We start from the raw sequence: 57671 nt of genomic DNA, 5'->3' as shown, positions 1-57671 counted from the left end.
GGGTATGTAGCGCTATGGTTAGCCATTTTTAAAATCGGCCCGACAGAACAGCAGCTATGACATTTTCACTTTTCGGCGACAAATTTACCCGTCACGCTGGCATCACCCGCCTGATGGAAGACCTTAACGATGGCCTGCGCACACCGGGCGCCATCATGCTCGGCGGCGGTAACCCGGCGCAGATTCCGGCGATGACCGACTACTTCCATAATCTGCTGGCAGAAATGGTCGAAAACGGCAAAGCCACTGATGCGCTGTGTAATTACGATGGCCCACAAGGGAAGACCGAACTGCTGACGGCGCTGGCAAGCATGCTGCGCGATGAACTGGGCTGGGACATTGAACCACAAAATATTGCACTGACAAACGGCAGCCAAAGCGCGTTTTTCTACTTATTCAATCTGTTTGCTGGTCGCCGTGCCGACGGAACCACCAGTAAGGTGCTGTTTCCATTAGCGCCTGAGTACATCGGCTACGCCGATTCCGGGCTGGAAGAAGATCTGTTTGTCTCCGCACGCCCGAATATCGAACTGCTGCCGGACGGCCAGTTCAAATACCATGTCGATTTCGAACACCTGCACATCGGTGAAGAGACCGGGATGATCTGCGTATCGCGCCCGACCAACCCAACCGGTAACGTCATTACCGATGAAGAGCTGATCAAACTGGATGCGCTGGCCAATCAACACGGCATTCCGCTGGTTATTGATAACGCCTATGGCGTCCCCTTCCCGGGCATTATTTTTAGCGAAGCGCGGCCTTTATGGAATCCGAATATTATCCTCTGCATGAGCCTGTCGAAGCTGGGTCTGCCGGGAAGCCGTTGCGGTATTATCATCGCCAACGACAAGGTGATATCCGCCATCCGTAATATGAACGGCATTATCAGTCTCGCACCGGGCGGTATTGGCCCGGCCATGATGTGCGAAATGATTAAGCGCAACGATCTGCTGCGCCTGTCGGAAACCGTGATTAAGCCGTTTTACTACCAGCGTGTGCAGGAAACGATCGCGATTATTCGCCGCTACCTGCCGGAAGAGCGCTGCCTGATCCACAAGCCAGAAGGGGCCATCTTCCTCTGGTTGTGGTTTAAAGACCTGCCGATCACGACCGAGCTGCTGTACCAGCGTCTGAAAAAGCGCGGCGTATTAATGGTCCCCGGCGACTATTTCTTTCCTGGGCTGGATAAGCCATGGCCGCACACGCACCAGTGTATGCGCATGAACTATGTGCCAGACCCGGAAAAAATCGAAGCCGGCGTGAAAATCCTCGCCGAGGAAATTGAAATCGCCTGGCGTGAGCACGCGTAATCAGCAATCCGGCCCTCTTGATGAGGGCCTCCTCTTCGCATCTCTTAACCAGAAACGTCAATACGTTACGCTAAATGACTGTTGAGGCGGCTTTGTCGCAGCCTGATGGGATCGATGCATGCTAATGCGCTGGTCGGGCAGGCTTCCACACAGGCAGGTCCGGTTTCACGGTGCAGACACAGATCGCATTTTTGCGCCTGTACCTGGTCATTTTCCATCGTCACCTGCATGGCGCCGAACGGGCAGGCCAGCATGCAACTCTTACAACCGATGCACAGCGTCTGCTCCACATACACCGCGCCATTGACCCGGCTGATGGCCCCTACCGGGCAAACATTGGCGCATGGGGCGTCTTCACAGTGACGACAGGTGACCGCCGTGGAAAAAGAGCCGGTTTTTACCACGCGAATCCGTGCGCTGAAGGTTTGCGGGGAGATAGCCGCGCAGTCCTGATCCTGCTGGTGTGAGACCACACAGGCGACTTCACAGGTACGACAGCCGATACATTTGGTCGAATCCGCAAGTATAAAACGGTTCATTCTCCACACCCCTGATACAGAAAAATTCCGTTCAGAGTGCCAGAGAATGAACCGTCTTCGCTTTGATCCCGATGGGGAAAGCGGGTAAATCGTTCATTTGCCTGATCACATCTGGCCTTCTGCCTACACGCGCAGCGTAAATCCCAGCTCGTTAGAGATAGCCTGCGCCGTATCACGCAGCGGTTTGAGCAGGTTTTTCTCGCCAATCTGTTTCAGGCGTGATGTAGAAAGCGAAATAGAGATGGCGTACGGCACGCGGTGGTGAATATCAAACACCGGGACAGCAATGCAAGAGACGCCCAGCTCATTCTCTTCACGATCCATCGCCATACTGGTTTCGCGGATCTGCGCCAGCTCATCGTACATCGCGGGCAGGCCGGTAATGGTATTACGCGTCAACGGTTGAATCTGTTCCTGATGCGTCTCCCAGTACTCTTTCACATAATCGGGCTGACCGAAGGCCATATAGATTTTACCCATCGCCGAGCAGTACAGCGGCATATGCTGACCAATATAGGCGCGCGTACGCAGCATACCCGTCGTCGGTTCCAGTTTGTAAATCAGAATGGCGTGATCGTCTTCGCGGCTGGAGAAATTGATGGTTTCCCCGGTCGCCAGGTTCAGCGCTTCCAGATGCGGCGCGGCAACATGGATAATATTCAGCGACGTGAGCGCCTTTTGTCCGACAGCGATAAATTTTGTGGTTAAGCGATAACTCCCGGCAGCGGGCGCGGGGGTCACGTAGCCACAGGATTGCAGCCCTTGCAGCAATCGGTGCACGGTACTTTTATTCAGCCCCGCCAGTTCGGACAAATGCGCCAGCGGACAACCGTTCGGGTAATTGCTCAGTATCTCTATCAACATCAAACCGCGAAACAAGCTCTGGCTTCCTGCCGGCCTCTCTTTCTCCTGCGTGTTTTCACTCTCTTTGGTGTTCATCGCTTTCGCCTCCTTTTTGTGGCGACCTGATGGTAGCGCAAAGTGTGTTTCACTTCACGATCTGAACAGAAAATTTGTAATTTATTGATTTTATTACATTTCAAAAATATATCCAGCAATTGCTTTGTCAAATTATGATCGCTATATTTGAAATCAGATTTCGCATAGTGAAATCTACAGGTCGCACAACGTTCTCATTCCCTCGGTGGGAGGTCATCTTAAATGGCAGAAGCAGCAGTGTTATCTCCTTTGTTATCCATGCGCCATATCGTTAAGCGCTTTGGGGGAAATGTGGCGGTCAACAACGTCAGCCTGGATATCTATCCGGGCAAGGTTGTGGCACTGCTGGGGGAGAACGGTGCGGGCAAATCCACGCTGATCAAAGTGCTGGCCGGTGTCTATTCCCGCGACGGTGGCGAAATCCTGTTTCGCGGTGAGCCGGTGGATTCTGCCGCCGCGCTGCGCCGGGGCAACGAGCAGCCAATTGCCTTTATCCATCAGGACTTAGGTCTGGTGGAGTGGATGACTGTCGCGGAAAACATGGCGCTGGTGATGGGTTTTCCCCGTCGCTTTGGGCTGATTGACTGGGCGGCAACACGCCGTCAGGCGCAAAAAGCGCTGGAAGATATCGGCATTCAGCTTGATCCGGATGACCGCGTGTTCGACCTCTCCCGCACTGAAAAATCGCTGCTGGCAATAGCCCGTGCGGTAGCGGTTGATGCCTCGGTGCTGGTGCTTGATGAGCCGACGGCCTCCCTTCCCGCGGACGATGTTCGCCACCTGTTTCGGGTAATGAACATCCTGCGGGAAAAACAGGTCGGCATGATTTATATCACCCATCGTCTGGATGAGGTGATGGAGATGGCCGATTCCGTCTGCGCCATGCGCGATGGTTGCTATGCAGGTGGTGGTGACATCGACCACTACACCCTGCGTGGTCTGGTCGAACTGATTGTTGGCGAAAGTCTGCGTGACGACCAGCGCCAGGCGTTACCCGACGGTGATGCGCCGGTGCTGTTAAAGATGGACAACGTCAAAGTGGGTGATACCGGCCCCGTCTCTTTCGAGCTTCGTGCCGGTGAGATGGTGGCGCTCGCCGGTCTGCGCGGCGCCGGACAGGAAGAGATTGGACGTTTGCTGTTTGCCTGCCGTACGCAGGAAAGCGGGCAAATCACATTAAATGGCGTGCCGTTTACGGCGACAACACCAGGGGAGGCGATGTCTGCGGGCGTCTCTTTTGTCGCAGGCGATCGCCTTCATGAAAGTCTGATTCCGGGCATGATGGTGCGTGAAAACTTGTTTATGAATCCGTGTAAACACGGTCACGCCCCGCTGTCCCGCTATAACGAAAAAAGCGAAGCGCCGATGAGCTGGGAGAAAATCCGCCAGTTCGATGTCCGGCCAGCGCAGATCAACATTGAAATCAGCGCGTTGTCCGGCGGCAACCAACAAAAAGTCGTGATGGCGCGCTGGCTTTCACTCAATGCTCCACTGCTCATTCTGGAAGACCCGTCCGCGGGCGTTGATGTCGGCGCGCGTGCGGAAATCTATGACCTGCTCAATCAGGCGCTGCAAAACGGCGTCGCCATTCTGGTCATCTCCAATGACCTGGAAGAGGTGGCGCATATCTGCAACCGGGCGCTGGTATTTAACCGTGGGCAGATTGTCGGCGAGCTTCTCAACCAGGATGTCACCTTCGCCAGGTTGCTCGAACTGGCGTCAGGCAGCGGCACACTACATTAAGTCGGAGTGCGTTAGTTATGGCTAAAACATCAATGAAATCGACGGCCCTGGAATCACGCGTATCGCTTCATGAACACGGTGCCGCCGCCTGGCTTGGACAATTAACCACCCGTTACGGCCTGCCCGTGATCTGCGTGGTACTGGTTATCGTTTTTTCGCTGACGACGCCCTCATTCGCTTCACTGCTGACCTTACAGGCCATTCTCGACAGTAAATCGAAAATCGCCCTGCTGGCGCTGGCGGCGACCATCCCGATGATTGTCGGGAAAATTGATCTTAACGTCGGCTTTGGCATCGTGCTCTGGCACATCCTCGCCATCACGTTGCAGGTGGAATATGGCTTTTCCTGGCCGGTGGCCGTGGCCATCGTGCTGGCGCTCTCCGCGCTGTATGGCCTGCTGAACGGCATTCTGGTGGCGCTGGCCGACATCGATAGCTTCGTGGCTACGCTCGGCTCCGGCACCGTGCTCTACGCCATCGCGCTCTGGCACTCCGGCGGACGGCAGATTGTCGGCGACTTACCGGACGCCTTTATTGCCCTGCATCATTCAGACCTGTTTGGCATTCCGGTGGTGGCTTTTTATGTCCTGTTTGCCGCCGTGGTGCTGTGGATCATCACCGAACACACCCCGATTGGTCGCTGCATGTATGCGGTGGGCGGTAACCCGGTCGCGGCTGCGCTCAACGGCATCGCCGTTAACCGTTACACCATCGGCGCCTTTATCGCCTCCAGCACCTTAACCGGGTTTACCGGGGTGATCATTGCCGCCGAGCAGGGCGTGGGCCAGGCCAGCGTCGGCATGGACTATCTGCTGCCTGCCCTTGTGGGGGCGTTCCTTGGCAGTACCACTATTCGTCCGGGGCGCGTGAACGTCTGGGGCACGGTGGTCGGAATTGCGGTACTGGCGATCGGTATCGCCGGGATTCAGCAGTTTGGCGGCGCATTCTGGGTCGAACCGCTGTTTAACGGTGCGACGCTACTGTTGTCGATTACCCTGGCCGGTTATGCACAGCGCCGCCGGGCATTAAATAAAAAACTGGTGCAGCGTGCTCAAACGACCGCACCGGGCTCCTCTGTTACCCAATGACTCTCGCGTAAGGAACTGAAAATGTATAACAAAATAGTTCAATGCTGTCTGGCTGCCGGGTTGATGATGGCAAGCGGTTTCGCCCTGGCCGATGACAGCTATGTTCAGCAGGCGCAGGCGGCGATTGCCAAAGCGACCGCGCCTGTCACCGTGTGGGATGGCCCAACACAGGGCCCGGCGTTACAGCCGAACAAAAAGATTATCTTCATCGCGTCTGACATGAAAAACGGCGGCGTGCTGGGCGTTAAAGAGGGGCTTGAAGAAGCGGCAAAAATCGCGGGCTGGCAACTCGACGTGCTGGACGGTGCGGGTTCGGTAAAAGACCAACTGGCGGCGCTGAACCAGGCGATTGCCCGCAAACCGGACGGTATCGTGATTGGTGGCTGGAACCCGAACGTCGCCAAAATCCCGCTCAAAAAAGCGGTGAAAGAGGGCATTGTACTGACCGCATGGCACGCTGTTCCGGCACCGGGTCCGGTTCCGGCCTACAACATTTTCTACAACGTGACCTCCGACTCTAACGAAGTGTCACGCATGGCGGCACTCTACGCCGTCGCGAAATCCAACGGCACGGCAAAGGTGCTGATTTTCACCGACTCGCTCTACCAAATCGCTCTGGATAAAGCCAACGCGATGAAGAAAGTGATTGAGCAATGCAGCGGCTGCCAGGTGGTTGAATTTATCGATACCCCGCTTGCCGACACCTCTAACCGCATGCCGGGCATGACCTACAGCCTGATGCAAAAATATGGTGATAAGTTCGAATACTCTTTGGCCATCAACGACCTGTACTTCGACTTTATGGCCCCGGCCCTGCAAACCGCGGGTAAAGGCACGGATGGCAAGCCGCCGTACAACATTTCGGCTGGCGACGGTTCCGTTACCGCCTACCAGCGCGTACGCGATGGCAAAGCGCAAGTCGCGACCGTGCCAGAGCCGCTGAAACTGCACGGCTGGCAGTTACTGGATGAGTTCAACCGCGCCTTCGCCGGTAAACAACCTTCTGGCTATGTTACCCCGGCGCACCTGGTCACCAAAGAAAACATCAGCGCCGACGGCGGCCAGAACAATGAATTCGACCCGGGTAACCAGTATCGCGATCACTACAAAGCCATCTGGGGAGTGAAGTGAGATGTTAGCCGTCGCGGGCAGTTTTGAACGCCTGTGTTCTCCGGCCATCTGGGCGGAAGGCCCGGTGTGGCTGGCAGAACAGCAGAGCGTGATTTTCAGCGATGTAAAGGGCAACAAGATGTACCGCTGGAGTGCGCAAAACGGCGTCAGCGTGTTTCGCGCTGAGTCCCACTTTGCCAACGGCAACGCGCTGGATAACGAAGGGCGTTTGTTAACCTGCGAACATGGCCGTCGCGGTATCAGCCGGACAGATAAGCAGGGAAATCACACCCTGCTGGTGGACAAAATCGACGGGCTGCGTTTCAACTCGCCCAACGATATCGCAGTGCGCCAGGACGGGTCGATTTGGTTTACCGACCCACCCTACGGCATCGTCGGCGACGAAGAGGGTTATCGCGCGGCAAGCCAGGTCATCGGCTGCTACGTCTATCGTTTTGATGAAGCGAACAACCGGGCGACGATCGCCATCAGCGATACTCAGCGCCCTAACGGGCTGGCCTTCTCGCCGGATGATAAATGGCTCTACGTGGCGGATATGTCGATTATTGATTTTCCGACGCAGGGCCGCCGGGAAATTCGCGCCTACCGTCTCGACGGCGATAGTGCGGTATTTTCTCATGTGGTCACCCAGGTTGCGCCGGGTATTCCGGATGGCTTTTGCGTTGACCCGGCGGGGAATATTTTCTGTAGTTGCGAGACCGGCGTTTTGATTTTCTCGCCGCAGGGGACGCTGCTGGAAACGATTCCCGTCCCTGAGCGCGTCTCTAATTGCACGTTTGGTGGGCCTGACGGAAATACGCTGTTTATTACCGCGACCACATCGCTTTACCGGGTGACCATCGCCCCCTCCCGTATTCAGGGATAAACAGGATTAATACCGAAGCGCACCGGCCCTGCCGGCGCGTTTTCACAACCCAACATAGTTTAGTGGAATGCAATTCCACTATGTAAAACGAAGATGTGATGGAGAAAGCGTATGTTATTGAGTTTTTCTGATCTTAAAAATGAGTTTAACCGTGTCCTGCTGGCACGCGGTGTGGCGGCAGAAACCGCCGATGCCTGTGCGGAGATGTTTGCCCGCACCACCGAGTCAGGGGTCTATTCACACGGCGTAAACCGTTTCCCGCGCTTTATCCAGCAACTGGAAAATGGCGACATCATTCCGGATGCGCTGCCAAAACGCATCACGTCGCTGGGGGCGATTGAACAGTGGGATGCCCAGCGTTCTATCGGCAACCTGACCGCGAAAAAGATGATGGACCGCGCGATTGAACTGGCCTCCGACCACGGTATCGGCCTGGTGGCGGTACGTAACGCTAACCACTGGATGCGCGGCGGCAGCTACGGCTGGCAGGCAGCGGAGAAAGGCTACATCGGTATTTGCTGGACCAACTCCATCGCCGTTATGCCGCCGTGGGGCGCGAAAGAGTGCCGTATCGGGACTAACCCGCTGATCGTTGCCATTCCGTCCACGCCGATCACCATGGTGGATATGTCCATGTCGATGTTCTCCTACGGCATGCTGGAAGTGAACCGCCTGGCGGGCCGCCAGTTGCCGGTTGAGGGTGGCTTCGACGACGAAGGTAAGCTGACCAAAGACCCGGCGCCGATTGAGAAAAACCGCCGCATTCTGCCGATGGGCTACTGGAAAGGTTCTGGCCTCTCTATCGTGCTGGATATGATTGCCACCCTGCTGTCCGATGGTTCTTCCGTGGCCGCCGTCACCGAAGACAACAGCGACGAGTTCAACATTTCGCAGGTCTTTATCGCCATCGAAGTGGACAAACTGATCGACGGTGCCACCCGTGATGCCAAGCTGCAACGCATTATGGATTACATCACGACCGCTGAACGTGCCGATGAAAATGTCCCTGTGCGTCTGCCGGGCCATGAATTTACGCGTCTGCTGGAAGAAAACCGCCGCAACGGTATCACCGTTGACGACAGCGTGTGGGCGAAAATCAAGTCGCTGTAAGGATTATCATCATGATTTATGGACATATTTCTCAACCCAACGCCTGCCGGTATCCGGCAGCGATTGAAAAGGCACTGGAATTCCTGCGCACCACGGATTTCAGCAAGCTGGAGCCGGGCGTGGTGGAAATTGAGGGGCGCACGATTTACGCGCAGATCCTCGACCTGACCACTCGCCCTCACGATGAGCTGCGCCCGGAAGTGCATCGCCGTTATCTGGATATTCAGTATTTATATTCCGGCGAAGAACAAATCGGTGTCGCCATTGATACCGGCAATAACGTGGTGAGCGAAGAATTACTTGAGCAGCGCGATATTATTTTCTATCACGACAGTGAAAACGAATCGTTGATTGAAATGGTGCCAGGGAATTACGCCATATTTTTTCCGCAGGATGTCCATCGTCCTGCCTGTAATAAACACAGAGAAACAGCGATCAGAAAAATAGTCGTTAAAGTTGCGGTTTCCGCATTGAATTAATCCGTTATTTATTTATCGATACCTGATAAATAAAAGGAGCGAAACATGAAAACGAATGACGCCGGTTATATTATCGGCGCATACCCCTGTGCGCCTTCGTTTCACCAAAAAAGCGAACAGGAAGAGAAGGAATTCTGGCGTTTACTCGCGGATACGCCGCACATTCGCGGTCTGGAGCAGCCGTGCCACGAAAACCTGCACGCTTATGGCGATGAGTGGCTGTTCCGGCACACGCCGGGCGAATGGCAGATTGTGGTCACCGCGATCCCGGAGACCATGCGTCGTCGCAGCGGCGGCAATCTGGCCTTCGGTCTGGCCTCCAGCGATGAAGAACAACGTCGGGCATGCGTCGAGTTCCATCGTCATTTGCTGAACAAAATCAATGCAGTAAACCAGCGCTTCGCCAATAAAGTGATATCGCTGGAACTGCAGGCTGCCCCGCAGGGCGGTAACGCTGATGTGGCACAGGCAACCGATGCGTTTATCCGCTCCATCAAAGAAATCGCCAGTTGGGACTGGTCATGCTCGCTCGTACTGGAACACTGCGACGCCATGAACAAGCCCGCACCGCGCAAAGGTTTCCTGCCGTTGGAAAACGTGCTGGATACCCTCGCCGGCTACAACATTGATGTATGCATTAACTGGGCGCGTTCCGCGATTGAAGGGCGTAATACCACCCTGCCGCTGGAACATACTCAGGCGGTGAAAGCCGCAGGAAAACTGGGGGCGCTGATGTTCTCCGGCACCGCCACCGAAGGGCCGTATGGTGAATGGACTGACCTGCATACGCCTTTCGCCCCTTTCTGCCCGGAAAGCCTGCTCACGGTAGAAAGTGCTAAAGAATTATTTAATGTGGCTGACACAGCAAAATTACAGTTTGCCGGTATTAAGTTGCTGGAAATTGATGCTAATGCTGATGCGAATCATCGCATAGCCATATTACGCGATGGCATTACCGCGTTAAACAAAGCCAGACAATAAATATAAAGCGTCAATTTAATCGCAAGGCCTGTTACTTTTAACGAGAGATTAATATGAACACTTCCTCTTACGCTACATCTGCGGATATTCCGCGCCAACGCTGGTTAAGAATTATTCCCCCTATTCTTATCGCGTGTATTATTTCTTATATGGACCGCGTGAATATCGCATTCGCAATGCCTGGCGGGATGGACAAGGATTTAGGCATTACCGCCACCATGGCAGGTTTGGCTGGCGGTATTTTCTTCCTCGGTTACCTCTTCTTGCAGGTACCGGGCGGGAAAATCGCCGTGCACGGCAGCGGTAAAAAATTCATCGGCTGGTCACTGGTCGCCTGGGCGGTCATCTCTGTGCTTACCGGTATTGTCACCAACCAATATCAACTGTTAGCACTGCGTTTCCTGCTCGGTGTGGCGGAAGGCGGCATGCTGCCTGTGGTGCTCACCATGATCAGCAACTGGTTCCCGGATGCCGAACGTGGTCGCGCAAATGCCATCGTCATTATGTTTGTCCCGATTGCCGGGATCATCACCGCCCCGCTCTCCGGCTGGATCATTACCGCACTCGACTGGCGCTGGCTGTTCATCATCGAAGGTCTGCTGTCACTGGTTGTTCTGGTGCTGTGGGCGCTGACCGTGTATGACCGTCCGCAGGAAGCCCGTTGGATTAGCGAAGCCGAGAAGAAATATCTGGTGGAAACCCTGGCCGCTGAGCAGCGTGCCATTGCGGGTAAAACCGTGGTCAATGCCTCGCTGGGCGCGGTGTTGTCTGACCGTACCATGTGGCAGTTAATTGCCCTGAACTTCTTCTATCAAACCGGGATTTACGGCTACACCCTGTGGTTGCCCACCATCCTCAAAGAGTTGACCCACACCAGCATGGGCCAGGTCGGAATGCTTGCCATTCTGCCTTACGTTGGCGCTATCGCCGGGATGTTCCTGTTCTCTTCTCTGTCCGACCGTACCGGTAAACGCAAGCTGTTCGTCTCCCTGCCGCTGATTGGCTTCGCCACCTGCATGTTCCTCTCCGTCACCCTGAAAGAGAGCATCTGGCTGTCGTATGCCGCACTGGTTGGCTGTGGCTTCTTCCTGCAGTCCGCTGCCGGGGTGTTCTGGACCATTCCTGCTCGTCTGTTCAGCGCGGAAATGGCCGGTGGCGCACGCGGCGTGATTAACGCCCTGGGTAACCTGGGTGGCTTCTGCGGTCCGTATGCCGTGGGTGTGCTGATCACCATGTACAGCAAGGATGCGGGCGTCTACTGCCTGGCGGTGTCTCTGGCGATTGCCGCGCTGATGGCGCTGCTGCTGCCGGCGAAGTGTGATGCCAACAGCTCAAGCGTGGGCGCGACGAATACGGCCAAACGTGCGGTCTGATGCCCTCACCCCAGCCCTCTCCCACGGGGAGAGGGTGAAAAAACAGGACAAAAAGATGAGTGAAAAAGAGACCTTCTGGCTGGGTATCGATTGTGGCGGTACTTATCTGAAAGCAGGACTGTACAACAGCCAGGGTAAAGAATTTGCTATTGAACGCCAGTCCGTCCGCACTCTTAGCCCGTATCCGGGCTGGGCGGAGCGCGACATGGCGGAACTGTGGCAACACTGCGCGGCGACCATCTCCCGCCTGTTGCGACGTACCGGCATTGGCGGCGAAAACGTTAAGGGCGTGGGCATCTCCGCTCAGGGTAAAGGACTGTTTTTACTTGATAAAAATGACCAGCCGCTGGGCGCCGCGATCCTCTCTTCCGACCGCCGTGCCATGGAAATCGTCAAGCGCTGGCAGCAGGACGGCATTCCGCAAAAACTCTACCCGTTAACGCGCCAGACCCTGTGGACCGGGCACCCGGCCCCGCTGCTGCGCTGGGTAAAAGAAAACGAGCCGCAACGTTACGCACAGATTGGCTGCGTGATGATGGGCCACGACTACCTGCGCTGGTGTCTGACCGGCGTAAAGGGGTGTGAAGAGAGCAATATCTCTGAATCCAACCTCTACCATATGACCACCGGGCAGTATGACCCCTGCCTGACACAATGGCTGGGCATTAGCGAGATAGACCCCGCGTTGCCGCCGATTGTGGGTTCTGCAGAAATCAGCGGGGAAATCACCGCTCAGGCAGCCGCCATTACCGGTCTCGCAGCGGGAACACCCGTTGTGGGCGGTCTGTTTGATGTGGTTTCCACCGCGATCTGCGCCGGTCTGAAAGACGAATACACGCTCAATGCCGTGATGGGCACCTGGGCTGTCACCAGCGGTATTGCCGAAGGCCTGCGCGACAACGAAGCGCATCCCTATGTGTATGGCCGCTACGTCAATGACGGGCAATACATCGTGCACGAAGCCAGCCCCACCTCGTCCGGCAACCTGGAATGGCTGACCGCGCAGTGGGGCGATATCAGCTTTTCTGAGATCAATCAGCTCGTCGACAGCCTGCCGAAAGCCGCCAGCGATGTCTTCTTCTTACCTTTCCTGTATGGCAGTAACGCCGGGCTGGATATGACCAGCGGCTTTTATGGCATGCAGGCGCTACATACCCGCGCGCACTTGTTGCAGGCGGTCTACGAAGGGGTGGTGTTCAGCCATATGACGCACCTCAACCGCATGCGCGAGCGCTTTACCGACGTGCGCGCCCTGCGCGTCACCGGCGGCCCGGCCCATTCCAGAGTCTGGATGCAGATGCTCGCGGATGTCAGCGGCCTGCCCGTTGAGTTGCCGCAGGTGGAAGAGACCGGCTGCTTTGGCGCGGCCATCGCCGCACTGGTCGGCACCGGCGTCTATCAGAAATTTAGCGATGCCCAGCAGACGCTCAACTACGAGATGCACACCCTGACGCCGGACATGAACGTCCATGCGGCCTACCAGCGCAAATATCACCGTTACCAGATTTTAATTGAAGCACTTCAGGGCTTTCATGCCCGTATTAAGGAGCACTCTTTATGAGCCGACCACTACTGCAACTGGCGCTCGACCACACCAGCCTTGTCGCCGCCCAGCGCGACGTTGCGTTGCTAAAAGATCACGTCGATATCGTGGAAGCGGGCACCATCCTCTGCCTCAGTGAAGGGTTAAATGCCGTGCGCGCCTTACGCGCCCAGTGCCCGGAGAAAATCATCGTTGCCGACTGGAAGGTGGCCGATGCCGGTGAAACTCTGGCCCAGCAGGCGCTGGACGCAGGTACAAACTGGATGACTATTATCTGTGCCGCACCGCTGGCTACCATCGAAAAAGGCCATGCCGTTGCCGCAGCACGCGGGGGAGAAATTCAGATTGAGTTGTTTGGTAACTGGACCTTCGACGATGCCCGCGACTGGTACAACACCGGGGTGCGTCAGGCCATTTACCACCGTGGTCGTGACGCGCAGGCGAGCGGCCAGCAGTGGGGTGAAGCGGACCTGGCACGCATGAAAGCGCTGTCCGATATTGGCCTCGAACTCTCCATTACCGGCGGCATCACCCCTGCCGATTTGCCGTTATTTAAAGAGATCAATGTGAAGGCGTTCATTGCCGGACGCGCGCTGTCTGGTGCGGCGAATCCGCAGCAGGTCGCCGAAGAATTCCACGCCCGCATCCACGACATCTGGGGAGCGTAAACATGCGCAACCATCCGTTAGGTATTTATGAAAAAGCGTTACCGAAAGACTTATCCTGGCCGGAGCGTCTGGTTCTGGCTAAAAGCTGCGGATTCGACTTCGTGGAAATGTCCGTCGACGAAACCGACGAGCGCCTCTCGCGACTCGAATGGACCACCGCCCAGCGCGCCTCGTTAGTGGAAGCGATGCTGGAAACCAATGTGTCGATTCCGTCGATGTGCCTTTCCGCCCATCGTCGCTTCCCGTTCGGCAGCCGCGATGAAACCGTGCGCGAACGTGCCCGCGACATCATGACCAAAGCCATCAAACTGGCGCGTGACTTAGGTATCCGCACCATTCAGCTTGCGGGCTACGACGTCTATTACGAAGAGCATGACGCGGGCACTCAGCAGCGTTTCGCCGAAGGGCTGGCATGGGCCGTTGAGCAGGCCGCAGGCGCACAGGTCATGCTGGCCGTGGAGATCATGGATACCGCGTTTATGAACTCTATTACCAAATGGAAAAAATGGGACGAGATGCTCGCTTCACCGTGGTTCACCGTCTACCCGGACGTGGGCAACCTCAGCGCCTGGGGTAACGACGTACCGGCAGAGCTGGCGCTCGGTATCGACCGTATCGCAGCTATTCACCTGAAAGACACGCAGCCCGTCACCGAAACCAGCCCAGGTCAGTTCCGTGATGTGCCGTTTGGCGAAGGCTGTGTGGATTTCGTCAATGTGTTCAGCACGTTGCAGAACCTGAATTATCGCGGCGCATTTCTGATTGAGATGTGGACCGAAAAAGCCAAAGAGCCGGTGCTGGAGATCATCCAGGCCCGTCGCTGGATTGAAGCCCGTATGCAGGAAGGAGGATTCGTATGTTAGAGCAACTGAAAGCCGAGGTGCTGGCGGCAAACCTGGCGCTACCCGCACACGGGCTTGTCACCTTTACCTGGGGAAACGTCAGCGCCGTCGATGAAACCCGCAAACTGATGGTGATTAAACCGTCCGGCGTGGAGTACGACGTGATGAAAGCCGAGGATATGGTGGTGGTGGATATCGCCACTGGCAACGTGGTCGACGGCAGTAAAAAGCCCTCTTCTGATACGCCAACGCACCTGGCGCTGTATCGTCGCTTCCCAGAGATTGGCGGCATTGTGCATACCCACTCCCGCCACGCGACGATCTGGTCGCAGGCGGGTCTGGATCTGCCCGCCTGGGGTACCACGCACGCGGACTACTTCTACGGCACCATTCCCTGCACGCGCCTGATGACGACCGAGGAAATCAACGGCGAGTACGAATACGAAACCGGCGAAGTGATCATCAAGACCTTTGAAGCGCGCGACCTGAACCCGATGCAGGTTCCGGCCGTGCTGGTGCACTCCCACGGCCCGTTCGCCTGGGGCAAAAACGCGGCGGATGCGGTGCACAACGCGGTGGTGCTGGAAGAGTGCGCCTATATGGGCCTGTTCTCCCGTCAACTGGCGCCGCAGTTGCCGGATATGCAGTCTGAATTGTTGGATAAGCACTATCTGCGTAAGCACGGCGCGAACGCCTACTACGGGCAGTAAGTTTTCTGCGGTCTGGGCCCCTCACCCTAACCCTCTCCCCAGAGGAGAGGGAATCGATCGAGCCCGGCTGCACCTTAGCACCGGTTTACTGGGCCAGGGTGAGGGTTACGGTTTCTCCCTCTCCCTGTGGGAGAGGGAACCGATCGAGCCCGGTTGCACCTTAGCACCGGTTTACTGGGCCGGGGTGAGGGCTCCGGTTTCTCCCTCTCCCTGTGGGAGAGGGAACCGATCGAGCCCGGTTGCACCTTAGCACCGGTTTGCTGGGCCGGGGTGAGCGCTCCGGTTTCTCCCTCTCCCTGTGGGAGAGGGCCGGGGTGAGGGCATCAGACCGCACCACATCAAAACATTCACCCCGAATTAATATGCTCCTTACAATACCGCCGCTTCCATGCGGCGGGCGTCAGCCCGGTGTGTTTGCGAAAAATCTGCCGGAAATAGCCCACATCATGAAACCCACACTGCCCCGCCACCTCTTTTAACGATAACGAGTCGCTGATCAGTAATTTTTCCGCCGCCCGTACTCGCTGGCGATGAATGGCTTCGGTCAGCGGCAGACGAAAGGCGCGCCGGTACACCCGCCCCAGGTAGTCGGCGTTGCAGTGCAGCTCTTTTGCCAGCGTCGAGGCCGAAATCGGCAGATGAAATTGCGTACCAATCATTTGCCGGGCTTTCCAGGCGAGCGCCATTCCTGGATTATCCACGGCACGCTCGCTGAGCGCAGAGGCTGATATTTGTTGCAGAATCAGCAGTAAAATACATTCCATTGCCACGCTGCGATGGACATTTTCCTGCTCATGTAAAAACTGGCGAAATAACGCCGTCATATATTGCGGATCATTTAAAGCTGTATGTTGCGGCAACATAAGCACACTGTTTTGTCCTGTTTTTTCCACCGCAGCCGTTAATTCAAAATGCAGCCAGTAGAATTTAAGATCTGCCGGAAATTCCCCTACGCCAACATGTCGTCGTTGCGGCCAGAGTAAAAGTGTTTCGCCGGCATTAACCGTAAAGAGTTTCTCTTCTTCGCGGATCGTTAATGTCCCCTTTTCGACGAAAATCACCTCCCAGGAATGCAGAGTCCGTGACGGATGGCTTCCCACACCGCGCGAGATAAATAAGCCGCCATTTTGCACACGAAGCGGAAATATTATGGATAATTCAAGCATAAATATGTCAATTCTCGCTACAGGAGAGCCATTACACTGCATCTTGTTTTTGATTATTAACGAAATATAAGCCCCGCGCCGGATCAAAATCACACTTTGCGCATCAGGTCGGAATCGTCATCTTTTTGTACTTTTCCCTTCCCTTGTTGTGTGGTCAATTCAATGCAAAATAAATAACGTACTTTGCAAACTACACAACAAAATCTGCAAATAAGCGGGTTACTTTTGGAATATCCGTGAGGCGTTTTCCATGACTTCAACATTAATTTCCAATACCGATTCAGCGCAAAAAGCGCTGGACGATAAATTATCCGTACGTGAAAAAATAGGCTATGGGTTGGGTGACGCAGGCGGAACGGTAATTACCTGCTTAATCATGAATTTCCTGACCTTTTTTTATACCGATATTTTTGGCTTAACCCCGGCGCTGGTCGGCACACTGTTTATGGCATTACGTGTATTCGATGCCATATCCGACCCGGTAATGGGGATCATCGCTGACCGCACCCAAAGTCGCTGGGGCCGTTTTCGCCCCTGGCAGCTATGGATTGCCCTGCCTATTGGCATTATCGGCGTGCTGACCTTCACCGTCCCCGATGCCAGCATGAACGTGAAAATTGCCTGGGCGTTTGGCACTTATCTTCTGCTTTCTGTGGGTTATACCGCCATCAACGTGCCCTACTGCGCGCTGATCAATACGATGACCACGCGTCATAGCGAAGTGATCTCCTGTCAGTCCTGGCGTTTTGTGCTCTGTGGCGTGGCGGGTTTTCTGGTCTCAGTTGGCCTGCCGTGGCTGGTCTCCTCCTTGGGTAAAGGGAATGCCGCGCAGGGTTATCAGCTCGGTGTCGGCGTGCTGTGCGCCATCGCCGTGGTGATGTTCCTGTGCTGTTTCTTCTGGGTGCGCGAACGGGTGCCGCTGTCGACGATGGGTAAATTCACCCTGCGTGAACATCTGGCGGGGCTGCGTAGAAACGACCAGTTGTTACTGATGCTGCTGATGTCTTTCCTGCTGATCAATGTGTTCAACATTCGCGGCGGCGGCTACATGTACTTCATCACCTATGTACTGCAAGGCAGCACCGGTTATACCTCGCTATTTTTCACCATGGTGACCTTTGCCTCGATTCTTGGCTCGGTGCTGGTTAACCCGCTGTCAAAACGCTTCGACACGGTGAAATTCTACTACTACACCAACCTCGTGCTGGCCGCGCTGTCGGTGATGATGTGGCTCCTGCCTACCGGACCGGCCTGGCAGACCCTGTGGCTGGCGGTCATTCTGGGCAATGGCGTGATCCTCGGCTTTACCCTGCCGCTGCATTTCTCACTGATGGCCTTCGCCGATGATTACGGCGAGTGGAAGACCGGCGTGCGTTCGTCCGGTATGAACTTCGCCTTCAACCTCTTCTGCATCAAGCTCGCGTGGGCGTCCAGCGCCGTCATCATCAGCCTGGTGTTCGTTTTCGTCGCCTATCAGCCCGGCGCAGGAAATCAGACACCCGCTTCGTTACAAGGCATCACCGCAATGGAGACGCTGCTGCCTGCCCTGTTCCACCTGCTGCTGGCGTTCGCTATCCGCGCCTGCAAGCTCAACAATCCCATGATGGCGCGTATTGCCACCGATCTGCGCCAGCGTCATGTTCAGTCTTAAGGAGTCTGTAATGGAAGTCGATCTGCACAAACTGAAAGTCAGCGATGCTTTTCTCGGCCAGTATCAACAACTGGTGCGCGAGGTTGTTATTCCCTACCAGTGGGATGCGCTGAATGACCGTATCGCCGAAGCCGACCCCAGCCATGCGATTGAAAACTTTCGTATCGCCGCCGGGCTGCAGGAGGGGGAGTTTTACGGCATGGTCTTTCAGGACAGCGACGTCGCCAAGTGGCTGGAAGCGGTGGCCTGGTCACTGTGCCAGAAGCCGGATGCGGAACTGGAGAAGACCGCCGATGAGGTGATCGAGCTGGTCGCCGCAGCCCAGTGTGACGATGGTTACCTCAACACCTATTTCACGGTCAAAGCGCCGCAGGACCGTTGGACCAACCTGGCCGAATGCCATGAGCTCTATTGCGCCGGGCATATGATTGAGGCGGGGGTGGCTTATTTTCAGGGCACCGGGAAACGCCGTCTGCTGGAGGTGGTCTGCCGCCTGGCGGATCATATCGATTCGGTCTTCGGCCCCGGTGAACAGCAGTTGCACGGCTACCCAGGGCATCCGGAGATCGAACTGGCGCTGATGCGTTTGTACGAAGTTACTCAGGAGCCGCGCTATCTGGCGCTGGTGAATTACTTTGTTGAGCAGCGTGGCACGCAGCCGCATTTCTACGATGTCGAATATGAAAAGCGCGGGCGGACCTCTTACTGGCATACCTACGGCCCGGCGTGGATGGTCAAAGACAAAGCCTACAGTCAGGCACACCAGCCGTTAGCCGAACAGCAAACGGCTATCGGCCACGCGGTACGCTTCGTCTACCTGATGACCGGCGTGGCCCACCTGGCGCGCTTAAGCCAGGACGAAGGGAAGCGTCAGGATTGCCTGCGGCTATGGAACAATATGGCGCAGCGCCAGCTTTACATCACCGGCGGCATCGGCTCGCAGAGCAGCGGCGAGGCGTTCAGCAGCGATTACGATCTACCCAACGATACGGTGTATGCCGAAAGCTGTGCCTCCATTGGGCTGATGATGTTCGCCCGCAGAATGCTGGAGATGGAGGCCGACAGCCAGTACGCCGATGTGATGGAGCGTGCGCTCTACAATACGGTGCTCGGCGGCATGGCACTGGACGGGAAGCACTTCTTCTACGTTAACCCGCTGGAAGTGCACCCGAAGTCACTGAAATTCAACCATATCTATGACCATGTGAAACCGGTTCGTCAGCGCTGGTTTGGCTGTGCCTGCTGCCCCCCGAATATCGCCCGCGTGCTCACCTCGCTCGGCCATTATCTCTACACTCCGCGCGAAGATGCGCTTTATATCAACCTCTACGTTGGCAATAGCGTGGAGATCCCGGTGGGCGGCCAGGCGCTGCGGCTGCGGATCAGCGGCAACTATCCGTGGCAGGAGCAGGTCACCATTACCATCGAGTCGCCGCAGGCGGTTGACCACACGCTGGCGCTGCGTCTGCCGGACTGGTGCGCCGATCCGCACATCACGCTGAACGGCGCGGAGGTGGCCAGCGATATCCGTAAAGGCTATTTGCATATTCAGCGCCGCTGGCAGGAGGGCGATACCCTGACGCTCACCCTGCCAATGCCGGTACGCCGGGTTTATGGCAATCCGCTGCTGCGTCATGTGGCGGGTAAAGTGGCGATTCAGCGCGGGCCGCTGGTTTACTGTCTGGAGCAGGCGGACAACGGGGAAGAGCTGCATAATCTGTGGCTCTCACCGCAGGCGACATTCAGCGTTTTTGAGGGTAAGGGGATTTTCGCCCATAAAATGCTGATTCAGGCGCAGGGCTATAAACAAACAGCGGCTGACGCGGGGCAGCAGGCTCTGTGGCGTTATGACAAAACGCCAGGCGAACGTCAGGCGCAGACGCTGACCTTTATTCCGTGGTTCTCCTGGGCAAATCGCGGCGAAGGGGAGATGCGGATTTGGGTTAACGAGGAAAGGTAACCGGATGCCGTAATCGCCGGAATGTCCCGGATGTCGGCGTAACGCCTTATCCGGGTTACCGTTCACCGTCTTACTTGAGCAGACGCACCCGGCAGGCTTTGCCTTTGATTTTGCCCTGCTGGAGTTGCTTCCAGGCCTGTTTTGCCACGGACTGACGCACGGCAACATAGGCATGCATCGGGTGCATATCAATCTTGCCGATATCCGCGCCATCCAGGCCAATATCACCGGTCAGTGCGCCCAGAATATCACCGGGGCGCATTTTGGCTTTCTTACCGCCATCGATGCACAGGGTCGCCATCTCCGCTTCCAGCGGCTTGATGTTGTTGCTGATAACCGGGGATTGCCAGTCGAGCGAAATAGCCAGCATTTCACCGAGAATAGCCGCACGCTGCGCTTCTTCCGGTGCGCACAGGCTAAGCGCCATACCGCTCTGCCCGGCACGCGCGGTACGGCCAATGCGGTGTACGTGCACTTCCGGGTCCCAGGACAGCTCGTAGTTGATGACCATTTCCAGCGCTTTGATATCCAGCCCGCGCGCGGCGACGTCGGTAGCCACCAGAACACGGCTACTGCCGTTGGCAAAGCGCACCAGCGTCTGGTCGCGGTCACGCTGTTCCATATCGCCATGCAGCGCCAGCGCGCTCTGATTACGCTCATTCAGCGCATCGCACACTTCCTGGCAATCTTTTTTGGTGTTGCAGAACACCACACAGGAAGCTGGCTGATGCTTGCTTAACAGACTCAGCAGCAGCGGGATTTTTTCCCGGCGCGAGACTTCATAGAAGTGCTGTTCCACCGCCGGTAAGGCTTCGACCGAGTCGATTTCAATGGTTTGCGGATCGCGCTGGAAACGGGTACTGATGGCCGCAATAGCCGCAGGCCAGGTGGCGGAAAAGAGCAGCGTCTGACGACGTTCCGGCGCATGACGCAGGATGGCGTCAATGGCGTCGCTAAAGCCCATATCGAGCATGCGATCGGCTTCATCCAGGACCAGCGTTTTCAGGGCGTCCAGGGTGACGGTGGCTTTTTCCAGATGATCCAGCAGACGACCCGGCGTGGCGACGATGATATGCGGCGCATGCTGGAGCGAATCGCGCTGTGCACCAAAGGGCACACCGCCGCACAAGGTCAGAATTTTAATGTTGGGCAGATAACGCGCCAGACGACGAAGCTCTTTGGCGACCTGGTCGGCCAGCTCACGCGTTGGGCATAGCACCAGAGATTGGGTCACAAACTGGCTGGCATCGATGTGCTGCAGCAATCCTAAGCCAAAAGCGGCGGTTTTGCCGCTGCCGGTCTGCGCCTGTACGCGCACGTCTTTCCCTTCAAGGATCGCCGGCAATGCCGCCGCCTGGACCGGGGTCATGGAGTGATAACCCAGCTCATCAAGGTTGGCGAGGAGTTCAGCGGGCAAAGCATTTAAGGTTGAAAAGGCGGTCACGGTGTTATCTCTGAGTAGTTGCAGGCCGCTATGCTAGCAGACTCTGTGTGTCCGGTCATTGCGGCTACATATGTTTGCCTTTAGCTCGCTTTAAAAGGGTCTTTCTGGTCGTCCTTGCTGTCATCGCGCTTACGAGGGATTTCTCCCTGTTTGTTTGGCGCGTCTTTAACATCTTTGGTGTGTTGGTCATCGGACTGGTGATGTGTGGCCATATTTTCCTCCCGTGTTGTTTTATCGAGTATAGACAATCGGGATCGTGGACCGGAGGAATGGCGAATATTCCCTGTCATTCAGTCTGTTCCCCACCCGGTCGTAACCCCGGATGGCGGCGCAAACGCCTTATCTTGGCTACACCCGGTTTTCTCCCTCTCCCCCGGGGAGAGGGTTGGGGTGAGGGGAATATGCGGCTCGGAAGGTGGGTTCCGTTCACCTTATGTTCATGGCGAAATGTCACCTCCGGACACGTGAACGGGTAAAGGGGAACACCGCGTTCCCCTTTACAATCCCCGTAGCCCCGGTAAGCGCAAGCGCCACCGGGGGGCAGGCTATTTCGTAAACAGCGCTTTATCGCGCAGCACGTGGTCATTGCCGCGACGGCGGGTAAAACCGATGCGGTCGAAGTATTCCAGGATCTGAATCGCCAGCTTACGCCCGACGTTAAGGGTGTCGCGGAAATCCGCTGCGCTGGTCGAACCGTGAATCGGATCGCGGTCGCGGATCATACTCGCGAAAGCGACAATCCGATCGTTGCGGTAATAACGATCTTTGACGATCGCCGTTATCAGCCCTTGTTGTGCCGCCTGGCGCAACACGCTGCGCATCGCCTGCTCATCCGCGCCCGTCTCACGCGCTAAATCACGCACCCACCAGGGTTCGTCGCCGAACAACGGCTCGGCACGCTGCCAGATGGCGGCCTGCTCGTCGGTAAAGCCCGCTTTATGATCCGGCAGATGCAGCCAGCCGTGGTGGCTGTGGATCTCGCCGCTGTCGCGCATCTGCTCAATCAGCGTCAGCACCAGCGCTTCATCTTCCATCGGCAGCGCCATACGCCGTAAACGCTCGCGTCCAGGGCCGGGTTCATCCGCATGCTGATCGTGATATTGGGCAAGCGTCGCCAGCAATTTACGCTGCCAGCCTGCGGCCACGGGCGCACTGAGCAGGTTGTCTCCCGCACGAATAAACCCAGGTTCGTTCACCAACGCCTCAAGCCCGGCATCGTTCAACTGCCGCGCCCAGGCAAAGGCCGGAAGGTTCACCGCCCCGCGTTGCAGATGCACGGCCAGCGCCTGCGCATCGCTTTCTGTTGCCGCCAGTGCGCCAAGCCACTGCTGATACTCCGGTTTGCGCTTGCCGCGACGCGGTGGGTGCAACGCCACCACGCGCGCGCCTGCCAGCGTTTCACGCGCGGAAATGTCCCGCAGCACCAGTCTGTCGTTGTCTGCCAGCCATAACGGCGTATCGAGCACCAGCTCCGCCAGGTTGTTATCCAGCAATGATACGCGCCCGGTGATATGACTCGCAGCGTGGTGAATATGCAGCGGTTGCCACTGGGTCAACGGCGTATGGGTTTGCAGCGCCACAATGACACGCTCCGAAGGTTCGGGCGGCGTGACGGAAAGCAGCCAGTCCCCACGGGTCAGGGCCTCTTTTTCCGCATCACCGGCGATATTCAGGGCGATGCGTTGCCCGGCATACGCCCGCTCGGTCGGCTGATTTTGGGCATGCAATCCGCGCACGCGCATCGGCTTATTCACCCCGGTCAGCCACAGCGTATCGCCCACACGCACTTCACCCGACAGCGCGGTTCCGGTCACCACCAGCCCCGCCCCTTTCACCGTAAACGCCCGGTCGAGCGCCAGGCGAAAACGTTGATGCTGCGGATGCGCACGTGCAGGCAGTTGCAGCAGGTGCGCGCGCAGTTCGTCAATGCCACGCGCTTCGGTTGCCGCCGTCACAAACAGCGCCGCCTCTTTCCAGCCAAAGTCATTTAACGTCGCCAGTACCTCGTGGCGGACGGCATCAATACGCGCCTCATCCACGCGATCGGCTTTGGTCAGCGCAACAGTCAGCGCCGGGTTACCGGTGAGTTGCAAAATAGCCAGATGCTCGCGGGTTTGCGCCATCACGCCATCGTCGCAGGCCACCACCAGCAGCGCATGGTCGATACCGCCCACACCTGCGAGCATATTGGACAGAAACTTCTCGTGGCCCGGCACATCAATAAAGCCTGGCACGCTGCCATCCGGCTGCGGCCAGTAGGCATAGCCAAGATCGATGGTCATACCGCGCGCTTTCTCTTCCGGCAAACGGTCAGCATTCACGCCGGTAATGGCCTGTAGTAATGTCGTTTTGCCGTGGTCGACGTGCCCGGCGGTGGCAATAATCATTTCAACAACATCTCCAGAAATCGGGGTTCATTCTCAAGACAGCGTAAATCCAGCCATAAGCGGCCATCAGAGATCCGCCCCAGCACCGGCTCTGGCAGGTTACGCCAGGATGCCGCAAGCGCTTCCAGGCGACGCCCGCTGCCGTCACGCGGGGTAAAAGTCAGCGCGGCGCTGGGCAGCCTGTCCACTGGCAGGGAACCGCTGCCGATTTGCGATAAACACGCTTCCACACGCAGGTCAAACGCATCGTAATGGTCGGCAAGCACCCCGGCAAGGCGCAACGCTTGCTGGCGAATCTCGTCTGGTTTTCGCGTCAGCAAACGCAGGGTGGGTAAATTGTCCCGCAGCTTTTCCGGGTGCAGATACAGACGCAGCGTCGCTTCCAGTGCCGCCAGCGTCATTTTATCTGCCCGCAGCGCACGCTTGAGCGGGTGGCGCTGCAACTGCGCGATCAGCGCTTTTTTTCCCACAATGATGCCCGCCTGCGGGCCGCCAAGCAGTTTATCGCCGGAAAAACTCACCAGACTCACGCCTGCGGCAATCAGTTCCTGCGGCATCGGCTCTTTTGGCAAACCATAGAGACTTAAATCCACCAGCGAGCCGCTGCCTAAATCCGCAATCACCGGCACATTTAACTCATCACCGAGCGTCACCAGCTCCGCTTCGTCTACCGTTTTGGTAAAGCCTTCAATGTGATAGTTGCTGGTATGAACCTTCATCAGCAGCGCGGTATTGTCGTTGACCGCCTCACGATAATCTTTCGCATGGGTGCGATTGGTGGTGCCGACTTCATGCAGAAAGCAGCCCGCCTGGCGCATGACATCCGGAATGCGAAACGCGCCGCCGATCTCCACCAGCTCGCCACGGGAGACCACCACTTCTTTACCACTGGCCGTTGCCGCCAGCATCAGAAGAACCGCCGCTGCATTGTTATTGACGATGCAGGCATCCTCCGCGCCCGTCAGGCGGCAGAGCATATCGGCGAGCGCCTGGTCGCGGTGCCCGCGCCCGGCGTCATCCAGCGAATACTCCAGCGTCACGGGTGAACGCATCACCTGCGCGACGGCGTCGATCGCCGCTTGCGCCTGCAACGCGCGCCCAAGATTGGTGTGTAACACGGTGCCCGTCAGGTTGATAACCGGGCGCAGCGCGCTGGCATTTTCATCCCACAAGCGCTGGTACGTTGCCTGTGCCCAGTCATTACACCAGGCGGGCAGTGCCTGGCGCAGGCGGATGTCATCACGGGCTTCGTCCTGCAACTGACGCAGCGTCTGCGCCACACGGTTGTGCCCAAATTCGGTCAGTAACAGAGTGAACGCCTCATCACGTAACAGGCGATCGGTTGAGGGGATCTGGCTGTAAAGCGAGTGATTTTCCGTTGTCATGAAATGGCCTGGCTGAGGGTTGCCCTCTCCCGATGGGAGAGGGATTCGACATGAGGGGGATTGTACAGCGACTTGGTTCAGCCTGACATAACGGGCGTCAATCCTTTGGCGGTTCTGTGCGCGCAAAGCTTTCACGCTGAAAGAGATTTTCCACCATTTTAACCAATTGCGGACGATCCACACACCAGCCAGGGGAGACACGGCGGAAATTGAGATAGCTAATGGCGCAGGCAATGGCGATAGTGGCGAGGTTCATCTCATCAACGCGTAATGCCCCTTCGTTGATATAGCTCTCCAGGGTGTCGAGGCCGCGATTGATTTTTTCGCGCTGGCGTGAGAGCTCCGTTTCCGATTGCTGGGCCACCGGACGCGCCTGCTCACGCACGGAAACCAGCGCCGCATCCATGATACCGTCCGCCAGCGCTTCAATCTGACGAATTTTCAGCGCGGCTTTGGGATCGGCAGGCAGCATGGCCGGAGCGATACCCAACAGGTCGATATATTCGGCAATGATCGGCGAGTCGTACCACACTTCACCGTCATCGGTTACCAGGGCCGGTACTTTTCCCAACGGGTTGTAATGCGCCACGCCGTTAATAGCGTTGTAGGGTTGTTCATTCACAAATTCGAAGGTGATGCCCTTCTCAAGCAGGATGACCGATATTTTTCGTACAAAAGGGCTGGTATAGCTGCCGATAAGTTTCATTGCCTTCTCCTCTTCGCCAACAAAACAGTAAGTATGTACTACCCGACCAAAGCGCGCGCTGACCATTTCATAAATGTGAAAACTGCTCTGACTATAGTGCGTTACGTCTTGCCTTCGCAGCCACGCGAAAAGTGAAAGGGAATTACAGTGGCTCAGGCCAGGAAAAACCACAGTTTGCGACCGATCACACTCGGAAAACTCCTGGCAAAAATATCTTGTGATTTAGATCACAAACAAACAACAAACTCACCGCTAACAATTGTGATTAACATCACATTAACAGGCGCATGGCGGTGAAATTTTAGCCTTTGTTCTTTTTTTACACATAATTTTTGTGACTAAGATCACTTCATTGGATGGTATACCCCCTGCATTAACGTGATCTTTATCACACAAATTAGCACCATCTGGACAGTTCATCGATTCGGTGCGAGATTTCGCAGCACAGATCATGGGTCCGGCTACCTCTGCCGCCACGTTAACAACAAAACCTCGGGCTTCCGGCCTGTGAGATAGCAAACATAAGAAGGGGTGTTTTATGTCATCCGATATCAAGATCAGAGTGCAAAGCTTTGGTCGCTTCCTCAGCAACATGGTAATGCCCAATATCGGCGCGTTTATCGCGTGGGGTATTATTACCGCATTGTTTATTCCTACAGGATGGTTACCAAACGAAACGCTGGCGAAACTCGTCGGCCCAATGATTACTTTCCTGCTGCCGCTGCTGATCGGTTTTACCGGTGGTCGTCTGGTGGGTGGCGATCGTGGTGGTGTGGTAGGTGCAATCACCACCATGGGTGTTATCGTCGGTGCTGATATGCCGATGTTCCTTGGTGCAATGGTTGCCGGTCCTCTGGGCGGTCTGTGCATCAAGAAATTCGACGCCGCTGTAGACGGTAAGATCAAATCCGGTTTCGAAATGCTGGTGAATAACTTCTCCGCTGGCATCATCGGTATGATTCTGGCACTGCTGGCGTTTAAAGGCATCGGCCCTGCGGTTGAAGTTCTGTCCAAAGGCCTGGCTGCTGGCGTTAACTTCATGGTGGCGCACGACATGCTGCCGCTGGCGTCTATCTTTGTTGAACCGGCGAAAATCCTGTTCCTCAACAACGCCATCAACCACGGTATCTTCTCGCCGCTGGGTATTCAGCAGTCTCATGACCTCGGCAAGTCTATCTTCTTCCTGATCGAAGCCAACCCGGGTCCGGGGATGGGCGTTCTGCTGGCGTACATGTTCTTTGGTCGTGGTAGTGCTCGTCAGTCTGCTGGCGGCGCGGCTATCATCCACTTCCTGGGCGGTATCCACGAAATTTACTTCCCGTACGTGCTGATGAACCCACGTCTGCTGCTGGCGGTAATCCTCGGCGGTATGACTGGCGTGTTCACGCTGAGCGTGCTGAACGGCGGCCTGGTTTCTCCGGCTTCTCCGGGGTCCATCCTGGCCGTACTGGCAATGACACCGAAAGGCACTTACTTCGCGAACCTCGTGGCTATCTTTGCTGCGCTGATCGTCTCCTTCGTTATCTCCGCGATTCTGCTGAAAACCAGCAAAGTGAAAGAAGAAGATGACGATATCGAAGCGGCTACCCGTCGTGTACAGGACATGAAAGCACAGTCTAAAGGCGCTACCCCGCTGGCCGCTGGCGACGTGACCAACGACCTGAGCCACGTTCGTAAAATCATCGTTGCGTGTGATGCCGGTATGGGCTCCAGCGCAATGGGTGCCGGTGTGCTGCGTAAGAAAGTTCAGGATGCCGGTCTGACCAACATCTCTGTGACCAACAGCGCTATCAACAGCCTGCCGTCTGACGTTGACCTGGTGATTACGCACCGTGACCTGACCGAGCGCGCTATGCGTCAGGCTCCTCAGGCACAGCATATTTCGCTGACCAACTTCCTGGACAGCGGCCTGTACACCAACCTGACTGAACGCCTGGTTGCCGCACAGCGCCACGTGGACAATAGCGTAAAGGTTCAGACCAGCTTGCAGGATAGTTTTGACGCTGGCGACAGCAACCTGTTCAAGCTGGGCGCAGACAATGTGTTCCTGGGTCGTACAGCCAGTAACAAAGAAGAAGCTATCCGTTTTGCCGGCGAACAACTGGTGAAAGGCGGTTATGTTCAGCCGGAATACGTTGAAGCGATGCTGGAACGCGAAAAACTGACCCCGACTTACCTGGGTGAGTCCATCGCGGTACCGCACGGCACCGTTGAAGCGAAAGATCGCGTGCTGAAAACCGGCGTAGTATTCTGCCAGTACCCGCAAGGCGTGCGCTTCGGTGAAGAAGAGGATGACATCGCCCGTCTGGTTATCGGTATCGCTGCGCGCAATAACGAGCACATTCAGGTGATTACCAGCCTGACCAACGCACTGGATGATGAAACCGTTATCGAGCGTCTGGCAAATACCAACAGCGTTGAAGAAGTGCTGGCGCTGCTGAAAGCGTAACCCTGGTCCCGGATAAGCGAAGCGCATCCGGGAGACACCTCCCCTCTCCCTCAGGGAGAGGGTTAGGGTGAGGATAATTTCACGTGGTTCCTCACCCCAGCCCTCTCGGGTAAAAACATTGATTAAGGTTAATTCTATGAAAGCATTACATTTTGGCGCAGGTAATATCGGACGTGGCTTCATCGGCAAACTGCTGGCTGACGCGGGGATTACGCTGACATTCGCCGATGTTAATCAGGTGGTTCTCGACGCCCTTAATGCCCGTCATAGCTATCAGGTTCACGTTGTTGGTGAAAAAGAGCAGGTAGACACCGTTTCCGGCGTCAATGCGGTGAGCAGCATCGGCGACGATGTGGTTGATCTGATTGCCTCTGTTGATCTGGTGACAACCGCCGTTGGTCCGGTGGTTCTGGAGCGTATCGCCCCGGCCATCGCCAAAGGCCTGGCAAAACGTAAAGCGCAGGGCGTAGAAGCCCCGCTGAATATCATCGCCTGTGAGAACATGGTGCGCGGCACCTCTCAGTTAAAAGGCCATGTGTTCAATGCGCTGGCAGCAGAAGATAAAGCGTGGGTTGAAGCCCATGTCGGCTTCGTTGATTCCGCAGTGGACCGCATTGTTCCGCCTTCTGAATCTGCAACTAACGATCCGCTGGAAGTAACCGTAGAAACCTTTAGCGAGTGGATTGTTGATAAAACCCAATTTGTTGGCGACCTGCCAAACATTCCAGGCATGGAATTAACCGACAATCTGATGGCGTTTGTTGAGCGCAAGCTCTTCACGTTGAACACCGGGCATGCTATAACCGCGTACCTTGGACAACAGACCGGTCATCAGACCATTCGCGACGCCATTCTGGATGACAGCATCCGTGCAGTGGTGAAAGGCGCAATGGAAGAGAGTGGCGCGGTTCTGATCAAGCGCTACGGCTTCGATGCTGCCAAACACGCCGCGTATATCGAAAAAATCCTTGGTCGTTTTGAGAACCCATACCTGAAAGATGATGTTGAGCGCGTAGGTCGTCAGCCGCTGCGTAAACTGAGCGCAGGCGATCGTCTGATCAAACCGCTGCTCGGCACGCTGGAATATGGTTTACCGCACGCGAACCTGGTAAAAGGTATCGCCGCTGCCATGCATTACCGCAGTGAACAGGATCCACAGGCGCAGGAATTAGCGACCTTAATTGAAGAAAAAGGCCCACAGGCCGCGCTGGTGCAGATCTCCGGTCTGGACGCAGCAAGCGACGTGGTAGCCGAAGCTGTTAACGCATACAACGCAAAGGCATGATGCCGAGTTTGGCGCGGGACATCCCGCGCCTGTTAACAAGATTGTCAGATATGCAGGCAATAATGGAACTAACACAGGCTTTCGAAAACCGTGTGCTCGAGCGTCTGAATGCTGGCAAAACCGTACGAAGCTTTCTGATTGCCGCCGTCGAGTTATTGACCGAGGCGGTGAATATCCTGGTGCTTCAGGTCTTCCGCAAAGACGACTATGCAGTGAAATATGCTGTAGAGCCGTTGCTTGACGGAGATGGACCGCTGGGCAATTTGTCCGTGCGCTTAAAACTGATTTATGGGCTTGGCGTAATCAGTCGGCATGAGTATGAAGATGCGGAATTGTTGATGGCGTTACGTGAAGAACTGAATCACGACGGCACTGAATACGCCTTCACGGATGATGAAATCCTGGGGCCGTTTGGCGAACTGCACTGCGTGGCGGCGCTGCCTGCAACACCGCCCTTTGATACCAGCGACCCCGACCTGTTTGCTATGCAAAAACAGCGTTACCAGCAGGTCGTTCGTTCAACCATGGTGCTTTCCCTGACGGAGTTGATTTCCCGAATCAGCCTGAAAAAAGCATTCCAGAAATAAGCTTACTCTGTCTCTTCTTCATGAACACATGCAGGCCGATAAAGCTGGCGATAATATTCCAGCCTTTCACGGTACATATCGACCTTATCTGTGGGAATATCATCAGGAACACGGTCTTTCTTATGCTGATGCGCCAGGTACTCACGGAACGCCTGGCTTGAAGCCATAAAATCGATCGCTTTATCGATGATTTGTGGGGTGTAGTCACCTAATTTAGCCATTTTCTCCTCTCCTTTTTGCCCAACCGTAAAACAAAGATGGACCTGCATGCGGGATACTTTTAGTGTTTCCGTGCTTTTCTGGGGTTGTTCGCCGCAATGCGGTATCCTTATATTTTAATCTGCAGAAATACATTCCTATGAAAGAAGTTGAAAAGAACGAAATTAAACGCCTGAGTGACCGTCTGGACGCTATCCGTCACCAGCAGGCCGGTTTGTCGCTGGTGGAATCCGCCGAAAAATATGCGGAGCTGGAGAAAGAAAAAGCGACTATCGAAACTGAAATTGAACGTCTGCGTGGCCAGTACAGCCAGAAACTCAGTAAAGAAGCACAAAAGCTGGTAAGCATGCCGTTCAAGCGCGCCATCACCAAAAAAGAGCAGGCCGATCTGGGCAAGCTGAAAAAAAGCGTGCGGGGTATTATTGTTGTGCACCCGATGACCGCGCTGGGCCGCGAAATGGGCCTCAAAGAGATGACAGGCTTCTCGAAAACCGATTTCTGATCCCGCTTCCCCTTCTTCATCGAAGGGGAGCCCTTTTTCTGCATAAAAATCCATCCTATCAGGCGTAATCGGCGCAGGAAGTTTAAGCCTGGACTGCGCGGAAAAACCGGAGCGTACACGGAGCACGTGAGGATTCTGCGCTTCGCTTATCCCTACGGGACCGCCTGAGGGCGTTCAAAACGCTCTGCGTTTTGTTTGAGCACTACCCAGGTTCAAACTGACAAGCAAGAGAGCCTGATGGAATGGATTTCAAGTGGCCCTACCACTTCACGCATTTATGCGCGTCACTTCACACCCCGCAAAATCACATAAAATTAACATTGCCATTACAAAACAGCCAATTAACCTTGTGCTAATGGCATTGTGCTGCCGCTAACTGGCAGTACCACTTTCCCCCGAATTTGACTGACACGGAGCAGACCATGACCGCGATTGCTGAACGGCTTTCTGAGGATGTTGCCCGGCGAATCAGAACGCTTATTCGTGAAAAAGGGCTTGAGGCGGGCATGCGTTTGCCCTCTGAGCGCCAGCTCGCCCTGCAACTCGGCGTGTCGCGCAACTCTCTGCGCGAAGCCATCGCAAAACTGATCAGCGAAGGCGTTTTGCTGAGTCGCCACGGCGGCGGCACGTTCGTGCGCTGGCAGCATGAGGCATGGTCGGAACAGAACATTGTGCAGCCGTTAAAAACGCTGCTTGAAGATGACCCGGATTACAGCTTCGATATCCTTGAAGCGCGCCATGCCATTGAAGGCAGCACCGCCTGGCATGCAGCCTTACGCGCCACACCCATCGAGAAAGAAAAAATTCGTCTGTGCTTTGAGGCCACCCTGGCCGAGGACCCGGATCTTGCGTCACAAGCGGACGTCCGCTTTCACCTGGCAATTGCCGAAGCGTCGCACAATATCGTACTGCTGCAAACCATGCGCGGCTTTTTCGACCTGCTGCAAAGCTCGGTGAAACAGAGCCGCCAGCGCATGTACCAGGTTCCCCCGGTCTTTACGCAGCTCACCGTGCAGCACCGTGAAATTATGGACGCCATTTTTGCCGGAGATGCCGATGGCGCCCGCGAAGCGATGATGGCGCACCTTGGTTTTGTTCACACCACGATTCGTCAGTTTGATGAAGACCAGGCGCGCAGCGCGCGCATCACTCGCCTGCCCAATGAACGGCATCCGCATTCTTTTGGAGACCCAGCATGATCATTTCCGCCGCCAGCGACTACCGCGCTGCCGCCCAACGCATACTGCCCCCCTTCCTGTTCCACTACATTGACGGTGGTGCCTATGCAGAATACACGCTGCGTCGGAACGTGGAGGATTTGGGTCAGGTTGCTCTACGCCAGCGGGTGCTGAAAAACATGTCAGCGCTGAGCACGGAGACCACCCTCTTTGGCGAGAAACTGTCTATGCCAGTTGCGCTCGCCCCGGTGGGATTATGCGGCATGTACGCGCGGCGGGGGGAAGTCCAGGCGGCAGGCGCGGCGGATGCGAAAGGCATACCGTTTACCTTATCGACCGTATCTGTTTGTCCGATTGAAGAGGTAGCACCGACCATTAAGCGCCCGATGTGGTTTCAGTTGTATGTTCTGCGCGACCGTGGATTTATGCGCAACGCCCTGGAGCGCGCCAAAGCGGCGGGGTGTTCCACGCTGGTCTTTACTGTTGATATGCCCACACCCGGGGCGCGATACCGCGATGCCCATTCCGGCATGAGTGGACAAAACGCCGCATTGCGCCGCTACTGGCAGGCAGTAACGCATCCACAATGGGCGTGGGATGTGGGTCTGCATGGCAGACCGCACGATTTAGGCAATATCTCGACCTACCTGGGTAAACCCACCGGGCTTGAAGATTATATCGGCTGGCTGGCCAACAATTTCGATCCCTCTATATCCTGGAAAGACCTTGAATGGATCCGCGAGTTTTGGGATGGCCCGATGGTGATCAAGGGGATCCTCGATCCCGAAGATGCGCGGGACGCGGTGCGCTTTGGCGCAGACGGGATTGTGGTGTCGAACCACGGCGGGCGTCAGCTTGATGGCGTGCTCTCTTCCGCGCGAGCATTGCCCGCCATTGCCGATGCGGTGAAAGGCGATATCGCAATTCTGGCGGACAGCGGTATTCGCAACGGGCTGGACGTGGTGCGGATGATTGCGCTTGGCGCAGATACGGTGCTGCTGGGCCGCGCTTATCTTTACGCGCTGGCGACACATGGCCGCGCCGGGGTGACAAACCTGCTGAATCTGATCGAAAAAGAGATGCGGGTGGCGATGACCCTGACCGGCGCGAAATCCATCAGCGAAATCAGCAAAGACTCGCTGGTGCAGGAGCTGAATAAGATCCCGGCGGCGCTGGCACCGTTGTCGCAGGGGGATGCGGCTTAAATAAGAGCTGCCTGATGCCCTCACCCCGGCCCTCTCCCACAGGGAGAGGGAGAAAAAAGCACCCAGTCTCACACCGGGCAGAGGGAAAGTTCCCTCTGCCACAGGGAGAGGGTTAGGGTGAGGGCAAAATTCTGCTATGCTCCCCCCGCTATCAAGGGGGCAGCATGTTAAATATCGTTTTATTCGAGCCAGAAATACCACCGAATACCGGGAACATCATCCGCTTATGCGCTAACACCGGCTTTCGCCTGCACATTATCGAGCCCATGGGATTTACCTGGGATGATAAGCGCCTGCGCCGTGCCGGGCTGGATTACCATGAGTTTGCCGCCGTGAAGCGTCACCATGATTATGCCGCGTTTGTTGAGGCCGAAAAGCCGGAACGTCTGTTTGCTCTCACCACCAAAGGAACGCCAGCACACAGCGCGGTGAGTTATCAGGACGGCGATTATCTGATGTTTGGCCCGGAAACGCGCGGATTACCGATGTCGATTCTGGACGCGCTACCTTCAGGACAAAAAATCCGTATTCCGATGATGCCGGACAGCCGCAGCATGAACCTGTCTAACGCGGTGTCGGTAGTGGTGTATGAAGCCTGGCGCCAGTTAGGATATGCTGGCGCGGTATTGCGAAGCTGAATCAGCGCTCTCCCGGAGGCGGCGCGTAGCATCGCCTCCGGGCACTCAATCAAATCCCGTCGCCGTACTCAAACCCGTGGTTAATCCCATTAAAATGCTGATCCATATCCATCGCGGGTTTGTCTGATTCCGGCTTGCCGACAATGCGCGCCGGAACGCCTGCGGCGGTGGTGTGCGGCGGTACAGGTTGCAACACCACGGAGCCTGCGCCGATTTTCGCACCGCGGCCAACTTCGATATTGCCGAGGATTTTCGCCCCGGCGCCAATCATTACCCCTTCACGGATTTTCGGGTGACGGTCGCCGCTGGTTTTGCCAGTCCCGCCCAGCGTCACCGACTGCAGAATCGACACGTCATCTTCAATCACCGCGGTTTCACCCACCACAATGCCTGTAGCATGGTCGAGCATGATGCCACGCCCGATTTTAGCCGCCGGGTGGATATCAACCTGGAACGATACGGAGACCTGATTTTGCAGGAAAATGGCCAACGCGCGGCGTCCCTGGTTCCACAGCCAGTGGCCGATGCGGTACGCCTGTAGCGCGTGAAAACCTTTCAGATACAAAAGCGGCGTAGAGTATTTATCCACCGCCGGATCGCGGGTGCGCACCGCCTGAATGTCGCAGGCCGCTGAGGCGATCATCTCCGGGTCAGCCGCATAGGCTTCCTCGACCACTTCACGAATGGCGATGGCAGGCATAATCGGTGATGCCAGCTTATTTGCCAGCATATAGCTTAGCGCGCTGCCCAGGTTTTCATGCTTGAGTAACGTTGCGTGGTAAAAACTGGCCAGCATTGGCTCACAGTCCGCCAGCGCCCGGGCTTCGGCTTTAATATTATTCCAGACGATATCCAGTTCTTCACACGGCATTGCTTACTCCAGACGTAATAAGTTCAGCCAGTCACTGCTTAACTGGCTGAGGACATAAACACAAAATCATTCTTACTGTGTCGCGACGACGAGGCTGGAAACCCCAGACGCTTACATAAGTAAATGACTGAGGTACGCAGCCGAAGCCAACAACCAGGCAGCATGAAGGATGACGTATGTGCTAAATACTACTGCGCTCGTCCTTGCGCGCACGACCTAATAAGGTCAATGCTGCCTCGCGCGCATTTTTTCCGCAATACAATACCTGATAAATTTCCTCGGTTATTGGCATTTCGACACCAAACCGATGCGCCAGAGCGCGAACTTCTTTGGTATTGCGGTAGCCCTCGACAACCTGACCAATCTGGTCCTGCGCCGTTTGCACGTCCATCCCCTGCCCCAGCGCCATACCAAAACGACGGTTGCGCGACTGATTATCGGTACAGGTCAGCACCAAATCCCCTAAACCCGCCATGCCCATAAAGGTGGCAGGATCGGCACCCAGCGCCGCGCCCAGACGTGACATTTCGGTCAAACCACGGGTGATAAGCGCTGTTCGGGCGTTAGCGCCAAAACCGATGCCGTCCGACATGCCTGCGCCAATCGCAATGACGTTTTTCACCGCGCCGCCAAGCTGCACGCCAATGAAATCCGGATTGCTGTAGACACGGAAGCTTTTACCACAGTGCAGCAATTGCTGGAGATCATCGGCAAACACCGGGTCAGTCGACGCCAGAGAAATCGCCGTTGGCAACCCTGCCGCCAGCTCCTTCGCAAAGGTCGGCCCGGAGATAACCGCCAGAGGAATCTCATCGCCCAGCACTTCACGCGCCACGTCCTGCAACAGGCGCCCCGTCTCAGCTTCCAGACCTTTGGTGGCCCAGACAATGCGCGCATCGCTGCGCATCAGCGGTTTAATCTGCTGTAAAACAGTGCCAAACACGTGGCTTGGCACAACCACGAGAATGTTACGGCTGGCCGCCAGAGCACAAGCGAGATCGCTTTCCAGCGCAAGCGTATCAGGAAAAGGGACATCAGGAAGGAAAGCGGCGTTACAACGGTCATGCTGTAAGGTCGCAATATGTTTCGGGTCATGGCCCCAAAGAACAACCTGGTGGCCATTTCTTGCCAGTGTGATGGCAAGAGCGGTGCCGTAAGAGCCGGCACCGATCACAGTCATTTCAGCATTGCGTGCGTTCATCAGGCATCCTGATGTTGTTCAGCACCTTCGCCAGCCTGCTGCTGCAGATAGTTCATGAACAGCGCATCAAAGTTCACCGGCGCAAGGTTCAGTTGCGGGAAAGTACCGCGGGAAACCAGGCTGGTGATGCACTCACGCGCGTAAGGGAACAGAATGTTCGGGCAATACGCACCGAGGCAATGCGCCAGTTGGTTACCATCGATACCGTCAATGGAGAAGATACCGCCTTGCTGTACTTCGCACAGGAAGCCCGTTTCTTCACCCAGGGAAGCGGTAACGGTAACACGCAGTACCACTTCATAAACGCCTTCAGCCAGCTGAGTGGATGCAGTATCCAGATCCAGTTTCACTTCCGGCTGCCAGTCTTTCTGAAACACATGCGGAGCATTCGGTGCTTCGAAAGAGATATCTTTAGTGTAGATGCGTTGAATCTGGAAAGTCATTTCCGTGTTGTTTTGTTCAGACATGTCTAAAACCCTTAAGTGTTGTCCTTAATACGCTTTATTCTTCAGGCTGCCTCTGTTTGTCGGCCTTGACGCAACGTGAATCACTTCTTCTATGCATTAACGCAACAGGGGATCGAGCCCACCGCGCGCGTCCAGCGCATATAAATCATCACAGCCGCCAATGTGCTGTGCATCAATAAAAATCTGCGGTACCGTCGTACGGCCACTACGCTTAATCATCTCTTCGCGTTTCACCGCGTCGCCATCGATCGGCAGTTCTTCAAAAGAAACGCCTTTGCTGCTCAGTAGCGCTTTTGCGCGATGGCAAAACGGGCAGGTTGCTTTGGTGTAGATCTCAATATTGGCCATGACTTTGCTCCAGTTGTTTCACCCAATGGATTTCATATTGCAGGAAGGCGGCAAAATTATGAATCCCAGGAGCTTACCTCAGTAAGTGACCAGGTTGAATAATTGCAGCCAACGCCCCTGCGGCATGAAAGACGACGGGTAAATTACTTACCGCGTACCAGCGGAAGATTCTCACCGCTCCAGCCTGCGATGCCTTCTTTGAGCACGAAAACTTGCTCGAAACCGGCTTTGATCAGTGCGTTTGCAGGTTCCTGAGCCTGCATCCCGGAGCCGTCCACGACGATAACCGGTTTGCTTTTATGTTTCTCAAGCTCACCTACATTATTGGCCTTGATTTCGGTTGGCAGCAAATTCACTGAGCCTGCGATGTGACCTTTTCGGAAATCATCGCGCTGGCGCAAGTCCACGATAACAGCATCTTCTTTGTTGATCAGACGCGTCGCTTCACCACGAGTGATCACTTTCACTTTCGATGCGAGGCCTTTGAACGTCATGAACAGCACCGCCCCCAGTAATACAACCCAGGCGAGGCAAAGTACGGGGTGGCGACTAACAAATTGCATAATTTCTTGCATGGGGGGTAACAGCTCCCGAATCAGTGAGTAAAAACCAGGAAAGGAGTATACCTGTGCGGTGTAGCAAATACAGCCAGCGAGCGTAATGGAATGCATTTTCTGCGGACTGTTACGAAAAAAATTCATCAACGCCGTGAAATCCTCACCTCCTGCGGCGGTATTCTTTGATCTTCTGCGGCTATTTTATCGATTCAGCTGTAGTAAAATTACGCAAATTTTTCGTCTTTGAGCATGAGGTTGTCGCAATGTTGGTTTCTAAAAAACCTATGGTACTGGTGATCCTGGATGGCTATGGCTACCGTGAAGAGCAGCAGGATAACGCAATTTACAGCGCAAAAACTCCCGTTATGGACGCATTGTGGGCCAAACGTCCACATACTCTGATTGACGCTTCTGGTCTGGAAGTCGGCCTGCCGGATCGCCAGATGGGTAACTCCGAAGTGGGTCACGTCAACCTTGGTGCTGGCCGCATCGTGTATCAGGATTTGACCCGTCTGGATGTTGAAATCAAAGAGCGTACCTTCTTCACCAACCCGGTACTGGCGGGCGCGGTGGATAAAGCCGTTGCTGCGGGCAAAGCCGTTCATATCATGGGTCTGCTGTCTGCCGGTGGCGTTCACAGCCATGAAGATCACATCCTGGCCATGGTAGAGCTGGCCGCTGAGCGCGGTGCGGAAAAAATCTACCTGCATGCATTCCTGGATGGTCGCGATACGCCGCCGCGTAGCGCTGACTCCTCACTGAAACGTTTTGAAGACAAGTTTGCCGCCCTGGGCAAAGGCCGGGTGGCATCTATCATTGGCCGTTACTACGCCATGGACCGCGATAACCGCTGGGACCGTGTTGAACAAGCCTATGACCTGATGACGCTGGCAAAAGGTGAATTCCAGTTCGCGACCGCGGTTGAAGGCCTGGCTGCTGCCTATGCACGTGACGAAAACGACGAATTCGTGAAAGCCACCGTGATCCGCGCCGAAGGCCAGCCCGATGCGGCAATGGAAGACGGCGACGCGCTGATTTTCATGAACTTCCGCGCAGACCGCGCCCGTGAAATCACCCGTGCATTTGTTAACAGCGATTTCGACGGTTTCGCCCGTAAGAAAGTAGTGAACCTCGATTTTGTCATGCTGACCGAATATGCCGCAGACATCAAAACCGCCGTTGCATACCCGCCTGCCTCCCTGGCGAACACCTTCGGCGAATGGATGGCGAAGAAAGACAAAACGCAGTTGCGTATCTCTGAAACGGAAAAATATGCTCACGTGACGTTCTTCTTCAACGGCGGCGTTGAAGAGCCGTTCCCGGGCGAAGATCGTATTCTGATTAACTCTCCGAAAGTGGCGACCTACGATCTGCAGCCGGAAATGAGCTCCGCAGAGCTGACAGAAAAACTGGTTGGCGCTATCACCAGCGGTAAGTACGACACCATCATCTGTAACTACCCGAACGGCGACATGGTCGGCCATACCGGTGTGATGGAAGCGGCAATCAAGGCAGTTGAAGTGCTGGACCACTGTGTTGAGCAGGTAACCAAAGCGGTGGAATCCGTTGGCGGTCAGTTGCTGATCACCGCTGACCACGGTAACGCTGAGCAGATGCGTGACCCGGCAACCGGCCAGGCGCACACTGCCCATACCAACCTGCCAGTCCCGCTGATTTACGTTGGCGATAAAGCGCTGAAAGCGGTCGAAGGTGGCAAACTTTCCGATATCGCACCGACCATGCTGACCCTGATGGGCATGGAAATCCCGAAAGAGATGACTGGTAAGCCGCTGTTCATCGTGGAATAATCGCTCCCCATGAGGGGAAAGGCGATTTTTTCTGTCACATTGGCCGCAGTCAGGCCTTTGCTTTGCGCCAGCGCTTTTAGCGCTGGCGCATTGTTGTGCGCCTTTTCTGCCCACGCGGATGACCGCGACCAGTTAAAATCCATTCAGGCGGATATCGCCGCAAAAGAACGCGACGTACGCCAGCAGCAACAGCAGCGTTCCGGCCTGCTTGCGCAACTCAAAGAGCAAGAAGTCGCCATCTCCGCAGCCACACGTCAGTTGCGCGAAACGCAGAACACTCTCGCCCAGCTCAATAAGCAAATCGATGCCATGAACGCATCTATCGCCAAACTGGAAAAACAGAAGGCGACACAAGAGCATAACCTGGCCGCCCAGTTGGATGCCGCGTTCCGCCAGGGTCAACATACTGGGGTTCAGTTGATTCTCAGCGGGGAAGAAACCCAACGCGGGCAACGTCTGCAGGCCTACTTCGGCTATCTCAACCAGGCCAGGCAGGAGACCATCGCGCAACTCAAGCAAACGCGCGAAGAGGTTGCCACGCAAAAAGCGGAGCTGGAAGAGAAGCAGAGTCAGCAGCAAACGCTGATGTACGAACAAAAAGCACAGCAGGCGAAGCTTGAACAAGCACGCAACGAGCGTAAGAAAACGCTCGCCGGGCTGGAGTCATCTATTCAGGAAGGGCAGCAGCAGTTAGGCGAACTGCGGGCGAACGAATCCCGTTTGCGCGATCGTCTGGCCCGTGCCGAAGCCGCAGCCAAAGCCCGCGCCGAGCGTGAAGCTCGCGAAGCGCAGGCCGTGCGTGAAAAACAGCAGGATGCATCCCGTAAAGGCACCACCTACAAACCGACCGAAGGCGAACGTTCACTGATGTCCCGTACAGGTGGGCTGGGCGCGCCATCCGGCCAGGCTTACTGGCCTGTTCGCGGTCCGTTGCTACATCGTTATGGCGAACAACTGCAGGGTGAGCTACGTTGGAAAGGGATTGTTATCGGTGCGTCTGAGGGTAGCGAAGTCAAAGCCGTGGCCGACGGGCGGGTGATCCTCGCCGACTGGCTGCAGGGATATGGCCTGGTGGTCGTGGTTGAACACGGCAAAGGCGATATGAGTTTGTACGGCTACAACCAGAGCGCGCTGGTGAGCGTAGGCGCGCAAGTCCGCGCCGGTCAGCCGATAGCCCTTGTCGGGAGCAGTGGCGGTCAGGGTAGACCTTCACTTTATTTCGAAATTCGCCGCCAGGGTCAGGCGGTCAATCCACAGCCGTGGTTGGGAAGATAAGTTTTGCTTCAATTTCGTCGCGTTGTTGTTGTCGCTGCCAGCATGCTGGCTTTTTCTGTGCCAGCGTTTGCCGGCAAACTCGCCATTGTTATTGATGATTTCGGTTATCGTCCACAGACCGAAAATCAGGTTATTGCCATGCCTGCGGCGGTCACCGTTGCCGTGCTGCCAAACGCGCCACACGCAAAAGAGATGGCCACCAAAGCCCATAATGCCGGGCATGAGGTGCTGATCCATCTGCCCATGGCGCCGCTCAGCAAACAGCCACTGGAAAAAGATACCCTGCGCCCGGATATGAGCAGCGCGGAGATTGAGCGCATCATCAGCGATGCGGTCAGCAAAGTGCCGTATGCCACCGGGTTAAACAACCATATGGGCAGTGCCATGACCTCCAGCCTGTTTGGCATGCAGAAGGTGATGCAGGTTCTGGGGCATTACGATCTCTACTTTCTGGACAGCATGACCATCGGCAACAGCCAGGCGATGCGCGCCGCAAGCGGTACGGGCGTGAAGGTCATCAAACGTAAAGTGTTTCTTGATGACACGCAAAACGAGAGCGATATTCGCTTTCAGTTTAATCGTGCCGTCGATCAGGCACGTCGTAGCGGTTCAGCCATCGCTATCGGCCACCCGCACCCAACCACAGTACGTGTGCTGCAACAGATGCTTTACAACCTGCCTGCGGATATCACCCTGGTTCGCGCAGGAAGCCTGCTGAATGAACCGCAAACGGATACCTCAACGCCGGGCCAGGTGCCGCCACGCAATCAGCCACCGCGTAACCCGTTCCGGGGCGTGAAGTTGTGCAAAGCGCCGCATAAACCGCAGCCCGTTTATGCCAGCTATTTCTTTACGGTCGTGAAGGACAGCATCAGTGAGAGTACGCTGGTGAAATATGTCACGAATGAGTGGCAAGGCTGGGGTAAAAAACACCCCTAAACCGTACGGGTGTTTTTCTTTTCTTCTGCCACAGCGTTTTTTTCATCGTTGTGGCCATTGTGGGCATACCAGGCTTTGAAATATTTAAGAAAACTGTACAAGGTGGCATATAAACCTGTCACCGCGCCCACTTTGCCGTTACGCCATGCGCCGCTAAATAAATACCATTTAAAGAACGCACCGATGGCGCTAATAATTCCACGGCCAATGGAGGGGCGGACTTTCTGATATTTCACCAGTCGCGTGGTGTAACTATTAAGTTTACTGAATACTTCATGCAGCGAATAAAACGTATCGTGACGCACATGTCCTGGTATTTTTGTCGATGCCGAATAACCTTCCACCTGATCATCAACTGCACGATTGTTAAAACGCGCCGTGCGGCGGTTATATAAACGCACGGGGAAATCAGGGGAGGAGACAGGATATATCGTGCGGGTTTGTTCACCCAGCACATACCAGTAACGCGGCAAACGCCATGCCTGGTCAGCACCTGGCTCTTCACCTGCTTTTAGCTGCAAAATAAAGTTTACCGTCTGCTCATCAAGGATTTCATCGCTATCCATACAGAGCACCCAGTCATGCGCAGCCAGGCTGGTTGCGTGATTCATCTGCGCGCCATGCATCGCATAGGGATGATAATGAACATGAAGATCATATTCCCGACAAATATCCAGCGTCTCGTCTGTACTACCGGAATCCAGAACCACAAAATCATCCGCGATTTTAAGCAGTGGCGGGAGAACGTCCCGTAATAAGCGAGCGGAATTGCAGGTTAACAGACACACCGAAAGTTTGAACATAATTAGCCGCACTGAAAAGGTTAAACGGATCGTCAACGAACTCTACTTTCTAATGTAGAACACTGTTACGGAAATTGTGCCTTTAGTGCGATGTAAGGTTGAAAACAGGAAAAGGATAAGAGAAAGACGCCCGCAGGCGTCTTTATTTTTAGTTCCAGCTAAGGATTACCTTACCTGACTGACCAGAACGCATAGCATCAAAACCTTTCTGGAAGTCATCAATGCCGAAACGGTGGGTGATAATAGGCGACAAATCCAGTCCGGACTGGATTAATGCCGCCATTTTGTACCAGGTTTCAAACATTTCACGGCCATAGATACCTTTAATAAAGAGGCCCTTGAAGATCACTTTATTCCAGTCGATAGCCATATCAGACGGCGGAATGCCCAGCATCGCAATACGACCGCCGTGGTTCATGGTATCAAGCATGGTACGGAAGGCTGGCGGCGCGCCGGACATTTCCAGACCGACATCAAAACCTTCGGTCATTCCCAGCTCTGCCATCACATCGGAGAGGTTCTCTTTCGCTACGTTGACCGCACGGGTAACACCCATTTTACGCGCCAGATCCAGACGGTATTCATTCACGTCAGTGATAACCACATGGCGCGCGCCAACGTGTTTTGCCACCTCTGCCGCCATAATACCAATCGGGCCAGCGCCGGAAACCAGCACATCTTCCCCAACCAGGTCGAAGGAGAGCGCGGTGTGGACCGCGTTGCCGAACGGATCGAAAATAGAGGCCAGGTCGTCGGAAATGTTGTCCGGGATTTTGAAAGCGTTAAAGGCAGGAATAACCAGGTATTCTGCAAAACAACCCGGACGGTTGACGCCAACACCCACGGTGTTGCGGCATAAGTGCGTGCGGCCAGCGCGGCAGTTACGGCAATGGCCGCAGGTAATGTGGCCTTCACCGGAAACGCGGTCGCCGATGTTAAAGCCTTTCACTTCCTGGCCGATGCCAACCACTTCACCCACGTACTCGTGCCCAACCACCATCGGTACCGGGATCGTTTTTTGCGACCATTCGTCCCAGTTATAGATATGCACATCAGTACCGCAAATAGCCGTTTTGCGAATTTTAATCAGCAGGTCGTTATGTCCGACTTCCGGGGCCGGAACATCGTTCATCCAGATGCCTTCTTCCGCTTTCAGCTTAGATAGCGCTTTCATCTTACGTCCTCAGGCGATGACGCCCAGTTGTTTACCGATGCGGGTAAAGGCAGCCACCGCACGTTCGATTTGCTCAGGGGTATGAGCAGCAGACATTTGGGTGCGAATACGCGCCTGGCCTTTTGGCACAACCGGGAAGAAGAAGCCCGTCACGTAAATCCCCTCTTTTTGCAGCTCGCGGGCAAAGTTCTGCGCCACTACCGCATCACCGAGCATTACCGGAATGATGGCGTGATCGGCGCCCGCCAGGGTAAAGCCTGCGGCACTCATCTTTTCACGGAACAGACGCGCGTTAGACCACAGACGGTCACGCAGCTCGCTTCCCGCTTCAACCATCTCCAGCACCTTAATGGAGGCAGCGACGATCGCCGGGGCCAGAGAGTTGGAGAACAGATACGGGCGTGAGCGCTGACGCAGCCACTCAACGACCTCTTTACGCGCTGCGGTATAACCGCCAGACGCGCCGCCGAGCGCTTTACCCAGCGTACCGGTAATGATGTCCACACGGCCCATGACGTCGCAGTACTCGTGCGAGCCACGACCGTTATCACCAACAAACCCCACCGCGTGGGAGTCATCAACCATTACCAGCGCATCGTACTTATCTGCCAGGTCGCAGACACCTTTCAGGTTGGCAATCACGCCGTCCATCGAGAAGACGCCGTCGGTGGCAATCAGCACATGGCGGGCACCGGCTTCGCGGGCCTCTTTCAGACGCGCTTCCAGCTCCTGCATATCGTTGTTGGCGTAGCGGAAACGCTTCGCTTTACACAGACGCACGCCGTCGATGATCGAGGCATGGTTCAGGGCATCAGAGATAATGGCGTCTTCTGCGCCCAGCAGGGTTTCGAACAGACCGCCGTTTGCATCGAAGCAGGAGGAATAGAGGATCGCATCTTCCATACCGAGGAACTCAGCGAGTTTCTTTTCAAGCTCTTTGTGGCTGTCCTGCGTACCGCAAATAAAACGTACAGAAGCCATGCCAAAGCCGTGGCTGTCCATCCCCGCTTTCGCGGCGGCAATCAATTCAGGATGGTTGGCCAGACCGAGGTAGTTGTTGGCGCAGAAGTTAATGACGTGGCTTCCATTCGCCACGGTGATATCAGCTTGCTGGGCCGACGTGATAATGCGTTCTTCTTTAAACAACCCTTCCGCACGTGCGGTCTCCAGGTCGCTCGTTAACTGCTTGTAAAAATCCCCACGCATCGCAATTCTCCAGACTGGGCAAATTTCGGCACATATTACCCAAAGCTATACGTTGATACGAGATGACGCATCACCTGTTGCGCATTTTGTAGCATAAATCACGTGTAAGATTATGGCCTGTCCGTGAATGGCTGTCGGGCTGGCAATGAGATGGTATGATAAGAATCATTAGTGTCTGAGATAGTCTCGGAGCTCCACAATTCAAAGGTCATAGTTATGATTATCGTTACCGGCGGCGCGGGTTTTATCGGCAGCAATATCGTTAAAGCCCTGAATGATAAAGGCATCACCGACATTCTGGTGGTGGACAATCTGAAAGACGGCACCAAGTTTGTGAACCTGGTGGATCTGGATATTGCCGACTACATGGACAAAGAAGACTTCCTTATCCAGATTATGGCGGGTGAAGAATTCGGCGATATCGAGGCTATTTTCCACGAAGGCGCCTGCTCCTCTACCACTGAGTGGGACGGTAAGTACATGATGGATAATAACTATCAGTACTCCAAAGAGGTTCTGCACTACTGTCTGGAACGTGAAATTCCGTTCCTGTACGCCTCTTCTGCGGCGACCTACGGCGGGCGCACCAGCGACTTTATCGAATCCCGTGAATATGAAAAACCGCTGAATGTCTATGGTTACTCTAAATTCCTGTTCGATGAGTATGTGCGCCAGATCCTGCCGGAAGCCAACTCTCCGGTTGTCGGTTTCCGCTATTTCAACGTTTACGGGCCGCGCGAAGGGCACAAAGGCAGCATGGCGAGCGTAGCGTTCCACCTCAACACCCAGTTGAATAATGGCGAAAGCCCGAAACTGTTTGAAGGCAGCGACAGCTTCAAACGCGACTTCGTCTATGTAGGCGACGTGGCTGCCGTCAACCTGTGGTTCTGGGAAAATGGCGTATCCGGTATTTTCAACCTCGGGACCGGCCGTGCGGAATCTTTCCAGGCCGTGGCCGATGCCACGCTGGCGTTCCACAAAAAAGGCAGCATCGAATACATTCCGTTCCCGGATAAACTGAAAGGCCGCTATCAGGCATTCACCCAGGCTGACTTAACCAACCTGCGTGCCGCGGGCTATGACAAGCCATTCAAAACCGTTGCCGAAGGCGTAACGGAATATATGGCCTGGCTGAACCGCGATAACGGCACCCATTCATAAAATCATTAAAGCGGTATCAAGACGGCAACTGAGTGAGTCCCCAGGAGCATAGAATAACGATGTGACTGGGGTGAACAAAGGCAGCCAACGCAGAGACAGCTTGAAGGATGAAGTGAATGAAAATATTGGTGATCGGCCCGTCCTGGGTGGGCGACATGATGATGTCGCAAAGTCTCTATCGCACGCTCAAAGCGCGCTACCCCCAGGCGATTATCGACGTGATGGCACCCGCATGGTGCCGTCCGCTGTTATCGCGGATGCCGGAAGTCAACGAGGCGATTCCGATGCCGCTGGGCCACGGCGCGCTGGAACTTGGCGAACGCCGTAAGTTGGGTCACAGCCTGCGGGAAAAACGCTATGACCGGGCATACGTCCTGCCAAACTCCTTTAAATCGGCGCTGGTGCCGTTCTTTGCCAACGTGCCTCACCGTACCGGCTGGCGCGGCGAAATGCGCTACGGCTTACTGAACGATGTGCGTGTTTTGGACAAGCAGGCCTGGCCGCTAATGGTCGAACGCTATGTTGCATTGGCCTACGATAAAGGCGTGATGGCATCGGCGAAAGATTTGCCGCAACCGCTGTTGTGGCCGCAGTTACAGGTGACTGAAAGCGAAAAAGGCCAGACCTGTGCTGCCTTTAGCCTCTCAGCAGAACGTCCGCTAATCGGTTTTTGCCCCGGCGCTGAGTTTGGTCCGGCCAAGCGCTGGCCACACTATCACTATGCGGAACTGGCAAAACAGCTAATTGATGAAGGCTTCCAAATTGTGCTGTTTGGTTCGGCGAAAGATCATGAAGCAGGCAATCAGATTCTCGCGACGCTAAGCGTTGAACAGCAGGCCTGGTGCCGTAATCTGGCTGGAGAAACCCAACTGGAACAGGCGGTCATTCTGCTCGCGTCCTGTAAAGCGGTCGTCAGCAATGACTCTGGCCTGATGCATGTTGCCGCAGCACTCAATCGCCCGCTGGTCGCACTTTATGGGCCAAGCAGCCCGGATTTCACGCCACCGCTGTCGCACAAAGCGCGGGTGATTCGCCTGATTACCGGCTACCACAAAGTACGCAAAGGCGATGCCGCCGAAGGCTATCATCAGAGCCTGATCGACATTACCCCGCAGCAGGTATTGAGCGAGCTAAACACGCTGTTGCTGAATGAAGAAGGATAACGCATGCGGGTTCTTATCGTTAAAACCTCTTCAATGGGTGATGTACTGCATACCCTGCCCGCGTTAACTGACGCGGTGCGGGCCATTCCCGGTATTCGCTTTGACTGGGTGGTAGAAGAAAACTTTGCGCAAATCCCGTCGTGGCATGATGCGGTCGACAGGGTTATTCCCGTGGCGATTCGCCGCTGGCGTAAAGCGTGGTTTTCTGCGCCTGTAAAAGCAGAGCGTCGCGCATTTCGTCACGCCGTGCAGGCCGAATATTACGACGTTATCATCGATGCTCAAGGGCTGGTAAAAAGCGCCGCGCTGGTGACACGTCTGGCCCACGGCATCAAACATGGGATGGACTGGCAAACCGCGCGTGAACCGCTGGCGAGCCTGTTCTATAACCGTCGTCACCACATTGCAAAGCAGCAGCATGCGGTGGAACGCACCCGTGAACTGTTCGCGAAAAGCCTGGGCTACGACAAACCGCAAACTCAGGGTGATTACGCCATTGCCCGCCATTTTCCCAATAGCAGCAGCCTGAAAGCGCCGTATGCTGTCTTTTTACATGCCACAACGCGTGATGATAAACACTGGCCTGAGAGCCACTGGCGCGAGCTGATTGGCCTGCTGGCTAACAGCGGTCTGCGTATTAAGCTTCCGTGGGGCGCGCCGCATGAAGAGGCACGGGCAAAACGCCTTGCCGAGGGCTATGATTTCGTTGATGTCCTGCCACGCATGAGCCTGGAGAATGTTGCTCAGGTACTGGCCGGGGCAAAGTTTGTGGTTTCCGTCGATACCGGTCTGAGTCATTTAACGGCGGCACTGGATCGCCCAAATTTGACGCTCTACGGGCCAACAGACCCAGGGTTGATCGGCGGTTACGGTAAAAACCAGCGCGAGATGACTAGCGCAACACGAAGTATGGATGCAATCACGGCAGATCGTATTTTTGAAATTCTAAAAAACGATCACTATATCGACTCCCTTTAGAAAAATACGCATGCTTATTCCTCTTTTATCACCACCTGCATCTGTGCATAAGATTGTCGTGGTCTGCTGGCCCGGTATCACATCAGACATCACAGTAAATCCTGCACCTAAGGAACATTGCTCAAATCCAGGAATAAATAATGAAACCGCATAAGCAGAAAAAATTTGCGACCCTACGCGCATGGAACCGGAAACGTAACTATTTCATGAAAGCATTGCGCATGCGAATGGCAAAATGGATATGGGATGAACCGGTCAGAAGACCCTTTGATTTGCGGGCGATCAGTAAAGTACTGCTTCTGCGCAACGACGGTAAGATTGGCGATATGATTGTCTCAACATCGCTGATCAGAGAGCTTAAGACCAACGGCTATACGGTTGATATTCTGGCAACGCGCAGTAATGTTGTGGTGATTGAGCACAATCCGCACATCCGAAAAATACACTTCGATGATAACCCAAACATCACGACTGAACTGGCGGCTGAGGATTACGATCTGGTGATCGATATGGGTGATAAGATATCGCCCGCCAGTTTCCATTTTTTAAAGAAAATTAAAGCGAAAAACGTTCTCGGTTTTAATAAAGAACAATATAACCTCTACAATAAAACCATCGCCTTTCTGGGTTATCAGGAACACATCACTCATCGCTACGCCTTGCTCATGGATGAGCTAAATTTTAGCCACTCCAGTACAGCTTACGAACTGTTCTATCCGGATGTTATCAATACCGAAACAACGGCTTTCCTACAAACCTTGCCTAATGCAAAAAATATTATCGTTAACCCTTTTGCTGCCGATGCTAAAAGAGAAATGTCTGTCACACAGGTGCGGCAACTTTTTTCTGAACTACGTAAAAAACACCCTGATTATAATATAGTCTACTTTGATCCTAATAAGCGATTTGATATCGAGTTACCCGATGGGGTTTACAAAAATCCACACCCGACTTTATACAGCGCAATGGCTCTGATTGCCCATGCTGATCTGATCATATCGCCGGATACCGCTATCGTACATATTGCTGCGACCTATAATAAACCGCTTGTTGCATTATATGGTAACGAGATGCATGGTAAATATCATAACAATGATATTTGGGGTCCGGGATATGATGCAGCCGTTCAGATCATGACTAAGGACAAATATCACCCCATTTCAACCATTAAAGTCAGTGACATTATCGATGCCGTTGGACATATGCTTCATAAGCATACGACGAATAGTCATGCATAATTAAGGGGGGATGGTTCCCCCCTCATACTATCGTTGCTTGTTAAAAGAAATAGCGCATAACGTTAGCGAAATCAGGAAAAGCATAGCCGTCTGAGCATTAATCAATACGGAATCCGCCAGACCGCAGACAAACATAACGGATAGTGGGAGCGCCGCTGACGTAAATACTCTTTTGGTTATCGCAACTCGCAGATAGGAAAGATAAATCAAAGCAAAAAATAGCAACCCCAAAACACCCTGCAAGGTTAATATTTCAAGGAATTCATTGTGCATGTTGTATCTGACATTGGTATATCCCTCCAGATTACCTGGATGGTGTTCCTTAATATATGACTGCGCAAATGTCGTCCTTTGATATGGCGTACTGAAAAGAAAATGATGGCTGGCAAAGTGAATGCCACTGTCCCAAATTGCTACCCTTGCCCCCAACGATGTTGAGCTATTTGTTTGATAATCTTCAATATTTTTTATCCCTTCGGCCCAGCGCTGATTTGTAACACCAATAATGAAGAGAGCTAAAACAAAGCTAGCAATAATAATTGTTCGACCCTTTACATACCTTTTTAAATCGCCATTCATTAAGAGATACAGTACTGTCACGACAATAAATGCCAGAACGGAAATCCGGGTTTCACAAAGTATTAATAACGCGAAAATGATCGCGGCATAAAACAGGTCAAAGAGATGCTCTAAGGCTTGTGATGTTTGCCTCGATAGCGCTAAATAAGAAGCATAAGCCATCAGAATCATATACGATGAACTGCTTGCTGCATCCGCCGTTAATTTTATCCGCTCATGAGTTACATAAAAATATTCGTAGCAGCCAACACCCGCAGTTATAACAATAGCCACAAAAAGAATGACTTTACAAATTGTAATGGTTTTTGCTGTAATAAACTTAGATAAAACCAATGCAGCACCGATCATAAACGCTGACAAAATAAAGCGTTTACCACTGAGATCATAATTCCTTAGATTATTAAGGTCATACTCACTAAAATTTGAGGTATCTGACTTAGAATAAACAAACCAGCAATATCGAATGACACCAGTTATCAGTAAGGCCAAAATCAAGGGAAATACTGGCGTAACGACTGCAAACAGTTCACGGCGTTTAAAATACGCATAGCAAACAATGAAAAAAGAGACATAACCTAACGTATAAAATATTTTTTGAGAAAATCCAATAGTAAAAAGGGTAGTAGATAATGACAGTACCAGCATGATAAAAAACAGATTAGCACTTAATTCTGGGTAATTCTTTCTTGTTGATACATTCTTCATAATGTACCTTGCTTACGTTGCTGCAATATATTTTTGAAATTCGTCATATAGGCATCTTCATAAAAATCATGGATACTGTCTTTCACAATCTCCTGATCCGGCAGTGTCTTACAAAAATCAGGCGCATCAAGGATACTCACTAACTCATCGACATTGTACGTCTCATAGAGTTGCCCATTGATGCCGTCTTTAATGATATCCGAAGGACCACTGACACAATCAGAAGATACACAATAAATACCACGAGCAATGGCCTCTAACAGAACCAGTGGCAATCCTTCCATTGAGGAGGTCAGCACCAGGCAGGTAACCTCTTTAATATTTTTCTCAATGTAATCCCAACTGTTGTCCTGCCAGCCATGCCAGGTAATGTGCTGTGCAATTCCCAGGCTGTCGGCATAGGCCAGGCATCGAGCATAATCCTCACCGTCCCCCAGAATATCGAGAGACCAGGTGGTTGTTAATTTGCTCGCAGCATCAAGCAGGTCTTTAAGATTCTTTTGCCCGGTGAAATGGATGCGGCCGAGGTATAACATCTTCAAACTCTCGGGCCGCTTAATCACAGTCGCCACCTTTCTGACGGGGTTAAATACCACGTCGATAGACTCTGGCGCCGCCCCTAATGCGACCAGTTGATTTGCAATGTCCCTACTGATGGCGAAATGGTGGTCAGCACGCATCAGGTAACGAGGCCGATATCTGCCATTGGGCGGCAAATGCATCCAGGTGGATAAAACTGTCTTTACACGAGAAAGCGTAATTGCGCGCCTGGCAATGAGACATGGAATGGTGTTCATCGCAATGACATGATCTGGTTTATGTTTCGCAATAAATAACGCCAGCATGACAGCATGCATCAAGCGTGTAATTTTTGGGTTACGAGTGATCCTTTTGCTTTGTCCCCAAACAATACCTTCACGCCAGGACGAAGCGGAAAATTCGCAATCGCTATCAAGAAGAAAAAGACCTGCCGAATACTCAGGATCGGCGTTTAATTGCAATATGACCTGCCGAGTAACATTTTCCATACCTCCTCTTCCTGCCAGCATTTCAGCGATAAAGAGGATTTTTTTCTTTTCGATCATGAGTATTCTTCTGAGTAATTACTATCATCATAAACATGGTGACTTAACGTAAATCAGTCAAATCCCATGAGTGTCCCACAACGCGGCAGTGGGGCATAAGTCTTATATTTTTGATGTTTTCTGCTGATAATAGTCCGCCAGAGTCATTCCCTGAACGCGCGGCTGCAGCCATGTAAAGAAGGACTCAAGGTCATCGTACAGACGCTCAATATCCTGTTCATTCTTAAACGTCGGGCTCCCGCCCGGCATATATTCAGACGAGTGCAGCATGTACTCAACGTAGTCGTTGCCCTGCGCCAGCGTCTGCTCCACAACCCGCTGCATCGTCTCAACATTGCCGCCCATCGGGCGTAGCCAATGGACAGAAGGCGAACGCAATTTACCGCGCAGTTTGTCGTAGCCCTGTTTGATACTGTTCATCAGCGCCGAGTGCTTGAACTGAATGCTCATTGGCACCTCAAGCAGCGGCGAATTGCCGGGCTTACTGATGTCGTTTTCATCAAGAAAATAGGCCTGCAACGGGAACTGGCGATAATCCGTGCCCCCGGTTCCCTGGGGTGCCCCTTTCGCGGTTTTCCAGTTCACTTTTGGTGTGACGGAACAGTCCACCTCGTAGCCATATTCGATCAGCAGACGCGCATAACGTTCATCAAAGGCCCAGCGACCGGCACGATGGCTGCGCATTTTGGTCTGGAAGGTGTCCTGCAGGAGTTTGGTCATAAAATCGACCTTTTCCCGCATCAGTGCGTCGGAATATTCAATGAGGTAGGGTTTGTAGCGCCAGTCGTTATCGGTCAGCGGCGTCTCTGGCGGGCTATTCCAGGCATGTAAATGCATGCCGATTTCTGCCGTCCCCCGGGCAATCACGTCCTGGCCAAACTCAATAAAAAACGGGTCGATGGCCATTTCGTAGTTAGTCAGATAGACCGGTTTAAAACCATACTTTTCGCACACAGCCTGAAAACGCGGCAAATATTTCGCATTTTCCGTAGTGATACTGTCATTTTTTTGCCAGAGGTTGTCACCCTCTGTATCGATCGTGATAAGAAATGCCGGTTTCTGCACGTCTTTGTCCTCAGGCTTAGTTATCCGGTCATGGTAGAGCAATACAACGCTTCTCTCAATGCATCTGATAACCTAGAATCAGAGGCTTGTGATCGGATTAAGAAGACCGTATGACGCCCGAAACCCGCCCTTTCGACAGCAAAATGCCTGCGCGCATTTTAGTGATAAAGCTACGCCATCATGGCGATATGCTGCTGATTACACCCGTGATTCAGACACTTCGCCAGCGCTATCCTGACGCTAAAATCGACGTTTTGCTGTATGAAGAGACACGGGATATGCTCGCCGCCAACACCGATATCCATCACATTTACGGCATTGACCGAAAATGGAAAAAACAGGGGCAGCGGCACCTGATCGCGATGGAATGGGGGCTTCTGCGCACTTTACGCAAGCAACATTACGGCCTGGTACTGAACCTGGCCGACCAATGGCGCAGCGCTATCGTCACCCGCTTTACCGGCGCCCCACAGCGCATCGGCTTTGATTTCCCGAAACGCCGTCACCCCATTTGGCGTTTTTGCCATACCGTTCTGGCTTCCACACAGGCCCATAACAGCCTGCATACGGTCCAGCAAAATCTCTCCATTCTGGCGCCGCTGGGCATAGAGGTACAAAATGCCCCGGCCAAAATGGGCTATAGCGAGGCGGACTGGCAGACCTGCAAAGCATTGTTACCAGAAGGATTAACCGGGGGCTATATCGTCGTGCAACCCACCTCACGCTGGTTCTTTAAATGCTGGCGAGAGGATCGGATGAGCGCGGTGATTAACGCGCTCTCGGCTGACGGATACACCGTTGTGCTCACCTCTGGCCCGGACGCCAAAGAAAAACAGATGGTCGATACCATTATCGCAGGCTGCCCGGATGCACGCCTGGTCTCGCTGGCCGGTAAACTGACGCTACGCCAGCTCGGTGCGCTGATTGACCACGCCCGCCTGTTTATTGGCGTCGATTCCGTACCGATGCACATGGCCGCCGCGCTGAATACGCCGCTGGTTGCCTTGTTTGGCCCCTCTAAACTGACCTTCTGGCGTCCCTGGCAGGCTCAGGGCGAAGTCATTTGGGCTGGCGATTACGGCCCGCTTCCCGATCCGGATGCGATTGATACCCGCACTGATGAACGCTACCTGGATTTAATTCCTGAGGAAGAGGTTATCGCCGCGGCAAGAAGGGTTTTAGCATGAGTAAATTTCGCCTGGCGCTGGTCAGACAGAAATACCGCCCTGATGGCGGCGCGGAACGTTTTGTCTCCCGCGCGCTGGAAGCGCTCGATAGTAGCAATCTCGAACTGAATGTCATCACCCGCGAGTGGCAGGGGCCGGTAAAACCGGACTGGCACATTCATATCTGTAACCCCAGAAAATGGGGACGCATCAGCCGCGAACGCGGGTTCGCCAATACCGCCAGAGCGCTTTGGGAAAGCAAACAGTTCGATCTTGTGCAAAGCCATGAGCGCATCCCAGGGTGCGACCTGTATCGCGCTGGTGATGGCGTGCACCGCCGCTGGCTGGAGCAACGCGCGCGAATTCTCCCCGGCTGGAAACAAGCCTTGTTGTTCGCTGACCGCTATCACCGCTATGTGATGAATGCCGAACGCGAGATGTACCTGCATGACCATCTGCGTGGCGTCATTTGCAACGCTGAGATGATAAAGCAGGAGATCATTGCGGATTTCGGCCTGCCGGCAGAAAAAATCCACGTGATTTACAACGCTATCGATAATCAGCGTTTCACGCCGCCGGATGAAGAGACGTTTGCAGCCCTGCGACAAGCGCGCGGGATCCCGCTACAGGCAACCTGCCTGGTCTATGTCGGCTCGGGCTTTGAACGTAAGGGACTGGATGCGGCCATTCGCGCTATTGCCCCTACGGATCGCCATCTTTTCGTCGTTGGCAAAGATAAAGACCAGCGTCGCTACGAATCTCTGGCGGCATCGCTCAATTGCGCCAGTCGGGTGCATTTCTTTGGCATGCAAACAGAGACGCTACCGTTCTATCAAATGGCGGATGGTCTGCTGCTGCCAACCCTTTACGATCCGTTCCCCAATGTGATTCTGGAAGCAATGGCCTGCGGTTTACCGGTCATCACCACGACCGGCTGCGGCGGCCAGGAATTCATAGTGCAGGGGCAGAATGGCTACGTATGCGATGCGCTGGATATTCCCGCATTGCAGGACGCCGTTATGGCGCTCCCCGCACGCGCGTTAGGCTCCAGCGAAGGCCTGCATGCCCGGGAGCGTATTTTGTCCTGCACCGCCGGGCGTCTGTCGACGCAATTACTTGCCCTTTACCAGAAGCTGGTGAAATGACCATGCGCATACTGTTTATCATTGATGGATTACCGGGCGGCGGCGCCGAGAAAGTCGTTTTGACGCTCGCAGAGACTTTTTTACGCCAGGGCGATGAGGTATCACTCTTTTCCCTGCGCGACGTCTGCGAATACCCTCTGCCTGAGGGGCTGGATTACCGGGTTATCGCCGATAAATGTCGTAAGCCCTGGCGTAAGCTGACGGAGATTTCACGTCGTGCGCGCCAGCTTGACGATGCGGTCGTTGATGCCGAACGGTCTGGTCGTTTCGACCTGGTGTTATCTAACCTGCATAAAACCGATCGTATTGTGTCGCGCAGTAAAACGCTGCGCTCGCACAACCTCTGGTTCTGTCTGCATGGCGTGTTTTCAACCTCTTATCTTGGCCACCGGACAGGCTTTGACCGCTGGCTAAAACAGCAGAAAATTAAACGCGTTTACCAGGGGCGTAATATCGTTAGCGTCTCCAGCGCCGTAGGGCAGGACCTGGTCGAACAATTCGCCATTCAGCCTGCACAACTGAAAACCATCTATAACCCTTTTGATATTGCCGCGATCCGCGCAAGCGCCGAGGCTCCCTTTGAGATGGCCGGGCAGGATTACATTATCCACGTCGGGCGCCTGCATCCCGGAAAACGTCAGGACCGCCTGATTGAAGCCTATGCGCTGAGTCACATCACCGCGCCGTTAGTGATGCTCGGCCAGGGCAAACCAGAGCAAGAAGAGCGTTTGCGCGCCTTGGCTGAAAAGCTGGGTGTGGCCGACCGCGTGCTGTTTAAAGGTTTTCAGAGCAACCCACATTCATGGATGAAACAGGCACGGATGCTGGTACTCAGCTCCGATAGCGAAGGCCTGGGCAATGTGGTCATTGAAGCGCTGATTCTGGGCACTCCCGTTGCCAGTACCCGTTGTCCGGGCGGCATCCCGGAGATCCTGACGGGCCCGCTGGCGCAAGGGCTTGCAGACCTCAATAGCCCTGCGCTGGCTCAGGCGATGCAAAGCATTTACACTAATCCGCCGATTATTGAGCAGGCTGCGCTGGAAAAATTCAGCGTGGAGACAATCTGTCAGCAATATCGCCAGTTGGGCAAAGAGTAACAGGCCCCTTACCGATACCGGATCTTTTATGAGTCAAAACCCTTTACTGAGCATCGTGGTCGCGGTGTATAACGGCGGGAAATTTCTCGCACAGTTTTTTGAATGCATTGAACAACAGCAGCTTGAAAGCTATGAACTGATCCTGGTAAACGATGGTTCGACCGATGACAGCCTGGCCGTTATCGATGCCTGGCGCGACAGAATGCAAAACGTTACGCTAATTCAGCAGGAAAACCAGGGCGTTTCCGTCGCGCGAAATTCCGGCCTCGCCATTGCGAAAGGTAAATATCTGACCTTCCCGGATATTGACGACAAGCTCTACCCTGGGATGTTCCGCACGCTGCTGGACATGGCTGAAAAAGGCAACCTTGATGTTGCCACCTGTAATGGCCGCTATGTTTACGAAAAGAACCGTGAAAGCCACCCTATTTTCCCACCTGAGCGCTTATCTTCCACACCGGTATTGCCGGGCCACGTCTGGCTGAAAACCGCGCTCGACTCGCGCAAATTTCTGCACGTCACCTGGCTGAATATCTATCGCCGGGAATTTATTACCCGGCACAATTTTCATTTCGAACCGGGGCTGCGTCATCAGGATATTCCCTGGACCACGGAAGTGCTGCTGGCTGCAGAACGCGTGCAGTACACCAGTGAATCCTTTTATGACTACTACATTCATTCGGAATCGGTGTCGCACAAGCCGGACAATGACGATACGCTGATGCGCTCAGCGCGCCATTATATGAAAATTCTTGAGATGCTGGACGCCATCAATAAGCGTTACCCGGATAAGGCGCGTAACATCTCCGCCTGTCGCTGGCAAATCGCCAAAGAGGGACTTGGCATTATTCATACGTTCGATGAAATGAAAGATGAAGCGAAAAAACGTATTATCATCAGTGAGTTTTTCGATCGTGGAATCTGGCGGCTGATTTGGACCAATGCCAGCTCATTGCGTTTACGCTGGCGTCTGGGGCGCCGTTATTTTCGGATTAAAAAATACCGCGATGTCGCATAGCGTGTGCCGCGTTCCCGCTATAGCCCTGGCGCAGTATCAATGCGCCAAAGAGATAGCTTTAAGCGGGCTAAATGCTTAGAATTTGCCCGCCGAAACTCAAAAAACGGATAATCGCTTGGAATTGTTGTATACCATCCTGCTCTACTTAATTCAGCCTCTGGTGTGGCTGCGGCTTCTGCTTCGCAGCCGCAAGGCCCCGGCTTACCGTAAACGCTGGGCTGAACGCTATGGTTTTTGCCGTAATAAAGTGAAGCCGGACGGTATTTTGCTGCATTCCGTCTCCGTTGGCGAAACGCTGGCGGCCATTCCGCTGGTACGTGCATTGCGCCACCGCTATCCCATGCTGCCCATCACCGTCACCACCATGACACCGACGGGCTCAGAGCGGGTGATGTCTGCCTTTGGCAAAGATGTTCATCATGTCTATCTCCCTTACGATCTGCCCGGCGCGATGGGCCGTTTTCTTGATACGGTCCGACCGAAGCTGGTGATCGTGATGGAAACCGAACTGTGGCCCAATATGATTGCCGCGCTGAACC

General features: G+C 54.5%; 54 protein-coding genes (1 of these 54 only partly in view). 34 read left to right on the top strand and 20 right to left on the bottom strand.

Annotated elements, in window-relative coordinates; all coding sequences use genetic code 11:
• The first annotated feature begins 56 nt into the window (after positions 1 to 56).
• Complete coding sequence (avtA, locus tag C5523_RS00830; protein ID WP_039080166.1) at positions 57 to 1310, top strand: valine--pyruvate transaminase; 1254 nt, start codon at positions 57 to 59, stop codon at positions 1308 to 1310.
• A 65-nt stretch (positions 1311 to 1375) separates the two neighbouring features.
• Here the strand turns inward: avtA and C5523_RS00825 are convergent, their stop codons facing one another.
• The gene (locus tag C5523_RS00825) at positions 1376 to 1849 is read right to left on the bottom strand and encodes a 4Fe-4S dicluster domain-containing protein (RefSeq protein ID WP_071195052.1); all 474 of its coding nucleotides are present in this window, start codon (positions 1847 to 1849) and stop codon (positions 1376 to 1378) included.
• 123 nt (positions 1850 to 1972) lie between these two features.
• Complete coding sequence (yiaJ, locus tag C5523_RS00820) at positions 1973 to 2788, bottom strand: IclR family transcriptional regulator YiaJ (RefSeq protein ID WP_039080164.1); 816 nt, start codon at positions 2786 to 2788, stop codon at positions 1973 to 1975.
• 222 nt (positions 2789 to 3010) lie between these two features.
• Here yiaJ and C5523_RS00815 point away from each other — a divergent pair, with 222 nt between their 5' ends.
• The 12 genes from C5523_RS00815 to araD all read left to right on the top strand — a co-directional run bounded on the left by C5523_RS00815 (position 3011) and on the right by araD (position 15321).
• On the top strand, positions 3011 to 4531 hold the full coding sequence (locus tag C5523_RS00815; protein WP_039080163.1) for a sugar ABC transporter ATP-binding protein: 1521 nt from the start codon (positions 3011 to 3013) through the stop codon (positions 4529 to 4531).
• Between the two features lie 17 nt (positions 4532 to 4548).
• Positions 4549 to 5619 (top strand): ABC transporter permease, encoded by a 1071-nt coding sequence (locus tag C5523_RS00810; protein ID WP_071195054.1) that lies wholly within the window; start codon positions 4549 to 4551, stop codon positions 5617 to 5619.
• A gap of 63 nt (positions 5620 to 5682) precedes the next feature.
• The gene (locus C5523_RS00805) at positions 5683 to 6750 is read left to right on the top strand and encodes a substrate-binding domain-containing protein (RefSeq protein ID WP_223878814.1); all 1068 of its coding nucleotides are present in this window, start codon (positions 5683 to 5685) and stop codon (positions 6748 to 6750) included.
• Between the two features lies 1 nt (position 6751).
• Positions 6752 to 7615 (top strand): SMP-30/gluconolactonase/LRE family protein, encoded by an 864-nt coding sequence (locus C5523_RS00800; RefSeq protein ID WP_079496910.1) that lies wholly within the window; start codon positions 6752 to 6754, stop codon positions 7613 to 7615.
• A 111-nt stretch (positions 7616 to 7726) separates the two neighbouring features.
• A complete protein-coding gene (gene yiaK / locus C5523_RS00795; protein ID WP_039080160.1) occupies positions 7727 to 8725 on the top strand; it encodes a 3-dehydro-L-gulonate 2-dehydrogenase in 999 nt (332 codons plus the stop codon).
• Positions 8726 to 8736: 11 nt separating this feature from the next.
• Complete coding sequence (locus C5523_RS00790; protein WP_039080159.1) at positions 8737 to 9204, top strand: YhcH/YjgK/YiaL family protein; 468 nt, start codon at positions 8737 to 8739, stop codon at positions 9202 to 9204.
• A 45-nt stretch (positions 9205 to 9249) separates the two neighbouring features.
• Positions 9250 to 10185, top strand: a complete 936-nt coding sequence (locus C5523_RS00785; RefSeq protein ID WP_108700461.1) for a DUF4862 family protein — start codon at positions 9250 to 9252, stop codon at positions 10183 to 10185.
• Between the two features lie 53 nt (positions 10186 to 10238).
• Positions 10239 to 11558, top strand: a complete 1320-nt coding sequence (locus C5523_RS00780; protein WP_039080157.1) for an MFS transporter — start codon at positions 10239 to 10241, stop codon at positions 11556 to 11558.
• Between the two features lie 55 nt (positions 11559 to 11613).
• The gene (locus C5523_RS00775) at positions 11614 to 13119 is read left to right on the top strand and encodes an FGGY-family carbohydrate kinase (protein ID WP_108700460.1); all 1506 of its coding nucleotides are present in this window, start codon (positions 11614 to 11616) and stop codon (positions 13117 to 13119) included.
• Positions 13116 to 13769: a 3-keto-L-gulonate-6-phosphate decarboxylase UlaD gene (ulaD, locus tag C5523_RS00770; RefSeq protein ID WP_108700459.1), complete on the top strand. Its 654-nt coding sequence runs from the start codon at positions 13116 to 13118 to the stop codon at positions 13767 to 13769. Before C5523_RS00775 ends, ulaD begins: the two co-directional genes overlap by 4 nt.
• 2 nt (positions 13770 to 13771) lie before the next feature.
• Complete coding sequence (locus C5523_RS00765) at positions 13772 to 14632, top strand: L-ribulose-5-phosphate 3-epimerase (protein ID WP_039080154.1); 861 nt, start codon at positions 13772 to 13774, stop codon at positions 14630 to 14632.
• Positions 14626 to 15321 carry an L-ribulose-5-phosphate 4-epimerase gene (araD, locus tag C5523_RS00760; protein ID WP_039080153.1) on the top strand — a complete coding sequence of 232 codons (696 nt, stop codon included), beginning with the start codon at positions 14626 to 14628 and terminating at the stop codon, positions 15319 to 15321. The genes C5523_RS00765 and araD overlap by 7 nt, the downstream gene beginning before the upstream one ends.
• Before the next feature lie 347 nt (positions 15322 to 15668).
• On the opposite strand, the gene C5523_RS00755 is transcribed toward araD, so the two are convergent.
• Positions 15669 to 16487: a helix-turn-helix domain-containing protein gene (locus C5523_RS00755; RefSeq protein ID WP_108700458.1), complete on the bottom strand. Its 819-nt coding sequence runs from the start codon at positions 16485 to 16487 to the stop codon at positions 15669 to 15671.
• A 250-nt stretch (positions 16488 to 16737) separates the two neighbouring features.
• Here C5523_RS00755 and C5523_RS00750 point away from each other — a divergent pair, with 250 nt between their 5' ends.
• A complete protein-coding gene (locus C5523_RS00750) occupies positions 16738 to 18138 on the top strand; it encodes an MFS transporter (protein WP_108700457.1) in 1401 nt (466 codons plus the stop codon).
• Positions 18125 to 20098 (top strand): glycoside hydrolase family 127 protein, encoded by a 1974-nt coding sequence (locus C5523_RS00745; protein WP_108700456.1) that lies wholly within the window; start codon positions 18125 to 18127, stop codon positions 20096 to 20098. The genes C5523_RS00750 and C5523_RS00745 overlap by 14 nt, the downstream gene beginning before the upstream one ends.
• A gap of 70 nt (positions 20099 to 20168) precedes the next feature.
• Here the strand turns inward: C5523_RS00745 and dbpA are convergent, their stop codons facing one another.
• From dbpA to C5523_RS00725, 5 genes are all read right to left on the bottom strand, one after another.
• On the bottom strand, positions 20169 to 21542 hold the full coding sequence (gene dbpA / locus C5523_RS00740; protein ID WP_039080149.1) for an ATP-dependent RNA helicase DbpA: 1374 nt from the start codon (positions 21540 to 21542) through the stop codon (positions 20169 to 20171).
• An 80-nt stretch (positions 21543 to 21622) separates the two neighbouring features.
• Positions 21623 to 21754 carry a hypothetical protein gene (locus tag C5523_RS27565; RefSeq protein WP_223878750.1) on the bottom strand — a complete coding sequence of 44 codons (132 nt, stop codon included), beginning with the start codon at positions 21752 to 21754 and terminating at the stop codon, positions 21623 to 21625.
• A 333-nt stretch (positions 21755 to 22087) separates the two neighbouring features.
• Complete coding sequence (selB, locus tag C5523_RS00735) at positions 22088 to 23929, bottom strand: selenocysteine-specific translation elongation factor (RefSeq protein WP_071195061.1); 1842 nt, start codon at positions 23927 to 23929, stop codon at positions 22088 to 22090.
• A complete protein-coding gene (gene selA / locus C5523_RS00730; protein ID WP_108700455.1) occupies positions 23926 to 25314 on the bottom strand; it encodes an L-seryl-tRNA(Sec) selenium transferase in 1389 nt (462 codons plus the stop codon). Before selA ends, selB begins: the two co-directional genes overlap by 4 nt.
• 97 nt (positions 25315 to 25411) lie before the next feature.
• Positions 25412 to 26020, bottom strand: a complete 609-nt coding sequence (locus C5523_RS00725; RefSeq protein WP_108700454.1) for a glutathione S-transferase — start codon at positions 26018 to 26020, stop codon at positions 25412 to 25414.
• A gap of 538 nt (positions 26021 to 26558) precedes the next feature.
• Here C5523_RS00725 and C5523_RS00720 point away from each other — a divergent pair.
• The 3 genes from C5523_RS00720 to mtlR all read left to right on the top strand — a co-directional run bounded on the left by C5523_RS00720 (position 26559) and on the right by mtlR (position 30341).
• Positions 26559 to 28469, top strand: coding sequence for a PTS mannitol transporter subunit IICBA (locus C5523_RS00720; RefSeq protein ID WP_039080145.1), 1911 nt, complete (start codon positions 26559 to 26561; stop codon positions 28467 to 28469).
• 136 nt (positions 28470 to 28605) lie between these two features.
• Positions 28606 to 29754: a mannitol-1-phosphate 5-dehydrogenase gene (gene mtlD / locus C5523_RS00715; RefSeq protein WP_039080144.1), complete on the top strand. Its 1149-nt coding sequence runs from the start codon at positions 28606 to 28608 to the stop codon at positions 29752 to 29754.
• On the top strand, positions 29754 to 30341 hold the full coding sequence (gene mtlR / locus C5523_RS00710; RefSeq protein ID WP_103245146.1) for a mannitol operon repressor MtlR: 588 nt from the start codon (positions 29754 to 29756) through the stop codon (positions 30339 to 30341). Before mtlD ends, mtlR begins: the two co-directional genes overlap by 1 nt.
• A gap of 2 nt (positions 30342 to 30343) precedes the next feature.
• Here the strand turns inward: mtlR and C5523_RS00705 are convergent, their stop codons facing one another.
• Positions 30344 to 30562 carry a hypothetical protein gene (locus tag C5523_RS00705; protein WP_039080142.1) on the bottom strand — a complete coding sequence of 73 codons (219 nt, stop codon included), beginning with the start codon at positions 30560 to 30562 and terminating at the stop codon, positions 30344 to 30346.
• A 137-nt stretch (positions 30563 to 30699) separates the two neighbouring features.
• Between C5523_RS00705 and C5523_RS00700 the strand changes: the two genes are divergently transcribed.
• The 4 genes from C5523_RS00700 to trmL all read left to right on the top strand — a co-directional run bounded on the left by C5523_RS00700 (position 30700) and on the right by trmL (position 34083).
• Entirely contained in the window at positions 30700 to 31062 is a 363-nt protein-coding gene (locus tag C5523_RS00700) for a YibL family ribosome-associated protein (protein WP_039080141.1), read from the top strand.
• 422 nt (positions 31063 to 31484) lie between these two features.
• Positions 31485 to 32261: a transcriptional regulator LldR gene (gene lldR, locus C5523_RS00695; protein ID WP_107222640.1), complete on the top strand. Its 777-nt coding sequence runs from the start codon at positions 31485 to 31487 to the stop codon at positions 32259 to 32261.
• Complete coding sequence (gene lldD, locus C5523_RS00690; protein ID WP_039080139.1) at positions 32258 to 33445, top strand: FMN-dependent L-lactate dehydrogenase LldD; 1188 nt, start codon at positions 32258 to 32260, stop codon at positions 33443 to 33445. The genes lldR and lldD overlap by 4 nt, the downstream gene beginning before the upstream one ends.
• A gap of 164 nt (positions 33446 to 33609) precedes the next feature.
• The gene (gene trmL / locus C5523_RS00685) at positions 33610 to 34083 is read left to right on the top strand and encodes a tRNA (uridine(34)/cytosine(34)/5-carboxymethylaminomethyluridine(34)-2'-O)-methyltransferase TrmL (protein WP_039080138.1); all 474 of its coding nucleotides are present in this window, start codon (positions 33610 to 33612) and stop codon (positions 34081 to 34083) included.
• 49 nt (positions 34084 to 34132) lie between these two features.
• On the opposite strand, the gene cysE is transcribed toward trmL, so the two are convergent.
• From cysE to C5523_RS00660, 5 genes are all read right to left on the bottom strand, one after another.
• Positions 34133 to 34954 (bottom strand): serine O-acetyltransferase, encoded by an 822-nt coding sequence (gene cysE / locus C5523_RS00680; RefSeq protein WP_047372612.1) that lies wholly within the window; start codon positions 34952 to 34954, stop codon positions 34133 to 34135.
• 181 nt (positions 34955 to 35135) lie between these two features.
• The gene (gene gpsA / locus C5523_RS00675) at positions 35136 to 36155 is read right to left on the bottom strand and encodes an NAD(P)H-dependent glycerol-3-phosphate dehydrogenase (RefSeq protein ID WP_039080136.1); all 1020 of its coding nucleotides are present in this window, start codon (positions 36153 to 36155) and stop codon (positions 35136 to 35138) included.
• Entirely contained in the window at positions 36155 to 36622 is a 468-nt protein-coding gene (gene secB / locus C5523_RS00670) for a protein-export chaperone SecB (RefSeq protein ID WP_039080135.1), read from the bottom strand. The genes gpsA and secB overlap by 1 nt, the downstream gene beginning before the upstream one ends.
• 96 nt (positions 36623 to 36718) lie before the next feature.
• The gene (gene grxC / locus C5523_RS00665; RefSeq protein ID WP_039080134.1) at positions 36719 to 36970 is read right to left on the bottom strand and encodes a glutaredoxin 3; all 252 of its coding nucleotides are present in this window, start codon (positions 36968 to 36970) and stop codon (positions 36719 to 36721) included.
• Between the two features lie 143 nt (positions 36971 to 37113).
• The gene (locus tag C5523_RS00660) at positions 37114 to 37545 is read right to left on the bottom strand and encodes a rhodanese-like domain-containing protein (RefSeq protein ID WP_039080265.1); all 432 of its coding nucleotides are present in this window, start codon (positions 37543 to 37545) and stop codon (positions 37114 to 37116) included.
• Positions 37546 to 37790: 245 nt separating this feature from the next.
• On the opposite strand from C5523_RS00660, the gene gpmM reads away from it, so the two are divergent.
• Genes gpmM through C5523_RS00645 form a run of 3 tightly spaced genes read left to right on the top strand, consistent with a single transcriptional unit; the run spans position 37791 to position 41549 of the window.
• On the top strand, positions 37791 to 39335 hold the full coding sequence (gene gpmM, locus C5523_RS00655) for a 2,3-bisphosphoglycerate-independent phosphoglycerate mutase (RefSeq protein ID WP_108702272.1): 1545 nt from the start codon (positions 37791 to 37793) through the stop codon (positions 39333 to 39335).
• Between the two features lie 9 nt (positions 39336 to 39344).
• Positions 39345 to 40610, top strand: coding sequence for a murein hydrolase activator EnvC (gene envC, locus C5523_RS00650; RefSeq protein ID WP_039080133.1), 1266 nt, complete (start codon positions 39345 to 39347; stop codon positions 40608 to 40610).
• Positions 40611 to 40613: 3 nt separating this feature from the next.
• Positions 40614 to 41549 carry a divergent polysaccharide deacetylase family protein gene (locus C5523_RS00645; RefSeq protein ID WP_039080132.1) on the top strand — a complete coding sequence of 312 codons (936 nt, stop codon included), beginning with the start codon at positions 40614 to 40616 and terminating at the stop codon, positions 41547 to 41549.
• Here the strand turns inward: C5523_RS00645 and C5523_RS00640 are convergent.
• The 3 genes from C5523_RS00640 to kbl form a co-directional block, all read right to left on the bottom strand.
• Positions 41546 to 42352, bottom strand: a complete 807-nt coding sequence (locus C5523_RS00640) for a glycosyltransferase family 2 protein (protein ID WP_107222641.1) — start codon at positions 42350 to 42352, stop codon at positions 41546 to 41548. The two genes, C5523_RS00645 and C5523_RS00640, sit on opposite strands and share 4 nt — an antisense overlap.
• Positions 42353 to 42500: 148 nt before the next feature.
• Positions 42501 to 43526, bottom strand: coding sequence for an L-threonine 3-dehydrogenase (gene tdh / locus C5523_RS00635; protein ID WP_108700453.1), 1026 nt, complete (start codon positions 43524 to 43526; stop codon positions 42501 to 42503).
• Between the two features lie 9 nt (positions 43527 to 43535).
• Positions 43536 to 44732, bottom strand: a complete 1197-nt coding sequence (kbl, locus tag C5523_RS00630; protein WP_039080129.1) for a glycine C-acetyltransferase — start codon at positions 44730 to 44732, stop codon at positions 43536 to 43538.
• A 216-nt stretch (positions 44733 to 44948) separates the two neighbouring features.
• On the opposite strand from kbl, the gene rfaD reads away from it, so the two are divergent.
• From rfaD to C5523_RS00610, 4 genes are all read left to right on the top strand, one after another.
• Positions 44949 to 45893 carry an ADP-glyceromanno-heptose 6-epimerase gene (rfaD, locus tag C5523_RS00625; protein WP_039080128.1) on the top strand — a complete coding sequence of 315 codons (945 nt, stop codon included), beginning with the start codon at positions 44949 to 44951 and terminating at the stop codon, positions 45891 to 45893.
• A gap of 116 nt (positions 45894 to 46009) precedes the next feature.
• Positions 46010 to 47056: an ADP-heptose--LPS heptosyltransferase RfaF gene (gene rfaF, locus C5523_RS00620; protein ID WP_071195066.1), complete on the top strand. Its 1047-nt coding sequence runs from the start codon at positions 46010 to 46012 to the stop codon at positions 47054 to 47056.
• Between the two features lie 3 nt (positions 47057 to 47059).
• Positions 47060 to 48034 (top strand): lipopolysaccharide heptosyltransferase RfaC, encoded by a 975-nt coding sequence (gene rfaC, locus C5523_RS00615; RefSeq protein WP_108700452.1) that lies wholly within the window; start codon positions 47060 to 47062, stop codon positions 48032 to 48034.
• A 140-nt stretch (positions 48035 to 48174) separates the two neighbouring features.
• Positions 48175 to 49272: a glycosyltransferase family 9 protein gene (locus tag C5523_RS00610; RefSeq protein WP_108700451.1), complete on the top strand. Its 1098-nt coding sequence runs from the start codon at positions 48175 to 48177 to the stop codon at positions 49270 to 49272.
• A 27-nt stretch (positions 49273 to 49299) separates the two neighbouring features.
• Here the strand turns inward: C5523_RS00610 and C5523_RS00605 are convergent, their stop codons facing one another.
• The 3 genes from C5523_RS00605 to C5523_RS00595 all read right to left on the bottom strand — a co-directional run bounded on the left by C5523_RS00605 (position 49300) and on the right by C5523_RS00595 (position 52706).
• Positions 49300 to 50556, bottom strand: a complete 1257-nt coding sequence (locus tag C5523_RS00605) for an O-antigen ligase (RefSeq protein ID WP_108700450.1) — start codon at positions 50554 to 50556, stop codon at positions 49300 to 49302.
• Entirely contained in the window at positions 50553 to 51641 is a 1089-nt protein-coding gene (locus C5523_RS00600; protein WP_039080124.1) for a glycosyltransferase, read from the bottom strand. The genes C5523_RS00605 and C5523_RS00600 overlap by 4 nt, the downstream gene beginning before the upstream one ends.
• Before the next feature lie 102 nt (positions 51642 to 51743).
• On the bottom strand, positions 51744 to 52706 hold the full coding sequence (locus tag C5523_RS00595) for a polysaccharide deacetylase family protein (protein WP_039080123.1): 963 nt from the start codon (positions 52704 to 52706) through the stop codon (positions 51744 to 51746).
• Positions 52707 to 52816: 110 nt separating this feature from the next.
• Here C5523_RS00595 and rfaQ point away from each other — a divergent pair, with 110 nt between their 5' ends.
• The 5 genes from rfaQ to waaA form a co-directional block, all read left to right on the top strand.
• The gene (gene rfaQ / locus C5523_RS00590; protein WP_108700449.1) at positions 52817 to 53893 is read left to right on the top strand and encodes a putative lipopolysaccharide heptosyltransferase III; all 1077 of its coding nucleotides are present in this window, start codon (positions 52817 to 52819) and stop codon (positions 53891 to 53893) included.
• Complete coding sequence (locus C5523_RS00585) at positions 53890 to 55017, top strand: glycosyltransferase family 4 protein (protein ID WP_108700448.1); 1128 nt, start codon at positions 53890 to 53892, stop codon at positions 55015 to 55017. Before rfaQ ends, C5523_RS00585 begins: the two co-directional genes overlap by 4 nt.
• 2 nt (positions 55018 to 55019) lie before the next feature.
• Entirely contained in the window at positions 55020 to 56114 is a 1095-nt protein-coding gene (locus C5523_RS00580; RefSeq protein WP_108702271.1) for a glycosyltransferase, read from the top strand.
• A 28-nt stretch (positions 56115 to 56142) separates the two neighbouring features.
• On the top strand, positions 56143 to 57132 hold the full coding sequence (locus C5523_RS00575; RefSeq protein WP_079496895.1) for a glycosyltransferase: 990 nt from the start codon (positions 56143 to 56145) through the stop codon (positions 57130 to 57132).
• Between the two features lie 115 nt (positions 57133 to 57247).
• Positions 57248 to 57671, top strand: the 5' end (the start) of a protein-coding gene (gene waaA, locus C5523_RS00570; protein ID WP_108700447.1) for a lipid IV(A) 3-deoxy-D-manno-octulosonic acid transferase. 851 nt of this gene lie beyond the right edge of the window; only the first 424 of its 1275 coding nucleotides appear in the window; the start codon lies at positions 57248 to 57250; the stop codon falls past the right edge of the window.

It is taken from the genome of Phytobacter sp. SCO41 (assembly GCF_003073275.1).
GTDB lineage: Bacteria > Pseudomonadota > Gammaproteobacteria > Enterobacterales > Enterobacteriaceae > Phytobacter > Phytobacter diazotrophicus.
The sequence above is the reverse complement of the archived record's forward strand: the minus strand, read 5'-3'. Positions and strand labels throughout refer to the sequence as shown.

Excerpts from the sequence above, each read along its gene's own strand:
- avtA (WP_039080166.1), top strand. The coding sequence starts at position 57 with ATGACATTTTCACTTTTCGGCGACAAATTTACCCGTCACGCTGGCATC.
- C5523_RS00825 (WP_071195052.1), bottom strand. The coding sequence starts at position 1,849 with ATGAACCGTTTTATACTTGCGGATTCGACCAAATGTATCGGCTGTCGT.
- yiaJ (WP_039080164.1), bottom strand. The coding sequence starts at position 2,788 with ATGAACACCAAAGAGAGTGAAAACACGCAGGAGAAAGAGAGGCCGGCA.
- C5523_RS00815 (WP_039080163.1), top strand. The coding sequence starts at position 3,011 with ATGGCAGAAGCAGCAGTGTTATCTCCTTTGTTATCCATGCGCCATATC.
- C5523_RS00810 (WP_071195054.1), top strand. The coding sequence starts at position 4,549 with ATGGCTAAAACATCAATGAAATCGACGGCCCTGGAATCACGCGTATCG.
- C5523_RS00805 (WP_223878814.1), top strand. The coding sequence starts at position 5,683 with ATGATGGCAAGCGGTTTCGCCCTGGCCGATGACAGCTATGTTCAGCAG.
- C5523_RS00800 (WP_079496910.1), top strand. The coding sequence starts at position 6,752 with ATGTTAGCCGTCGCGGGCAGTTTTGAACGCCTGTGTTCTCCGGCCATC.
- yiaK (WP_039080160.1), top strand. The coding sequence starts at position 7,727 with ATGTTATTGAGTTTTTCTGATCTTAAAAATGAGTTTAACCGTGTCCTG.
- C5523_RS00790 (WP_039080159.1), top strand. The coding sequence starts at position 8,737 with ATGATTTATGGACATATTTCTCAACCCAACGCCTGCCGGTATCCGGCA.
- C5523_RS00785 (WP_108700461.1), top strand. The coding sequence starts at position 9,250 with ATGAAAACGAATGACGCCGGTTATATTATCGGCGCATACCCCTGTGCG.
- C5523_RS00780 (WP_039080157.1), top strand. The coding sequence starts at position 10,239 with ATGAACACTTCCTCTTACGCTACATCTGCGGATATTCCGCGCCAACGC.
- C5523_RS00775 (WP_108700460.1), top strand. The coding sequence starts at position 11,614 with ATGAGTGAAAAAGAGACCTTCTGGCTGGGTATCGATTGTGGCGGTACT.
- ulaD (WP_108700459.1), top strand. The coding sequence starts at position 13,116 with ATGAGCCGACCACTACTGCAACTGGCGCTCGACCACACCAGCCTTGTC.
- C5523_RS00765 (WP_039080154.1), top strand. The coding sequence starts at position 13,772 with ATGCGCAACCATCCGTTAGGTATTTATGAAAAAGCGTTACCGAAAGAC.
- araD (WP_039080153.1), top strand. The coding sequence starts at position 14,626 with ATGTTAGAGCAACTGAAAGCCGAGGTGCTGGCGGCAAACCTGGCGCTA.
- C5523_RS00755 (WP_108700458.1), bottom strand. The coding sequence starts at position 16,487 with ATGCTTGAATTATCCATAATATTTCCGCTTCGTGTGCAAAATGGCGGC.
- C5523_RS00750 (WP_108700457.1), top strand. The coding sequence starts at position 16,738 with ATGACTTCAACATTAATTTCCAATACCGATTCAGCGCAAAAAGCGCTG.
- C5523_RS00745 (WP_108700456.1), top strand. The coding sequence starts at position 18,125 with ATGTTCAGTCTTAAGGAGTCTGTAATGGAAGTCGATCTGCACAAACTG.
- C5523_RS27565 (WP_223878750.1), bottom strand. The coding sequence starts at position 21,754 with ATGGCCACACATCACCAGTCCGATGACCAACACACCAAAGATGTTAAA.
- selB (WP_071195061.1), bottom strand. The coding sequence starts at position 23,929 with ATGATTATTGCCACCGCCGGGCACGTCGACCACGGCAAAACGACATTA.
- selA (WP_108700455.1), bottom strand. The coding sequence starts at position 25,314 with ATGACAACGGAAAATCACTCGCTTTACAGCCAGATCCCCTCAACCGAT.
- C5523_RS00725 (WP_108700454.1), bottom strand. The coding sequence starts at position 26,020 with ATGAAACTTATCGGCAGCTATACCAGCCCTTTTGTACGAAAAATATCG.
- C5523_RS00720 (WP_039080145.1), top strand. The coding sequence starts at position 26,559 with ATGTCATCCGATATCAAGATCAGAGTGCAAAGCTTTGGTCGCTTCCTC.
- mtlD (WP_039080144.1), top strand. The coding sequence starts at position 28,606 with ATGAAAGCATTACATTTTGGCGCAGGTAATATCGGACGTGGCTTCATC.
- mtlR (WP_103245146.1), top strand. The coding sequence starts at position 29,754 with ATGCCGAGTTTGGCGCGGGACATCCCGCGCCTGTTAACAAGATTGTCA.
- C5523_RS00705 (WP_039080142.1), bottom strand. The coding sequence starts at position 30,562 with ATGGCTAAATTAGGTGACTACACCCCACAAATCATCGATAAAGCGATC.
- C5523_RS00700 (WP_039080141.1), top strand. The coding sequence starts at position 30,700 with ATGAAAGAAGTTGAAAAGAACGAAATTAAACGCCTGAGTGACCGTCTG.
- lldR (WP_107222640.1), top strand. The coding sequence starts at position 31,485 with ATGACCGCGATTGCTGAACGGCTTTCTGAGGATGTTGCCCGGCGAATC.
- lldD (WP_039080139.1), top strand. The coding sequence starts at position 32,258 with ATGATCATTTCCGCCGCCAGCGACTACCGCGCTGCCGCCCAACGCATA.
- trmL (WP_039080138.1), top strand. The coding sequence starts at position 33,610 with ATGTTAAATATCGTTTTATTCGAGCCAGAAATACCACCGAATACCGGG.
- cysE (WP_047372612.1), bottom strand. The coding sequence starts at position 34,954 with ATGCCGTGTGAAGAACTGGATATCGTCTGGAATAATATTAAAGCCGAA.
- gpsA (WP_039080136.1), bottom strand. The coding sequence starts at position 36,155 with ATGAACGCACGCAATGCTGAAATGACTGTGATCGGTGCCGGCTCTTAC.
- secB (WP_039080135.1), bottom strand. The coding sequence starts at position 36,622 with ATGTCTGAACAAAACAACACGGAAATGACTTTCCAGATTCAACGCATC.
- grxC (WP_039080134.1), bottom strand. The coding sequence starts at position 36,970 with ATGGCCAATATTGAGATCTACACCAAAGCAACCTGCCCGTTTTGCCAT.
- C5523_RS00660 (WP_039080265.1), bottom strand. The coding sequence starts at position 37,545 with ATGCAAGAAATTATGCAATTTGTTAGTCGCCACCCCGTACTTTGCCTC.
- gpmM (WP_108702272.1), top strand. The coding sequence starts at position 37,791 with ATGTTGGTTTCTAAAAAACCTATGGTACTGGTGATCCTGGATGGCTAT.
- envC (WP_039080133.1), top strand. The coding sequence starts at position 39,345 with ATGAGGGGAAAGGCGATTTTTTCTGTCACATTGGCCGCAGTCAGGCCT.
- C5523_RS00640 (WP_107222641.1), bottom strand. The coding sequence starts at position 42,352 with ATGTTCAAACTTTCGGTGTGTCTGTTAACCTGCAATTCCGCTCGCTTA.
- tdh (WP_108700453.1), bottom strand. The coding sequence starts at position 43,526 with ATGAAAGCGCTATCTAAGCTGAAAGCGGAAGAAGGCATCTGGATGAAC.
- kbl (WP_039080129.1), bottom strand. The coding sequence starts at position 44,732 with ATGCGTGGGGATTTTTACAAGCAGTTAACGAGCGACCTGGAGACCGCA.
- rfaD (WP_039080128.1), top strand. The coding sequence starts at position 44,949 with ATGATTATCGTTACCGGCGGCGCGGGTTTTATCGGCAGCAATATCGTT.
- rfaF (WP_071195066.1), top strand. The coding sequence starts at position 46,010 with ATGAAAATATTGGTGATCGGCCCGTCCTGGGTGGGCGACATGATGATG.
- rfaC (WP_108700452.1), top strand. The coding sequence starts at position 47,060 with ATGCGGGTTCTTATCGTTAAAACCTCTTCAATGGGTGATGTACTGCAT.
- C5523_RS00610 (WP_108700451.1), top strand. The coding sequence starts at position 48,175 with ATGAAACCGCATAAGCAGAAAAAATTTGCGACCCTACGCGCATGGAAC.
- C5523_RS00605 (WP_108700450.1), bottom strand. The coding sequence starts at position 50,556 with ATGAAGAATGTATCAACAAGAAAGAATTACCCAGAATTAAGTGCTAAT.
- C5523_RS00600 (WP_039080124.1), bottom strand. The coding sequence starts at position 51,641 with ATGATCGAAAAGAAAAAAATCCTCTTTATCGCTGAAATGCTGGCAGGA.
- rfaQ (WP_108700449.1), top strand. The coding sequence starts at position 52,817 with ATGACGCCCGAAACCCGCCCTTTCGACAGCAAAATGCCTGCGCGCATT.
- C5523_RS00585 (WP_108700448.1), top strand. The coding sequence starts at position 53,890 with ATGAGTAAATTTCGCCTGGCGCTGGTCAGACAGAAATACCGCCCTGAT.
- C5523_RS00580 (WP_108702271.1), top strand. The coding sequence starts at position 55,020 with ATGCGCATACTGTTTATCATTGATGGATTACCGGGCGGCGGCGCCGAG.
- C5523_RS00575 (WP_079496895.1), top strand. The coding sequence starts at position 56,143 with ATGAGTCAAAACCCTTTACTGAGCATCGTGGTCGCGGTGTATAACGGC.